This is a genomic window from Burkholderia sp. Bp8991 (assembly GCF_003853795.1).
Classification (GTDB): Bacteria; Pseudomonadota; Gammaproteobacteria; order Burkholderiales; family Burkholderiaceae; genus Burkholderia.
Genome location: NZ_QTQJ01000046.1, coordinates 1 through 48449 on the forward strand (window position 1 = coordinate 1; position 48449 = coordinate 48449).

Consider the following 48449-nt stretch of genomic DNA (forward strand, 5'->3'; position numbering starts at 1 on the left):
CCCCCCCCCCCCCCCCCCCCCCCCCCCCCCCCCCCCCCCCCCCCCCCCCCCCCCCCCCCCCCCCCCCCCCGCCCCCCGCCCCCCCCCCCCCCCCCCCCCCCCCCCCCCCCGCGGCTGCATGCGTCGAGAACGGGCCGCTTACTGCGTGGCTGACGCGACCGCGGTTCCTGCATCGAGAATGCCCGAGCCTGCCGGCAACGCGGTGCATGGCGTACTGGCCGCCAGCTTCGCCGTGTGCGTGCCGCTTTTCAGCTTCTGCTGGATCTGCGTGGGCGTGAGGTTGCCGTTCACCGCGAGCATCAGCGCGGCGACGCCCGTCACCTGCGGCGTCGCGAGGCTCGTGCCGCTCGCCAGGCCGTAGGTGTCGCTGTCCGGCGTCGTCGTGCCGCTGTTGGCCGTCGACAGGATGTTGACGCCCGGTGCGCTGAGCGTGATGTTGGTGCCGAAGTTGCTGAACGAGGCGCGGCGGCCGGCTGCATCGTTGGCACCGACGCTGATCACGCCGCTGCAGTTCGCGGGCTGGTCGAGGCCGGTCGACAGACCGTCGTTGCCGGCGGCGACGACGACGGTTACGCCCTTCGCGTTCACGTCGTCGATCGCCTGCTGGAACGTCTTGCTGCAGGCGCCGACGCCGCCGAGGCTGAGGTTGATGATTTTCGCCGGCGTCGGGTTGTTCGGCACCCCGGTGACGGGAATGCCGGCCGCCCAGCGCATTGCGTCGGCAATGTCGCTCGTCACGCCGCCGCATTTGCCGAGCACGCGAACCGGCAGAATCTTGCCGAGCCACGATACGCCGGCGATGCCGATGCCGTTGTTGGCGGTCGCGCCGATCACGCCCATCACGCGCGTGCCGTGCCAGCTGCTGGTGTTCGGTTCGCTTTCGCAGTGGTAGTACGGGCCGCTCGCATTGTCGAGTTCCTGCTGCGTGACCCAGTCGCCCGGGTCGCTCGCGTCGGGGCCGCGCGACAGGCCGTTGTTGCTGGTGTTGACGCTGGTGATGAAGCTGTAGCCGGGCAGCAGGTTGCCGACGAGGTCGGGGTGCGGCCGATAGCCGGTGTCGAGCACGGCCGTCACGACGGTCGGCGAGCCTTTGGTCTGGTTCCACGCAGGCGGCAGATCGGCGCCGGCGGTCGGGTCGGACAGATACCACTGCTGGCCGTAGCTCGGGTCGCTCGGCGTGTCGCGGACCTTCATCGGATGATCCGGTTCAGCGTAGTCGACGTCGGCGTCGGCGCCGAAGGCCTCCGCGAGCGCCGCCGCGTCGGCGGCCGCGACGCGCTGGCCAAGCGACAGCACGGCCGCGCCGTTCGAGACCGTCCGCTCGACCTGCACGTTCAGCGGCGTCGCCGCGGCCGCATACGCACGCGCGGCGCCGGTTGCCGTCGGCGCCGTCCAGCGTGTCATCGAACGCTGGATCACCGCGTCGAGCCGCGTGCCGTCGTCGATGGCTGCTCTTGCGTTCGTGGCCGTCAGCGTCTTCAGCCGGACGATCAGGTGATCGACCGGCGGCTCGTCGGGCGTGGTCTGGGCGGCCATTTGCGTGGCGGCCTGCTGCGACGTACACGCGTTGCTGCCGGAATTGGTGGGCGGGGTCGTCGGAGCGGGCGCGGGGGCCGGGGTCGGGGCCGGTGCCGTGTTGGTCGGCGACGGGTTGCTGCCGTCGCCGCCGCCTCCGCCGCAGCCGGCGATCGGGAGCAGGGCGGCGGCGGACAGCATGCCGGCGAGCATGCGCGCATGGGCCGAACGGGCCAGCGCGAAATTGAAACGTTTGGCTTTCATGTTGAAAGTCGATCCTCGGAGATAACCGTCGTGCCGGCGGTGGTGCCTGGTCTGGCCTGAGCCGGACCTTGATTTTTGTCGGGCGCGCGCGGGGTTCCTGCGACACGCCATGCATTGGGTAACGGCTGATGAGGCGGCTTTCTTGAATATGTTTTGTGTGAAAAAGATGCGACGCGCAAACGATTGCGTTGCTGGGTTGCAGCATGAACGCGCGTTTGGAACGGGTGATCTGTTCATGAGGTGCAAGATTGCAGGCGGTCGACCCGGCGAAACATGCGGCGCGGGCGCTTTTGCGCGGCACGGAAACGATTGCGCGCGGTGTGGCCGTGACGGAGGGCGCTTGAGGCTTTCCCCGATGCGGTGCGAATTTTTCGGGCGTAGGATCGCGATTCGATCAAGGTTTCGTCAGGAGAAAAGCATGGATCACCGCTTCCGTTGGCTGGCTGTCGCGTTGTCCTGCGCGCTGGCGGGCGCCGCGCACGCGCAGGCGCTCACCGGCACGCTGAAGAAGATCAAGGACACGGGCGTCGTGTCGCTCGGTATCCGCGAATCGTCGGTGCCGTTCTCGTATTCGGACAACCAGCAGAAGAACATCGGTTACTCGCGCGACATCGCGGCGCGCATCATCGATGCGCTCAAGGCGGAGTTGAAGACGCCGAACCTGACGGTGAAGGAAATCCCGATCACGTCGCAGAACCGGATTCCGCTGCTGCAGAACGGCACGATCGACTTCGAGTGCGGCTCGACGACGAACACGCTGGAGCGCCAGAAGCAGGCTGCGTTCTCGAACAGCATCTTTCTGTACGGGATCCGTTTCAGCACGCGCAAGGATTCGGGCGTGAAGGACTTCCCGGACCTGGCCGGCAAGACGGTCGCGACGACGGCCGGCACCTCCGACGAGCGGCTGCTGCGCAAGCTCAACGAAGAGAAAGGGATGAACATGACGATCATCAGCGCGAAGGACCATGCCGAAGCGTTCATGAACGTCACGACCGGGCGCGCGGTCGCGTTCGTGATGGACGAGCCGCTGCTGTACGGCGAGATCGCGAAGGACCGCAATCCGGGCGCGTACACGGTGGCGGGCACGCCGCTCGTCCACGAGAACTACGCGTGCATGATGCGCAAGGACGATCCGGCGTTCAAGCACGTGGTCGACGGCGTGGTCGCGAAGCTGCAGACCTCGGGCGCGGCCGAGAAGCTCTACGACCAGTGGTTCATGCAGCCGATTCCGCCGAAGGGTGTGAGCCTCAACTATCCGCTGTCGCCGGAGATGAAGCAGCTGTTCAGGAATCCGACGGATCAGGCACAGTACTGATCGAAACGTCGCAGTGGCGTGCGGGCCGACACGTTGCGTGCTCGGCCTGCACGATCGAATCCCCCGGCCTTCGGGGCGGCGTCGCGGCGCGCATCCCCGCAGCCGCAAGCGCGAGCCGGGCCCGTCGCGCCCGATGCTGAACCCCGTGTCCTGATCCTCCATCGCGTGCGTCGCGTTTATGGCGCCGCACCTCGACGGCCCGCCGTCCGCGCGTCGTCCCGCCCGGTCTTTTCTCCCTTTGCCTGAACACGTGCCCCGCACCGAAGCGGGGTTGGCGGATGCGCGCCCGACGCACGTCCGGCGACGCTGTTTGCCGCGTAAACCCGAATACAGATTTCAATTTGAACTGGTCAGAATCGGCCGAAATTGTTCAACAATTTTCGGCGAAAAATCCCGGGGAGCCGCGTGTGGCGGCGCCTGGGAGGCGTTGCGACGTTTCAGCGCGAGAGCCGAACAACCCAGGAGCTTCGCCATGTCTGCTCGTTTCCCGGTTCGACATTTCCTCCGCGGCGCGCTCGTGCCGCTGGCCTTCGCATGCTCGCTCGCGTCGGCGGCGCCGCTGCAGACGGTGCGGCCCGGCACGCTGCTGGTGGGCTCCGACCTCACGTATCCGCCATACGCGTACCTGGACGCCGGCAAGCCTGCGGGTTTCGATGCCGAGTTTTCGCGGCTGCTGGCACGTCACCTGAAACTGGAGCCGGTATTTCTCGATACGCGCTTCCCGGACCTGATTCTCGGGATGAAGGCGCGCCGCTTCGACGTCGTCGCATCCGCGCTGTACGTGACGCCCGATCGCGTGAAGCAGGTCGATTTCGTGCCGTACCTGAAGACGGGCGCGTCGCTGCTCGTCGCGAAGGGCGGCGCGTTCCTGCCGAAGACGCCGCAGGACCTGTGCGGCAAGCGGGTCGGCTCGATCAAGGGCGCGTCGTGGACGCCGAAGCTGCGTGCGGTGTCGCAGGACACATGCAAGGCAGCCGGGCGCGCCGAGATCGCGATCCTCGAGTTCCCGACGTCACCGGAAGCGACGTCCGCGCTGCTGTCGAAGGCGGTCGATGTCCAGATCGAGGACGCGGCCGTCGCGCAGGAGATTCCGAAGCAGACGAACGGGCGCGTCGACATCAGTTCGACCACGCTGCTGTATCCGATCGTGATCGGCCTGGGCGTGACGAAGGGCGATAGCGGGTTGCAGGGTGCGCTCGAGGGTGCGTTGAACGATGCGCGGCGCAGCGGCGAATACGGCAGCCTGGTGAAGAAGTACGGGTTGCAGGAGCCGACACCCGCCGACGTTGCCAACGCGCTCGGCGCGCCGAAGTAAGCGCGCGGCCAGCACAACCTGACCACCGCGCGCCGCGCGGCCGCATCATCATCCGCGGTTGAGGAGTCTTCGATGCAGTTCGATTGGCACTATGCGTTTCAGCTCTTGCGGGACCAGGATTTCTGGGGCGCCTGCGTCGTGGTCGTCGAACTCAGCGTCGCCGCGTGGCTGCTCGGCGTGTTGCTCGGCTTTCCGGTGGCGCTCGCGAGACAGTCGCACCAGCCGTTGCTGAAACGGGCGGCGGCGCTCTACATCTGGTTCTTCCGCAGCCTGCCGCTGCTCGTGCTGCTGGTCTTCATCTACAACCTGCCGCAGGTCTTTCCGGCGACGAGCGCGGTGCTGTCCGATCCGTTCATGGCCGGCCTGATCGCGATGGTGCTGAGCGAGACCGCCTATTTCGCGGAAATCCATCGCGGCGGGATCCTGTCGGTGCCGCGCGGGCAGCTCGAGGCGGGCCGCGCGCTGGGTATCCGCTTCACCGGCATCCAGCGGATGATCGTGATGCCGCAGGCGATCCGCATTGCGCTGCCGGCGCTGGCGAACGAGTTCATCACGATCGTGAAGCTCACGTCGCTGGTGTCGGTGATTTCGCTGGCCGAGATCCTGCTCGTCGGCCAGCGGCTGTACACGCAGAATTTCCTGGTGTTCGAAACGATGCTGGCCGTGGCGTTCTACTACGTGCTGATCGTGACCGTGTTCAGCCGGCTGCTCGGTTATCTCGAGCGGTACCTCGACGTCAGCCGCCGTACGCCGGCCCAGGCCGGCCACGTCGATCTTGCGCTGCCGCCGTCGGCGCCGGCCGTCGCGCCGAGGCCGCGGGCGAACGCCGAATTCGCGCTGCGCCTGAAAGGCGTGCAGCAGCGCTACGGCCGCCATGAAGTGCTGAAGGACATTCATCTCGACGTCGTGCCCGGGCAGGTCGTGTCGATCATCGGGCCGTCCGGCTCCGGAAAGACGTCGCTGATTCGTACCGTCAACGGCCTCGCGCCGGTGAACGCGGGCGAGATCGACCTGTACGGAGAGCCGTTCATCCGCGCGTCGGGTCCGCATCCGCCGCGCGTGTCGCACGAGCGCATCCTCGACATCGGCATGGTGTTCCAGAGCTTCAACCTGTTCCCGCATCGCACCGCGCTGCAGAACGTGATGATGGCGCCGTGCTATCACCGGCAGGCCGATGCGGCGGCGATCCGGCTGCAGGCGCTGTCGCTGTTGTCGAAGGTCGGGATGCTCGAACATGCGAACAAGTATCCGCATCAGCTGTCGGGCGGCCAGCAGCAGCGCGTCGCCATTGCGCGCGCGCTCGCGACGCGGCCGTCGATCATGCTGTTCGACGAGCCGACGTCGGCCCTCGATCCGGAGCTCGTCGGCGAAGTGCTGAAGGTCGTCGAGACGCTGGCGAAAGAAGGGATGACGATGATCATCGTGACCCACGAGATGAATTTCGCGTTCAAGGTGTCCGACCGGATCGTGTTCATGGAGAACGGGCGCATCCTGTACGACGTGCCGCCGGACCGGATTCGCGGCAGCGCGGACGCGCGTGTGAAGGATTTTCTGAAGCACGTTCACTTCGCATGACGAATGACCGGATGGGAGCGGGAATGGATCCGACGGATTTCCGGCTGGGCAACGTGAACGAGCACGCGTGTGCGGAACGGGTGCGTGCGTGTCTTGCGCATGCCGACGCGCATCCCGGCGACATCGAAGCCGCGTGGCTCGCGCGGCGCGACGACGCGGCGGTCGCCGATGCACGTGCATGGGATGCGGCGCGGCGCGCCGGCGCGATCGATGCGCCGCTGGCCGGCGCCGTGCTGACGGTGAAGGCCTGCTTCGATTGCACCGGCTGGGTCACGCATGCCGGTTCGCGCGTGCTGGCCGACGAGCCGCCGGCGCGAATCGACGCGGCGCCGGTGTCGGCACTGCGTCGGGCCGGCGCGGTACTGGTCGCGCAGACGGCGATGACCGAGTTCGCGTACGGCGCGCTCGGCGTGAACCGTGCGTACGGGACGCCGACGACGCCGCTCGATGCGCGGCGCGAGCGGGTGGCCGGCGGATCGAGTTCGGGCGCGGCGGTGTCGGTGGCGCTCGGTGCGGCCGACCTGTCGCTGGGTTCCGATACGAGCGGGTCGGCACGCATTCCGGCCGCATTCTGCGGCGTGACGGGATTCAAGCCGTCGCGCGGGCGCTATGCGAGCGACGGCATGCGGTTTCTGTCGACGAGCTTCGACGTGCCGGGCCTGCTGGCCGCGACGGTCGGGCTGTGCCGGCAGGCGGACGTTGCGCTGCACGGCCGCGACGCGCGGCGGCGGCGACCGGCGGCGATCCGCGACCTGCAGTTCATCGTGCCCGAGGCGTTCGTCGCGGATGACGTCGACCCGGTCGTCGGACGCGCATTCGACGCGTGGCTGTCCCGACTGTCCGCGCACGGCGCACGGATCCGGCGCAAGCGGCTCGATTGCGTGGCCGAGGCCGGCGCGGTCGCCCGCGCGGGCGGCATCATCGCGGCAGAGGCGTTCATGCTTCATCGTGCGCGGCTGGCCGCGGCGGCGGACCGCTACGATCCGCTGGTCGGCCCGCGCATCGCTGCAGGCGAGCAGGTGCGGGCGCACGACTACGCCGCGGCGCTGCGGCGCCTGGCTGCACTGGCCGCCGCGTACCACGCCGAACTCGGCGACGCGGATGCGGTGCTGACGCCAACGGTGCCGATGCTGCCGCCGCGCGTGGCCGATCTGGCCGACGAAGCCGCATACCTCGCACAGAACGCGCGTGCGTTCCGGCTGACCGAATTCGCGAACCGGCTCGACCTGCCGAGCATCAGCGTGCCCGGCGACCTGCGCAACCGGCAGCCCGTCGGCTTGCTGATCACCGGGCATCGCGGCGAGGACGCGCGGCTGCTCGATGTCGCGGCAGCGGTGGAGAGCGCGCTGACCGCCGAATCCGCATGACGCATTTTCCGGCGGCAAGGATCACCTTGCCATTTTTCATCTCAACTATTCAGAGGTACTTATGATCGTCGTGAGATCGGCCGATATCGCCAACACCGAGCGCCATGCGCGCGGCCCGGGCTGGGACAGCAAGCGCATGATCGTCAAGCAGGACGGCGTCGGCTATTCCGTTCATGAGACGCGCGTGCACGAAGGCGCCGAACTGCATCTGCACTACAAGAACCACTTCGAGACCAACTACTGCGTGGCCGGAGAGGGGGAGGTCGTCGACACGGCGACCGGCAACGTGCACCGGATCACGCCCGGAACGATCTACGCGCTGAACCTGAACGATCCGCATGTCCTGCGCGCGACGCGTGGCGACCTGCATCTCGTGTGCGTGTTCAATCCGCCGCTGACGGGACTCGAGACGCATCGGGAAGACGGCAGTTACGCGCTGCCGACGGAGCAGGCCTGACTGCGCGAGCGGTCGGGCCGTTGCGTGCCTTTTCGTGCTGCCGTTGCTTGCCACGTCTTGAGGCAAGCAACGGCGGCGCGGCGTGCAGGGTCAGGCCGCCTCGCGATGGCTGCGCTTGATTGCCTCGACGAGCATCCGCTCGGAATCGTCGAGATAGCGCGCGAGCGCGGTGACGGCTTCGCTGCGGCGGTTCTGCGTGAGGAGGTCGTAGATCTGGTATTCGCGCTGGATCCAGTCGGGCGTTTGCACGCGTTTCTCGTCGGGATCCGCGGCGAAGACGAGCCGCAGCTGTGCGGAGATGGTCCGGAAGAACTCGTCGAGCAGCGCCGACTTCTGCAGCGCGACGATGTGCTGGTGAAAGCGCAGGCTGTGCGTGCCGACGGCCTGCCAGTTTTCCTTGTCGAGTTCGCGCTCGGCCGCGCGAATGGCGGCCTGCATCTTTTCGAGCAGCGCCGGCTGCGCGAGTTCGGCCGTGTTCAGCGCATGCAGCTCGAGCGTGCGGCGCGCGACGTAAAGATCGCGCACGTCCTGGCGATTCAGCGTGCGCACGACGACACCCTTGTGGCGCACGAACGTGACGAGCCCTTCGCGGCCGAGCTGATGCAGGACTTCGCGAAGCGAGTTGCGCGACGTGTCGTATTCGGCCGCGAGGTCCATCTCGATCAGCGCGGTGCCGGGCGGCAGCTTGCCGCTGATGATGTGTTCCCGCAGTTGATGGCTGATCCGGTCGGCGACCGACTGTCCTCTCGCTTTTTCGCTTGCCATTCCGTTCGTTCGCTCCTCTCCTGGTCGTGCGCCGCCGGCGTGGCCGGCCGGCGGCGTTTCGCCATTCTACGGGCTCCGGACCGCGTTACGCCGTCTTGTCGTGCTGCCAGTCGGCCTGCGGCGGCTGCATCCCGTGCTGGCCGCGGTAGGGCGCGACGCTCGGCTGCGACCAGCCTTCGAGCAGGCTCGGGTCGAGCCGGTATACCTCGACGCCGAGCGGCCGGCACACGTCGATCGGGTCGCGTGCGTCGGGGCCCCACATCGGCACCGAAAGGTCGCCGCCCGGACACGTGGACATCGCGCACAGCACGTCGATTTCCGCGAAGAACTCGAGGTAATCGCCCGGCCGCGCGGGACAGGCCTTCATGAAGTACTTGTCGTCGTCGTTCAGGCCGGTGCACTGGAACACGTTGAGCACGTCGTGCACGTCGAATTCGGTCAGCCCGTACGGCGCGACCGCCCGCACGAGGTTCGAATGACAGTGGAAATGAAAATCCTCGCCGGTCAACAGCTTGTTCACGTACGGGTCGCAGCGCGTGCCGAGCAGGTCGTGCACGCGGCCGCCGTCGCCGTCGACGCCATAGCCGGCGAGCGTGTCGTCGGTGATCGTGACCATCGGCCGCAGGTACGGCAGCGTCGACCAGAGCCGGTCGAACGTCGTCACGTGCGCGGCTTGCAGCTGACGTGTGCGCGACGCCCACATGCGCTCGCGCGGATTGTGCAGGTTCCAGATGTTGAAGTCGGCGACTTGCGGGCCTTCGAGCGTGACGATCCGGAACACGTGACCCGCCGGCACCGTCCACGCGAAGCCGCTGCGGATCGGCACGACGTGCGACGCGATCCGTTCGCGCGCGTCCTGGCGCTGGGCGATCGCGGAATAAAAGGCTTTGTCGACGTTCAGGACGGAACCCTTGGTGACCTGGTAGGCGGCGGGATAGTTCGACATGACGCGGTGCTCTCGGGGAAATTTTCAGATTCGGAGATCCGGCTGGAATCCGTTGTGGTGGCCGGTCAGGCGTCAATTTTCATGCTGGATTGTTCAACAATTTATTGGCGCTGCGAGGAGTATAGGGGGAACGCCGGGAGGTGTGTCAATCGGTGGAAAGTACGGAGGGGCGCGGCGAGCCGCGGATGCGCGCAGGCAGGCGAGTGGCGCCGCAAACAAAAAACGAAATATGGATCAAAACCGTGGCCGTGCCGGCCGCCGGACCGGCTCGCCATGATCGGCAAGCGGGCCGTGTAACGCGTTTCGAGACCTGACGCAATCCGCATTCAACCGCGCCCACGCCAGGGGATTCCTGTCGCGTTGCGCAACAACAGGCACAATATGCGCTTCGCCGCGCACCGTTGTTCGACTTCGAGCAGCACGGCGCGTGTTGCCGCCGTCCGAATCCTTCCCGGTTGTCATGAACGCCTCGCTCACTCCCGCGCGCGAATCGAACTCCCCGCGCTTCCTGTTGTTCCTGATTTGCCTGTTCGCCTCCGCCGGCCAGCTCGCGATCGACATCTACGTGCCTGCGCTGCCCGACATGGCGCGTTCGTTCGCCACCACGCCGCAGGCGATTCAGTCGAGCGTCTCCGGCTACATGGCCGCTTATGCGCTCGGCCAGCTGATCTTCGGTCCGGTTGCCGATGCATACGGGCGCAAGCGCGTGCTCGCGTTCGGGCTGGTCATCTACACGATCGGCTGCCTGCTGTCGCTCGGCGCGCCGAACCTGGAGACGTTCGTGCTGGCGCGCTGCCTGCAGGGCTTCGGGATCGCGACCACGAACCTGCTCGCGAAGGCGATCATCACCGACTCGTTCTCGGGCCAGGCGCTGATGCATGCGTTTACCTATATGTCGATCGCGTGGGGGCTCGCGCCGATCATCGCGCCGGTGATCGGCGCGCACCTGCAGGAATGGTTCGGCTGGCGCGCGTGCCTCGTGTTCCTGCTGGTGTATTCGCTGGTGATGTGGGCGCTGCTGTGGCGCTATCGCGAGACCTTGCCGAAGCCGGTCCATCTCGAGCCGCGCACGCTGATGGCGAACGCGGGCAAGGTGCTCGCGAGCCCGGTGTTCCAGAGCTGCTTTCTCGCGCAGGGGCTGTGCTACAGCATCCTGCTGGTGTTCAACATCGTCGGGCCGTTCATGGTGCAGACCACGCTGCACAAGCCGCCGACCTTCTTCGGCTATCTCGCGCTCGGGATCGGGCTGATGTATTTCCTCGGCGGGCTGTCGAACCGGATTCACGGGCGCGGGCTGCCGAGCGCCGAGCAGCGGTTGCGTATCGGCGCACGCGTGATGGCGGGCGCGGCGGTCGCGATGCTGGTGCTGGCGCTGACCGTCGGGCTGCGCGTATGGACGCTCGCGACGCCGGTGCTCGTGATGGGCTTCTGCGCGGGCGCGATGTATCCGACGCTGATGGCGAAGGGCAATTCGCTGTTTCCCCATATCGCGGGGCTGACGAGCGCGATCCTCGGGTGCGCGCTGCTGCTCGTGTCGTCCGCGATGATGGGGCTGGCCGGTTTCGTATCGATTCACGTGCTGACGCCGCTCGCGGTGTTCTTCGTCGCGCTGTCGTTCATCGTCGTGTGGATGGTGACGAAGCTGCTGCGCTACCTCACGCAGCAGCAGGCGGCGAGCGTGGCTTGCGGGAGCGGGGAAGCCGCGTAACGTACAACGTTCCCGTCGGGCGGCGGCAACGCGGGGGAGCGCGGTTGCCGGCTGCTCTGCCCGGCAAGACACCGCATTCGACCGAGTCATGAGCCTGATCCTGCTGAACCGCGTCGCTCGAACCGACGCCCCCGATCTGATCGCCGCCAATCAGGCGAGCCGCAGCCATCACCTGCCGTGGATCGACTCGTTCACCGATCAGGCGGGATTCGACCAATGGTTCTCCCGCTGCCTGACCGGTCCGAACGTCGGCCTCGTCGCGCGCGAACGGGCGTCCGGGGCGGTTGTCGGCGTGGTGAACCTCAACGAAATCGTCGGCGGCATATTCCAGAGCGCGTATCTCGGCTACTACGGGATGGCGGATTTCAGCCGGAAAGGTTTGATGACGGAAGTGTTGCGCGCGGCGACCGACATCGCATTCGGCGAACTCGGGCTGCATCGGCTCGAGGCCAACATCCAGCCCGCAAATCACGCGTCGATCGCACTGGTTCGGCGGCTCGGCTTCCGGAAAGAGGGGTTTTCGCCGCGCTATCTGCGTATCGGCGGCGAATGGCGCGACCACGAGCGGCGGGCGCTGCTGGCCGATACCGACGCCGGGCGTGAAGTCGGCGCCTGACGTCCGATTCCTGCTTCGCGGCACGCGCCGCTCACAGCGGGTGCGCCGCGCCCGCCTGCGCCAGCAGCGAAACCGCAACCGGATCAGGCATCCCGTTCGAGTCGATCGCGCCGGCCTTGGCCAGCGCGGCGAGGTCGCTGTCGACGCCCGGTTGGCCGACCACGAACGGTGTCGTCAGGAAGGCCGGCGCCGACAGCGTGACCGCATAGCGCTGCTGCAGATTCGTCACGACCGCGGATTGCGCGGCCTGCACCGTGTTCGGGCTGCCCATCACCTGCTGGAAGTGCGCATTCCCCTGGAAATTGCCGATCAGCCCGGCCGTGTTCGTGCCGAGCTGCGCGGCGAGATAGACGAGCATCAGCTCGGTCTCGGGCGTCGTGTTGAAGGTGCCGCCCGCGTAGGCGAGCGAATGCAGGCTCGTGCCGCTCGACGCGACGGTGATCACGCACGGCAGCACGGCGTTGACCGCCACGCGGTAGTTGCCGCCGCCGTCGGTCAGCGTCGTCGCCGAGCCTTGCGCGCAGCTGACCGTCACCGATGCGCTCGCGAGCGCGGAGCCCGTGGCGGCCGTGCCGGACAGCGCGACGGTTTGCGTGTTGGCGTTGTTGAAGCAGACGTCGACGCCGAAGCAGGCGTCGCCGTTGCAGCCGGCAAGCGTCGCGACGGCCGCGGCGCACAGCGTGCCCAGCGCGGGGCGGAGGAAGCGCGGATGGCGAAGGTTCATGGTCGCGGGCGGATCGGAAGAGTGAGCGCGGCAGGGCAACCGGCGCGCGCCGACGCTTCGGCGCGCTGTTCGTATTCTAGGTCTCCGATCGCGGGGTTGCTGGCCCGTTTGTTCGCCGCGGCCTGCGGCGTGCGGCATGGCCGGCGCCGGTTACGGCTTGCGCGCGGCCGGTTTCGCGAACGCGCCGCGCACCTCGAAGCCGATCGCATCCGCCACGTTGCCGCGCGCGTCGACGAGTTCGAGCCGGTGCCGCCCGGGCCACGGCATCCACGCGATGCGGTCGGCGTGGCCGATTACCTTGTCGTCGAGCCGCCACGTGAACCGTGCGGCATGCCCGGAAGACCGCTCGAACCAGATCCGCTGATTCTTCGGCGGAATGTCCGGATCGATCGCGAAGATCGTGCCGTCGGTCGGCGCACCGATCGTCAGCGGCGCGCGCGTGCCGTCCTTGCCCGGCGTGACGGGCGCCGCGAGCCGGATCGTGTCGAGCGCGGTGCCCGTGACGAACCACTCGTTGCGCGACGGCTCGACGTCGCGCTCGAACGTGATGCGGCGTGCTTCGACGCCGGCCGGCGGACGCGGCGCGCGGCTCGGCAGGTCGCGGTGCAGGTAGCCGACGACGGCCGACCACACCGGCGACGCGCCCGTGACGCCCGACACGTCCCACATCGGCGAGCCGTCCGCATTGCCGACCCACACGCCGACCGTATAGCGCGACGTGAAGCCGACCGTCCAGTTGTCGCGCATGTCCTTGCTCGTGCCGGTCTTCACCGCCGAGAAGAAGCGCGTCGCGAGCGGATTGTCGAAGCCGAACGTGCGCACGCGCGCGTTGTTGTCGGCGAGGATGTCGGTGACGACGAAGCTGGCCGCTTCGCTGAACACGCGCGTGCCGTTGTCCGCACGCCCCGGTGCCGATGCGCCGGCCGCGGGCGACGGCGCAGGCAGGTCGACGACCTTGCGCGCGACGCCGCCGTTCGCGAGCGCGCGATACGCATTGGTCAGCGACAGCAGCGTGACGTCCGCGCTGCCGAGCGCGAGGCTGAAGCCGTAGTAGTCGCCTTCCTGCGCGAGCGGCAGGCCGAGCGCGGTCAGCGTGCGCGCGAAGCGATGCGGCGTGACGAGCACGAGCGTGCGCACGGCCGGCACGTTCAGCGAGCCGCCGAGCGCGCTGCGCACGCTCACCCAGCCCTTGAAATCCTTGTCGTAGTTCTGCGGAATGTAGAGGCCGCCGCCGGCCGCGAGGTTGATCGGCGCGTCGTCGAGCAGCGACGCGGCCGTCAGCCGCTTCTCGTCGATCGCCTGCGCATAGAGGAACGGCTTGAGCGTCGAGCCGGCCTGGCGCGGCGCGAGCACGGCGTCGACGTCGCGTGCGCTCGACAACGCGCCCGACGAACCGACCCACGCGCGAATCTCGCCGGTCGCGTTGTCGATCACGACGACCGCGCCGTCCTGCACGTTGCGCCGGTGCGCGGGCGCGTTGAGCTCGGTCAGCGCGCGCGTGAGCGTGTCGCGCGCGAAGCGCTGCAGCGGCGCATCGAGCGTCGTGCGCACCTGCGCGCCGGCCGCGGGCCTGACCTCGGCCGCGATGCGGCGCGCGAAGTGCGGGGCGAGGGCGGCGCCGTCCGCCGTCAGGTCGTTACGCACGGCATTGGCCGGACGCGCGATCACGAGCTGCACGTAGCCGTCGAGCGACGCGCAGGCCTGCTCCGCGTGCATGTCGCGCAGGATCCGGCACGCACGCTCGGCGACCTTCGCGCTCGCCGCGTTGGGCGCGCGCACCAGCGCTGCCGCGATCGCGGCTTCACGTGCGTCGAGGCCGGACGGCGCCTTGCCGAACAGCACCTGCGACAGCGCGGCGAGCCCGACCGTCTCGCCGCGGAACGGCACGAGATTCAGGTAGGCCTCGAGGATCTGGTCCTTGCGCCAGCCGCGTTCGAGCAGCAGCGCGTTCATCGCCTGCGTGGCCTTCTGCGGCAGCGAGCGCTGGCCCGAGCGGCGCGGCTCGTCATTGAGGAGCCCGGCGAGCTGCATGGTCACGGTCGACGCGCCGCGCGTGCGCTGGTTCCACAGGTTTCCCCATGCCGCACCGGCGATCCCGCGCCAGTCGACGCCGCTGTGTTCGTAGAAGCGCTTGTCCTCGGACACGACGATCGCCTCGCGGAACGCGGGCGACACGTCGGCGAGCGACACCCAGTCGCCGCGCCGTTCGGCGAGGTCGACGCGCGTGCGCTGCAGCGGCGTGCCGTCACGCGCGAGCAGCACCCAATCGGAACTGCGCCAGTTGCGGCGCACGTCGTCGTAGCCGGGCAGCGCGTGCGCGACGAGCGGCGCGGCCAGCACGACGGCGACGAAAACGCGGCCGGCGAAGCGCGCCGGCCGCGGCGATCCATGATCGATCATCGCGTATCCGTTACTTGCCCGCGTCGGTCGGCTTCACGGTCATCGGCGGGTTCGGCCACAGGCCGTACACGGACGGTGCGTACAACGCCTCGACGCGCGTCGGCGGCAGCCCGAAGGTGCCGACGTTGTTCAGCCGCACCGTGTACTCGACCGAGAGCTTGCCCTTCGGCAGATAGTCGTAATACGCGCGGTAGCCGTCGAAATCGCGTTCGATGAACGCCGGCCATGCGCCGTCCGGGGATTTCTCGCCCTGCGTCGCGGCTTCCGAATCGCGGCCGAGGCCCGAGCCGAGGATCGTCGCACCGGACGGGATCGGATCGTTGACGACGACCCACGTCATGTCGCTCTGCGCGTCGATGTCGAGATGCACGCGCACGACGTCGCCGCGCGTCAGCACGCCCTTGACGGCGGGCGACACGGGCGTGACGGTCTTCGTGATCCGGTAGCCGGCCGCGAACGGCGCGCGCAGCGGCACGGCCGCGAGGCTTTCGACGGTCGCCCACGGGCGGCCCGTGCCGTCCTGCGTGACGGACAGCGTGGCCGGTGCCTGGGCCGCACGAGGCCACGGCATCAGCACGCTGCGCGCGGCGGCGGCGCGGGTCGCGGGAGTGGCCGAGGCGGGGCTGTCGGCGGGCGCGGTCGAGGGTGCCTGCGACCACGAAATCGCGCGCTCGTTGCCGCCGAGCGCGACCTTCGTCGTGCCGGCCACCGGCGTGCTCTCGTAGGTGCGCGAGAAGCGCTCGATCGCGAGCTGGCCGAGTGCGTTCGACGTCGTCGTCTGCCATGCGCCCTGGCGTTGCAGCGCCAGCAGGCCGGTCGCCACGCGCGGCATCTCGTCCTTCCACGCCGGGTCGCCCGCGAATTCCAGCGCGAGACGCGCGGCGTTGGTCTCGTTGCTCGTCATCAGCCACCACAGGTCGTCGTCGCGCGCGGTCGAGAACACGAGCTGCGTGCCCTGGTACGTGAGGCGCGCCCGCAGGATCTGCTCGACCTGCGCGCGTTTCGCGTCGCGCTGCGGGATGTCCTTCACGCGCGTGAGGATCGCGTGATAGTCGATTACCGCCGACGTCGGCCACTGGTTCGGCGCGATCTCGATCGAACCGAGCATGCGGCCCTGGGCGGCACCGTAACGCGACAGCGCCTCGATCGCGGCGAGCTTGCGCAGGTCGCGATCCTGGCGCGGAGCCCACGCGTTGCGCTCGATGCGGCCGTCGACGAAACGCGCGAGCCCGGCTTCGAGCTGCGTGCGCAGGTCTTCCGGCAGCGCGAAGCGCGGGTCGAGGCGGCCGGCCTCGTCGGCGACCACGAGCAGATACGACGACAGCGTCGGGCTGCCGTAGTGCGCATCGTCGGAAGACGGCGGGAAGTAGTTCGCGAGTCCGTCGCTGTCGAGGTAGACGGGCATGCGCGCCACCAGCGCCTGCCATTGCGCGGCGTCGTGCAGGCCGATCGCGCGCGACGTCTGCTGTTCGAGGCAGCGGTACGGATAGCGCTCGAACCAGCGCCGCACGCCGGGCAGGCCGTCGGCGAGCTTCGACTGCAGCGACACGGCGATGCCGCCGCGCGGCACGCCCTGCGCGTTGTTGACGGCGCCGGCCGGGGCCGACACGGGCAGCGTCAGCGTGCCGTCGACCTGCGTGAGCGTGGCCTGCTGCACGGTGACCGGCAGCGCGGGCACGACCCTCTGCGCGACTGCCAGCGCGTCGGATGCGCGCTTGCCGCCTTGCTCGGCGGCCTCGATGCGCCAGTTCAGCGCGCCGGCCGCGTCGAGCGCCTGCTCGGGCACGGTGATCGTCCACGCGACCTCGGCCGCCGCGTTGGCCGCGAGCGACACGGTTTGCGGCGCGACCTCGAGGCCCGTCACGCGCGGCGTCACGACGACCTGCATCGCGCGCTCGGTCGTGTTGCGCAGCGTGACCTGCGCGCGGAACGCATCGCCTTCGCGCACGAGCGGCGGCAGGCCTGAGATCAGCTGCAGGTCCTGCGTGCTGCGGATCGACGTGCTGCCGGTGCCGAAGCGGTCCGCGCCGACCGCCGCGATCGCGACGATCCGGAAGCGCGTGAGCGCGTCGTTCAGCGGCACTTCGACGGTCGCGCTGCCGTTCGCGTCGAGCGTCACGCGCGGATTCCACAACAGCAGCGTGTCGAACAGCTCGCGCGTCGGCGCGCTGCCGCCGCCGCCGCCGGCCGGCACCGCCTTGCGGCCGAAGTGGCGGCGGCCGACGATTTCCATCTGCGCGGTGGCCGTCTCGACGCCGTACGCGCGTCGCTGCAGCATCGCGTCGAGCAGGTCCCAGCTGTTGTTCGGCATCAGCTCGAGCAGCGCCTCGTCGACGGCCGCGACCGCGATCTGCGTGCCGGCCGGAGCGGGCTGCCCGTTCGGCAGCGTGACCTTCACGTGCGCCTGCGCCTTGCCGCGCACCGTGTAGCGCGTCGCGTCGGTCGTCACGGTCACGCCGAGACGATGCACGCCGGTGCCGACCTTGATCTCGCCGAGGCCATAGCGGAACGCGGGCTTCGACAGGTCGACGAACGCGGTCGGCGCTTCATGGTAGCGGCCTTCGCGCCAGAACGCGCGGGCCCATTCGACCGGCGCCTTCCAGCCCCACGTGAAGAACGAGTACCACGGCACTTCGCGAATCCGGCCGCGCAACGCGAGCACCGACACGTAGACGTTCGGCCCCCACGATTCGCCGACCTTCAGGTCGACGGTCGGGTTCTTGCCGTTCAGCTCGACGACGTGCGTTTCCATCACGCCGCCGCGTTCGACCGCGACGAGCGCGCTCGCGTAGCGGAACGGCATGCGCACCTGGAAGCGGGCCGTTTCGCCCGGCTCGTAGGACGTCTTCTCCGGGATCACGTCGATCCGGTCGGTGTTGTCGCCGCCGAACCAGAGTTGGTCCTCGCGCGTGACCCAGACGGACGTCGACGCATTCGCCGTGCGGCCGTCGCCATCCTTCGCGACCGCGATCAACTGGACGTTGCCGGCCTGTTCGAGCGTCGCGTCGCAGGCCATGCGGCCCTTGTCGTCGGTCTTGCCCGAGCACAGCACGCCGAGGTCGCGGGTATCGCTCTTGTTGTCGTAAGCATAGAAGCCGCCGACCATCCGCTTGCGCGACGACGTCGTGATGTGCGCGACGCCCTTGATCTCGATCGACACCGAGGCACGCGGCTTGCCCTGCAGGTCGACCGCGAGCGCCTGCACCGGCACGCGCTGGCCGACCGACACCCAGCGGCCGGCCTTGATGCCGGCCACCACCGCGGCCGGCCACAGGATCGTGTCGCCGCGGATCGTCTGCACTTCGCCGTTCGGGTCCGCGAACGTCGCCTCGAGCGCGATGCGCTTCGGCGCGTCGACGTCGGGCAGGCCCTTGAGCGTGACGGAACCCGCGCCGTTGCGGTCGAGCGTCAGCGGCAGCTTGTCCGCGATCAGCTTCGTCGCGTCGGGATCGTTGTTCGCGGCGGATGTGCTGTCGCCGTCCTGCGCATCGTCGTCGGCGTTGCCGTCGCTGCGCTCCGGACGATAGGGCGTGAAGCTGAAGTCCTCGAAGCGGTCCGCGAACGGCGGCGACGCCCACTTCATCAGCGCCGACACCTGCACGGGCAGGTTCGATGCGCCGCCGCCCGACACGTAGTCGATCTGCACCGCGAGCGGCGCTTCCTTGACCGCGACGAGCGGGCTCTTCTGCGCGTCGCGCGCGCCGATCGTCCCCTTGAGCACCGGCAGGCGGAACGCCTCGACGCGGAAGCTGCCGCCGTAGTAGCTGGCGGTCGGCGCATCGTCCGGGCCGCCATCGAGCGATACGCTGTATTCGCCGAGCTTCGCCGCGGGCGGCAGCGTGAACTGCGTGTCCGCGCTATGGTCGGCCGACCACGTGAGCGGCAGCTTGTAGGTCTGGTCGGAGCCGAGATGGCGGATCGTCACGCGTGTCGGGTAGTGCGCCGGGAACGCGAGGCTCTGCAGCGTCTCGGTGCGCAGGAAGTGCTTCATCGACACGGTTTCGCCGGCCCGCAGCAGCGTGCGGTCGAACACGGTATGCGCGCGCACGGTCGGCGCGCTGTCGGTGTCGGTCGGCACGTTGAAGCGCCACGATTCGATCCCGCGGTTCCAGTTCGAGCTGACGAACGCCATGTCGCGGCCCGTCTTCGGATCGTCGACGCGTGCCGACACGAAGTAGTCGTCGAAGCGTTCCGACTGGCTGCATTCGTGTTTCGGCTCGAACGGGCCGTCGATCTTCAGCAGGCCTTGCGCATCGGTCTTGCCCGACGCGATTTCGTCGCCATTGCAGTCCGACACGCGGATCTGCGCGTTCGGCACGGGCTTGCCCTTGTCGAGCGTCGTGACCCACACGAGGTTGTTCTCGCGGCCCTGTTTCAGGTGCACGCCGAGATTCGTGACGAGCACGGTGGTGCGCACGTACATGCTCGACGGCTTCGCGAGCAGCGAGCGGCCGAGCGCGGGCGACGCGAGTTCGAGCACGTAGAAGCCGGGCTTGTCGATCGGCACGCCGACGACCTCGAACGGACGCAGCGCCTTCGGGTCGGCCTTCGGCAGCGCCAGCGCCTGCGCACCCGGTTCGCCGGCGAGCAGCGACAGCGAGCGCACGTCGATGCGGCGGTTCTGCGGCGCGGGCATCTTCTCGCCGGCCTCGAGCGGCACGTAGACGGGGTGCTGGCCCTTGCGCCGCAGCAGGCCCGGGACGCGTTCGTCGATCGTGCCGGCCGTCATCGACCAGTTGTCGAAGCGCTCGACGGTGCGCATCCATTGACGGATCGCGGTGTCGTCGTCGACCTTCAGGTTCGAGAATTGCGCGCCGCTCGTATTGAGGCCCGCGATGCGCAGGTCGGCCTCGACGTTGCGCAGCGTGACGGGCACGAGTGCCGGCGTATCGGGTTCGGCGAAGCGCTCGACGATCCCGAACGTGCCCGACGAGAATTTCGCGAGCGGCGGCATCGGCGCGGTGCGCGTCGCGAGCGGGAACAGGTCGGCGTTCGAGAGCGAGCGGTCGGTCACGTCGCGCAGGCCGGACGGCAGTTCGATCGTCAGGTTCGCCTGCGCGGGCAGCGGCGGGTTGAACGTGACGGTCGTCACTTCGTCGCTGTGGTCGTCGGCCGCGAAGGTCGGCGAAAGCGAACCGTCAGGACCGCGCAGCCGGATCGCCTCGGCGTTCTTGCGCGAGATCGGTGCATTGAACGACAGCGTCAGCGGACGCAGCGGCGTGCAGGGCGCCTTCGCGTTCTCGCGCTCGCACGAGAAGCTCGCGGCGAACGGCGCACGCACCGTGAAGTCGAAGCGGCGCTCGGTGTCGTTCGCGATGCCGCTCGGGCTCGCGACGCCCTTGCCGTAGACGAGCTGCATCTTCGCGCTCGCGGGCAGCGCCTGCGCGCACGACAGCGTCAGCACGCGCGCGGCGTCCTTCTTCAGCCCGAAGTGATCGAGCAGCGCGTTGCGCGCATCGTCGTCGGCGGCCGTGACGGGGATGCGGTTGCCGATGCCGGCCGCTTCGCACCAGATGTTCGCGAGCGCGGAGCGTGGCTCGGCCGGGCCATTCAGCTTCAGCACGAAGACCTGGCGCTCCTCGATCTCGCGCGAGCCGGGACGCACCGTCACCGGGAACGGGCCGCCGGTTTGAAACGTGAAGCGGCGCGGGCCGCTGACCGCATTGCCGGCGACCGAACGCAGCGCGTCGTTGAGCGCGACCGAGCAGCGCACGCCCGGCGGCAGGTCGTTCTCGAAATCGTAGATCCACGTCTTGTCGTCGAGCCAGTGACCCTGGCCGCGTGCGGCGGTGGAATCGTTGCAGGTCATGCGCGCGGGACTCGGCGCGGATGCCGAACCGAACGCGACCATCGGTTCGTCGAACTTGACGACGCTCTGCCGGACTTCAGTGACCGTGCCTTGCGGCGACACGCTCACGGTGCGTGCCGCGCCCGCATGCAGCGACAGTGCGGCGGCGCCGCCGAGCGCCGCGACGGCGCCGATGCGCCAGAGCAGCCGTGTGGTGTGATGGGTTGAATGTGTGTTGTTGTGCTTGTCGTGCTGCTTCATCGCTCGATGCCCTCGGAGGGAAGCTTTCTGTTTGATTGCACGCGATTCTAACCGACGGGCATGCGAGCGGATGACGGGAAGCGGCGTGTCGCCGGGTTGCGACACGCCGGCATCCCGATACGGAATTGTCGCGTCGACGACACAAAGATGCCGCGAAATGTCGATTGTCTCGGATTGCGGAACATTAAATGGACTATAAAAGCATTGTCCAATTCGAATTGAGCGCGTACATTTCAGGGCCGCGCGAAAGTTTGAGAAATATCAAGCGTGGTTTTCCCGAATCCGGTGTTCGAGAGAAGGAAACATGCACAACGACAACACCCCCCACTCGCGTCGCGATCGCGACGCAGCCGCATCCGGCATCACGCGGCGTCAATGGCTGCAGGGCGCACTGGCGCTGACGGCGGCGGGCCTCACCGGCTCGCTGGCGTTGCGGGCCCTGGCCGATAATCCCGGCACCGCGCCGCTCGATACGTTCATGACGCTCTCCGAAGCACTGACAGGCAAGAAAGGGCTGAGCCGCGTGCTCGGCGAACGCTTCCTGCAGGCCTTGCAGAAGGGCTCGTTCAAGACCGCCGACGGTCTGTCGCAACTCGCCGGCGCACTCGCGTCCGGTTCGTTGACTCCCGATCAGCAAACGTCCGCGCTGTCGATTCTCGAAGCCTGGTATCTCGGCATCGTCGACAACGTCGTAATTACCTACGAAGAAGCATTAATGTTCAGCGTCGTGTCCGATACGCTCGTGATTCCTTCGTATTGCCCGAATAAACCCGGCTTCTGGGCCGAAAAACCGATCGAGAGGCAAGGCTGATGGCCGATACCGATACGCAAAAGGCCGACGTCGTGGTCGTCGGGTCCGGTGTCGCGGGCGCGATCGTCGCGCACCAGCTCGCGATGGCCGGCAAGTCGGTGATCCTGCTCGAGGCAGGCCCGCGCATGCCGCGCTGGGAAATCGTCGAACGCTTCCGCAACCAGCCCGACAAGACCGACTTCATGGCGCCGTACCCGTCGAGCCCGTGGGCGCCGCATCCGGAATACGGCCCGCCGAACGACTACCTGGTCCTGAAGGGCGAGCACAAGTTCAACTCGCAGTACATCCGCGCGGTGGGCGGCACGACGTGGCACTGGGCCGCGTCGGCGTGGCGCTTCATCCCGAACGACTTCAAGATGAAGACCGTGTACGGTGTCGGCCGCGACTGGCCGATCCAGTACGACGATCTCGAGCATTGGTACCAGCGCGCCGAGGAAGAGCTCGGCGTGTGGGGCCCCGGCCCCGAGGAAGACCTGTATTCGCCGCGCAAGCAGCCGTACCCGATGCCGCCGCTGCCGTTGTCGTTCAACGAGCAGACGATCAAGAGCGCGCTCAACGGCCATGACCCGAAGTTCCACGTCGTGACCGAGCCGGTCGCGCGCAACAGCCGTCCGTACGACGGCCGGCCGACTTGTTGCGGGAACAACAACTGCATGCCGATCTGCCCGATCGGCGCGATGTACAACGGCATCGTGCACGTCGAGAAGGCCGAGCAGGCCGGCGCGAAGCTGATCGACAGCGCGGTCGTGTACAAGCTTGAGACGGGCCCGGACAAGCGCATCGTCGCCGCGATCTACAAGGACAAGACGGGCGCCGACCATCGCGTCGAGGGCAAGTACTTCGTGGTGGCCGCGAACGGCATCGAGACGCCGAAGATCCTGCTGATGTCGGCGAACCGCGACTTCCCGAACGGCGTCGCGAACAGTTCCGACATGGTCGGGCGCAACCTGATGGACCACCCGGGCACGGGCGTGTCGTTCTACGCGAGCGAGAAGCTGTGGCCGGGCCGCGGCCCGCAGGAAATGACGTCGCTGATCGGTTTCCGCGACGGCCCGTTCCGCGCGACCGAAGCCGCGAAGAAGATCCATCTGTCGAACATGTCGCGCATCAACCAGGAGACGCAGAAGATCTTCAAGGCCGGCAAGCTGATGAAGGCCGACGAGCTCGACGCGCAGATCCGCGACCGCTCCGCGCGCTACGTGCAGTTCGACTGCTTCCACGAAATCCTGCCGCAGCCCGAGAACCGCATCGTGCCGAGCAAGACGGCCACCGACGCGGTCGGCATTCCGCGCCCGGAAATCACGTATGCGATCGACGACTACGTGAAGCGCGGCGCCGTGCATACGCGCGAGGTCTATGCGACCGCGGCGAAGGTGCTGGGCGGCACGGACGTCGTGTTCAACGACGAGTTCGCGCCGAACAACCACATCACGGGCGCGACGATCATGGGCGCGGATGCGCGCGACTCGGTCGTCGACAAGGACTGCCGCACGTTCGACCATCCGAACCTGTTCATCTCGAGCAGCTCGACGATGCCGACCGTCGGTACGGTGAACGTGACGCTGACGATCGCGGCGCTGGCGCTGCGGATGTCCGACACGCTGAAGAAGGAAGTCTGACCGTGCGGAAATCTACTCTCACCTTCCTCCTCGCCGGCTGCCTCGCGCTGCCGGGCCTCGTGCGCGCGGCCGATGCGGCCGACCCCGCGCAGGTCAAGCGCGGCGAATATCTCGCGGTCGCGGGCGACTGCATGGCCTGCCACACCGCGAAAGGCGGCAAGCCGTTCGCCGGCGGCCTCGGGATGCCGGTGCCGAAGCTCGGCAAGATCTACACGAGCAACATCACGCCCGACCCGGATACCGGCATCGGCAACTGGACGTTCGACGACTTCGAGCGCGCGGTGCGCCACGGCGTGTCGAAGAACGGCGACAACCTGTATCCGGCGATGCCGTACGTGTCGTACGCGAAGATCAGCGACGACGACGTGCAGGCGTTGTACGCGTACTTCATGCACGGCGTCGAACCGGTCAAGCAGGCGCCGCCGAAGAACGAGATCCCCGCGCTGCTGAGCATGCGCTGGCCGCTGAAGATCTGGAACTGGCTGTTCCTGAAGGACGGCGCATACCAGCCGAAGCCGGCGCAGAGCGCCGAGTGGAACCGCGGTGCGTACCTGGTGCAGGGCCTCGCGCACTGCAGCACGTGCCACACGCCGCGCGGCGTCGCGATGCAGGAGAAGTCGCTCGACGAAACCGGCGGCAGCTTCCTGTCGGGCTCGGTGCTGGCGGGCTGGGACGGCTACAACATCACGTCCGACCCGAACGCGGGGATCGGCGGCTGGACGCAGCAGCAGCTCGTCCAGTACCTGCGTACCGGCAGCGTGCCGGGAGTCGCGCAGGCGGCCGGTCCGATGGCCGAGGCGGTCGAGCACAGCTTCTCGAAGATGACCGACGCCGACATCGGCGCGATCGCGACGTACATCCGTACGGTGCCGGCCGTCGCCAACGGCGACGCGAAGCAGTCGCGCTCGTCGTGGGGCAAGCCGGCGGAAGACGGCCTGAAGCTGCGCGGCGTCGCACTGGCGTCGTCGGGCATCGATCCGGCGCGGCTGTATCTCGGCAACTGCGCGACGTGCCACCAGATGCAGGGCAAGGGCACGCCGGACGGTTATTACCCGTCGCTGTTCCACAACTCGACGGTGGGCGCGTCGAATCCGGCGAACCTGGTGCAGGTGATCCTGAACGGCGTGCAGCGCAAGGCCGGCAGCGAGGACGTCGGGATGCCCGCGTTCCGCAACGAGCTGTCGGATGCGCAGATCGCCGCGCTGACGAACTACCTGACCGGCCAGTTCGGCAACCCGGCCGCGAAGGTGACCGAGCAGGACGTCGCGAAGGCGCGTTGAGGCCGGGTACGACGCAGTAAAGGCAGGGCAACTCTGACAAGAAGAGGAGGCACAGCACATCGGGCGGGCCCCGATGCCGGTTGTTGCAGAGCGGGGTGGGTGGCTTTGGCGGCCGCCCGCCCTGGTTCGTTGGCAATTCGGTGCGCGCGGTTCGCGTACCGCTTTCGTTGATCACACCATGACACCGAATCAACCGTTTCTCGCGTCCCAGCGCGATGTGCTGCTGCTGTTGTCCCGGATCCTGCTCGTGATCCTGTTCGTGATGTTCGGCTGGAAGAAGATCGTCGACTTCTCCGGCACGATCGCGTTCATGGGAAGCGAGGGCGCGCCGGCGCCGATCATTTCGGCGGCGATCGCCGTCGTGATGGAGCTGTTCGCCGGCATCGCGCTCCTCGTCGGTTTCCAGACGCGGCCGCTCGCGCTGCTGCTTGCGCTGTATACGATCGGCACCGGCTTCATCGGCCACCACTACTGGACGATGACGGGCGGCGAGCAGATCGACAACATGATTCATTTCTACAAGAACATCGCGATCTCGGGCGGCCTGCTCGCGCTTTGCGCGGCGGGCCCCGGGCGTTTTTCGATCGATCGCGGGTAAATGGCAACGCCGGCGCGCGCATGGGGCGTGTGCCGGACGGTCGAGACTTCGAGGGGGGGCATCATTTTGCGACTCAAACATTTCGCATCGCTGATCGTGGCCGCCGCACCGGCGGCCGCGTTCGCGCAGACGAGCGTGACGCTGTACGGCCGGATCGACGGCGGCGTCGAATACCTGAACCACATCGCGACGCCCGGCGGCAGTTCGACGCGCTGGAGCGCGGAAGGCGGCGATTGGGGCACCAGCATGTTCGGCCTGAAGGGCTTCGAGGATCTCGGCGGCGGGATGTCGACGGTCTTCAACCTGGAAACCGCGTTCCAGGTGATGAACGGCACGACCGGCGGCGGACGCATGTGGTCGCGCCGCGCGTATGTCGGCCTGAAGAGCGACACGTGGGGCCAGCTGCAGGCCGGCCGCAACCTGTTCATCGATAGCGACGGCGTGTGGGAATTCGATCCGTTCGTGCAGCAGGCGTTTTCGTCCGCATCGCTCGTGCGCGGCCGCAACTGGCAGCAGAGCAGCAACAACATCGAATATCACAGCCCGGTGATCGGCGGCTTCGACGTGCAGGCGCAGTATGCGTTCGGCAACCAGTCGCGCGGCTTCAACTACGGCGCGGCCGACGACTTCGGCCGCTCGGACGGGATCATGATCTCGTATCACTCGCCGCTGCTTGACGTGCGCGGCCTCTACGACGAGCTGCGCGACAACAACGGCAAGTTCAGCAACATCTTCACCGCGTCGCGCGAGTATTTCGTCGGCGCGAACGTGAAGGTGTCGAAGTTCAAGATCCAGGGCGCGTATACGCACTACCAGGCGCCGGACAGCCCGGCGGGCGTCGCCGATCGCGCCGATCACTACTGGCTCGGCGCGACCTACACGGCCACGCCGCAGTGGGCGGTGACGGGCGGCGGGTATTACGTGAAGGTCGGCGACGGCGGCGGCGACGCGTCGCACGATCCGTCGGGCCACGCGATCATGTACGTGCTCGGCACGACGTACAACCTGTCGAAGCGCACGTTCCTGTACGGCACCGTCGCGTACGTGCGCAACGGCGGGAATTCGAACTTCTCGCTGCTCGCGTCGCCGCGCGATGCGACCTCGGGCACGAGTCCGATGACGGGTGAGTCGCAGACAGGCGCGTATGTGGGCATGATGCATACGTTCTGAGCGGGGCGGCGTGTTTGCGTAAAAGGCGCGGGTGGTTAAGGCCCGTGCCTTTTCGCGTTTGCGGGGTTTGTCGGATCGTTGCGGTACTCATGCAGTGCGTTCGGAAAATTTGCACTCGCTCAAATTTTTTGCTGGACCGCAAACGCTTGAGTGCGTTACCTCTATTGCCCGATTTGGCGCGGCGGCGGTGACATCTTTCAGCCGACATGAGTCGAGAATCGCGATAACGACGCCGTCAGCGTTGCGCTGGTCAATCAGTCTTGCAGCCAACACTGATTGTCGAGATCCGATCGAGGCATTGTAGAGTTCCAGGAAACCAACACATAGTCTTGTCCTGGCTCATTCCTGAAACGTGATCGTCCGAGTCGACTCCGGATTTCGGGTTGAGGTGGTTCCGGTCAGAGAAATCATCGTGCAAATCAAGAACAAGGTACTGGTCTATCTTACGTGGCGAGACAGGTTGCTCACTTTTACGCAACCCAAGTTTCCGGAGGCCGGGAGGCAGGTGGTTGCCGGCACGATGAACCAGGGAGAAATGCCCGTAGTCGCCGCGCTACGCGAGCTTCGCGAGGAAAGTGGTATCGACGAGGCCCGGGTTGTGCGTGTTCTCGGCGAGTACTTCTACTCGATGAGGGCATTCGGAAGAAGCGAGATTCAGCACCGGCATGTCGTGCATGTTGCACTGAGTGACGCTATCGCCATGAGGACGCAATGGATGCATCTCGAGGTCGATCCGGGTTCCGGTGGTGGGCCCATTGAATTCAGCTTCCAGTGGCTTCCTCTTTTTGGAGCGGAATTCGCGCTGATCGGTGGGCACGATTTCTTCGTCCCCATGCTGAAACACTTCATGCGCGACCATTCGAGTGGATGATTGAACAGAGACTGATACATGAGGATTTGTATCGTAGGCCCGTCGGGCGCGGGGAAAACGACGATCGCCGGGGAATTGGCGCGCAAGTTCAATATCGCCACGTACGAATTCGACAACGTTTATTGGGACACGAGTGGCACGGAGTTTGTGAAGAACTCAGATGAGACGATGGCGAAGGCCATTGAAAAAATCCTCAAGCAGGGCTGCTGGTTTGTCGAAGGTGCGTACGACAAGCGGATGTATCCGCTGCTCGCCGAGTGCTCGCTGATCTTGAGGGTGGAGGTTTCATTCAGCGTGAGAGCGATGCGCTTGATCAAGCGTTTCGTTTGGTCGACGGTGACCGGCAAGTTGCCCAAGGAGACCTTCCGGAACACTGTCGACCTGATCAAGTTTTCATTCCACTTCGACAAGCGGCTCAGCGAATTTCTGTCCGCAGACGTGATGCTCTCGCGGAAAGTCGCTTCAGTTCGCGACACGTCATCGTGCATCGAAGCAATGCGCGCGGCCGGTCTTTGCTGAATCGATTGCAGTGCGTTCCTTCATGCATCGCAGTCTGACCGGCGTCGAGCGTCAGAACCCGCATGCCTCGGTCGTCGTCAACGTCGCGAACGGCCCGCCGAGCGTCGCATTGTGATGCGCGACGATCCGCTCGGCCGGCAACGCGGGCGTATCCATGCAGGTATGCGCATCGGCGACGAGCACGGCGCGAAAGCCGAGATCGGTGGCCGCGCGGCACGCCGTGTCGATGCAGTACTGCGTCTTCATCCCCGCAATCACGATCTCGCCGATTCCGGCCGCGTGCAGCCATTCGGCGAGCCGCGTGCCCGCGAAACAACTCGGCCGGGTCTTGTCGAACACGATGTCGCGTGCCGTATCGATCGCGAGCGCCGGCAGCAATGCGGCGAGCGGCGCATCGGGCGCGATCGGCGAACCCGCCGGGCCGGTGTGGCGCACGGCGAAGACGGGCGCGCCGGCTTCGTGCGCGCGGCGAATCAGCCGGTTGACGTTGGCCAGCACGCGTTCGCCGTCATGCGGACGTTCGGGGCCATGGAACAACCCGACTTGCATGTCGACGACGAGCAGCGCACGTTTCGGGGATGGGGCTTCGGACATCGCGTTTCTCCTGAAAGGCCGGTGCGGACGGAGAAACGACGAGACCCCGTCCGGAACCGGCGGGGCCTGTGGAAATCGGTGAAGGACGCTACGACCTTGCGCGTACTCGCCGCACGGGCCCGCCGAAGGCGGTCGTGCGCGTGGTCGTCGAAAGGGTGGTCGCGGCGTGGTGCATGGAACGATCATGCCCGATGCGCGTGCGCCGCGTCAATGACACGCCACACACCGTGCACCGGTCGCCGCTCAATCGAGCGCCTTCCCGGCCTTCTCGTCCATGCAACGAATGGCGAGCAGCGTCAACACGCCGCAGCCGATCGCATACCACGCGGGCGCATTCGGATTGCCGGTCGCCGCGATCAGCCACGTGACGAAGAACTGCGCGAAGCCGCCGAAGATCGCGACGCCCACGCTGTACACGAGCGCGCCGCCGGTCGCCCGCACCGCCCGCGGGAACAGCTCGCCGAGCATCGCACCCGTCGCGCCGATGTTGATCGCGTGCACGATCGACAGCGCGGCGATGATCGACAGCAGCGACGCGGCGCCCGGCCAGCGGTTCAGCGCGATGAACGCGGGATAGATCGCGGCCATCAGCACGATGCGCGTCCACCAGACGATCCGGTTGCGGCCGAACACGTCGGACAGGTGCCCGCCGATCGGCGTCACGAGCATCAGGATCGCGCCGGCGACGCAGCCGGCCGTCATCGACAGCCAGGTCGGCAGGTGCAGCACCTGCACGCCGTAGATCGCCATGTAGAACACGATGATGTAGTGGATCGACGTGCCGCCGATCGTCACGCCGAGACCGGCGAACACGGCGTTGCCGTGATGGCGCAGCACGTCGGCGAGCGGCAGCGACGCGACCGGTTCGTCGTGCGCGGCGGCCGGCACTTCCTCGACGGTGCGGCGCAGCCAGTAGCCGAGCGGCACGAACAGCGTGCCGATGATGAACGGCACGCGCCAGCCCCAGCTCTCGAGCTGCGAGGCGTTGAGCGTCGACGTCAGCGCGACGCCGGTGAGCGCCCCGGCGAGTGCGGCGAGCCCCTGGCTCGAGAACTGGAACGACGCGTAGAAGCCGCGGCGATGCTGCGGCGCCTGTTCGAGCAGCAGCGTCGTCGACGCGCCGACTTCGCCACCCGATGCAAACCCTTGCAACAGGCGCGCAAGCACGAGCAGCAGCGGCGCGGCGAGGCCGATCTGCGCGAAGGTCGGCGCGATCGCGATCGTCGCGGTGCCGAGCGCCATCAGCAACAGCGTCAGGATCATCGCCTTCTTGCGGCCGGCGCGGTCGGCATACATGCCGATCACGAGGCCGCCGAGCGGGCGTGTGACGAAGCCGACGCCGAAGCTCGCGACCGCGAGCATCAATTGCCCGAACGACGAGTGCACCGGGAAGAACAGCTTGCCGATCAGGATCGCGAAAAAGCTGTAGACCGTGAAGTCGTAGAACTCGAGCGCGTTGCCGACCGCGGCGGCCGCGATCAGGCGGCGTTTCTTCGCGGCGGCGCGGGCATCGGCCGGCGAGCCGGCGAACGGAAGGGCGGACGTTTCCATGAGGTTCCCCTGCTAAGGCGCGGAACTGCGTGATGAAGGGCCGTCAGGCCGCGAGCCAGGCTTCGGCGACGCGGACCCAGTAACTCGCGCCGATCGCGAGGATGTCGTCGTTGAAGTCGTAGCCGGGGTTGTGCACCATGCAGCCGCCCTTGCTGCCGATGCCGTTGCCGATGAACGCATAGCAGCCGGGGCGTGCTTCGAGCATGTAGGCGAAGTCCTCGCTGCCCATCAGCGGCGCGGCCTCGGTTTCGACGCGATCGGCGCCGAGCATCTGGCGGGCGATGTCGGCCGCGAATGCGGTCGGTTCGGGATGGTTCACGAGGACCGGATAGCCGTAGTCGTAGTCGACTTCCGCCGTGATGCCGAAGCTTTCCGCCTGGCCCTTCGCGAGCGCCTCGATCCGGCGTGCGAGCAGCGCGCGCACGTCGGCGTCCAGCGCGCGCACCGACAGCTTCATCACGACGGTTTCCGGAATGATGTTGAAAGTCTCGCCGGCCTGCACGCTGCCGACGGTGATCACGGCCGCATGCTGCGCATCGACCTCGCGTGCGACGATCGTCTGCAGCGCGACCATGATGCTGCCCGCGGCCGACATCGGGTCGCGCGCGAAGTGCGGCATCGCGCCGTGTCCGCCGACGCCGCGCAGCGTGATCGTCACGCGGTCGGCCGACGCCATCGCGGCACCGGCGCGGAACGCCATGTCGCCGGCGGCGCGGCCCGGCATGTTGTGGATCGCGAAGATCGCGTCGCACGGGAAGCGCTCGAAGAGGCCGTCGTCCATCATCGATTTCGCGCCGCCGAAGTTTTCCTCGGCCGGCTGGAAGATCAGGTTCAGCGTGCCGGAGAACTGGCGCGTGGCGGCGAGGTGGCGCGCCGCGCACAGCAGCATCGCGGTGTGGCCGTCGTGACCGCATGCATGCATCTTGTTTGCGTGGCGGCTCGCGTACGGCAGGCCGGTGGCTTCGGCGAGCGGCAGCGCGTCCATGTCGGCGCGCAGGCCGACGGTGCGCGTGCCTTGTCCTTCGCGCAGCACGCCGACGACGCCCGTCTTGCCGATGCCGCGATGCACTTCATAGCCCCACCCCGTGAGCAACTCGGCGACGAGATCGCTGGTCAGCGTTTCCTCGAACGCGAGCTCCGGATGCGCGTGGATGCGGCGGCGCACGTCGATCAGGTCGGGGGCGATCGCGGCGATGCCGGGGATGACGGGGTTCACGGCTTGCAGCATGGTGTCTCCTGTGGAGCAGGTGAGGCAGGTGGGGCCGGTGGGCGTTTGACGCACATATGACGGCCAAGCATATAAATTTCTGTCGGGTACCAGAAGCTGCTAAATTGCTTTGGTGCTCACCACCGGTTGCCGCTCGGGAATACCCTGATCCGCTGCGCGTGGCCGGGCGTCGGGTTTCCACGAATCACGCATGCCGCCATGAAATACCATCAGCTGAAAGCGTTCGTCACCGTCGCGGACGAAGGGAGCATCCGCGCGGCCGCGCGGCGCCTGAACGTGTCGCCGGCGGCGCTGACGAAGGCGGTAAAGGAGCTGGAGATCGCGCTCGGCGTGTCGCTCGTCGTGCGCACCGCGCGCGGCGTGCAACTCACCGCGTTCGGCCAGCAGCTGCAGGTGCGCGCGCGGCTGATCGTCGCCGAGATGCAGCGGGCGCGCGACGATATCGAGCAGGCGCAGGGCGCGATGACGGGCTCGGTCGCGGCGGCGATCACGCCGGCTGCGGCGGTGACGATCCTGCCCGACGCGTTTCGCGCGTTCCGGCGGCGCTTTCCGGTCGCGCGCGTCAATCTGATCGAAGGGTTTCCCGGCGTCGCGCTGCCGCGGCTGCACGACGGCTCGCTCGATTTCGCGGTCGCCGTCGTCGTGCCCGAACTGCTGGCGGCCGAGTTCGACCACGCGGAACTCTATGCGAGCCGATCGCTGATCGTCGCGCGCAAAGGGCATCCGCTCGCATCGGCCACGTCGCTGGCCGATCTCGTCGAGGCCGACTGGCTGATGAATCCGTCGCCGGAAAGCTCGACCCAGGTGCTGTTCAACTCGTTCGTCGCGTACGGGCTGCCGGTGCCGCAGCGGGTCGTCGAATGCCCGAGCTTCGGGCTCGCGCACAGCCTGATGACGGGCTGCGACCTGATCGCGTCGATGCCCGAACAGCTGCTGCAGGGCGAGTGGGCGCGCGACCAGCTCGCGGTGCTGCCGATCCGCGAGCGGCTGCCCGGCGTGTCCGTGCAGGTCGTCACGCGTCGCGACAGCCCGCTCACGCCGGCCGCGTCGATGCTGCTCGACTGCCTGCGCGATTCCGCGCGGCGCAAGGGGCTCCGATGAGTCGGGCAATGCATCGCGTAGTGATCCTGAACATCTGCCGCACACCGCGGACCATTCCCGCTCGCGGCGCGCTCGCCGCGAGCCGGTATCATAGCGGCCGGCCCGCCGTTCCGGCCGGCTTCCGACAACACGCCATCCGGCATCCAGCAATCAGAGGCATCACATGACCAGTGCAACCCAATTCGACAACGTATCGGTCGTCAAGCGCGCGAACGTCTATTTCGACGGCAAGTGCGTGTCGCATACCGTGCTCTTCCCGGACGGCACGCGCAAGACGCTCGGCGTGATCCTGCCGTGCGCGCTCAACTTCGGCACGGACGCGCCCGAATTGATGGAAGTGCAGGCCGGCAAGTGCCGCGTGAAGCTCGACGGCAGCAGCGAATGGCAAACCTACGGCGCCGGCGAGTCGTTCTCGGTGCCGGGCAAGAGCCGCTTCGACATCGAAGTGCTCGAGACGCTCGACTACGTCTGCAGCTACCTGTAAGCGCATGAGCACCGGCCGCAACCCATGCGCGCGGCCGGCGCGCTGAAAGCAGAAAGCCCCGCCGAAGCGGGGCTTTCTCGTATTCGGACGGCGCGCTGCCGTCCGGCGCGGTGCTTACAGGCAGGCGTTGATGTCGCCCGCGGAAGCGGCGTCGCCACGCATGCCGACCCACGTCTTCGCGCCCGGCTTCGACGCCGGACGAACCATCGCGGCCGCGCCGTTCGGCGGTTGCTGGCCCGGTACGTAGACATCGGTCGCGAGGCCGTTGGCGAGCACGTTCTGCGTGACCACCTGTTGCTGCGACTTGTCGGCCCAGGTCTTTGCGATGCACGCCGACACGTCCTCCGCGGACTTCTGGCTTTGCCCCACGTTCTGCATGGCCGGATCGGCTGCGTGTGCGGAAATTGCCACGGTCAATGCGATGAGCGGTAAGTATTTCACGTTCACGTTTTATCTCCCTCGAGTCGTGATTGATTGAGCGGGATGCGCAGCAGAACTTGAACTGCGTTCTTGTGAGATTGCATCGGACAAATGCGGTTCCGGCGATTCCGAAACAAGTTGTTAACACGCTTGCCAAACGACAACCCGGATGCTGTCCGTTCTGTTGCGATGCGGCATGGGTCGCGCACGGCCCGCGTGGAGGCGGGGACGCGGCGACGACATCATGCGTCGTGAGGTCGGCTCGCTGCCCTGTGGTGTGGCGGATTGACGGCCGCGGCGTGCTGCATGTATCTGCATGTCGCGCCGCGACGCTTCTTTATTGGATGACGAAGTGGAATGGCTGAAACGGTGGCCCCGTCGCATGAGCACCATGATGACAAACTTTCGTCCGATGAATTGTCAACCAAGTTTAAACGCCGGACGCGGCGGAATGCGAACCGGCGCGTAGGGTGCGCGTCGATCCGGAACGGCGGGGACGGTGAAGCGCGCGGTAGGTATCAGCTGCCCTTGCGTGCACCGGCGTCGCGCAGGTTGACAGGCACGACCGGGCGGAAGCGTTCGCGCTTGTGTTCGTCGTCGAAGTGCTGGAGCGCGGGCTTGATGAGGTCGCTGCGCGACACGATGCCGATGATGCGCAGCGATTGCGGATCGTCGACGACCGGCAGGCGTTCGAGGCCGAACATCGCGAGCCGCGACGCGACCACGCGGCACGTTTCGTGCGCGTGCGCGACGGCCGGCGCACGATCGATGAATGCGTTCGCGAGCGCCGCGCCGGGACCGGCTTGCGCACGCTGCGCGTCGAGCGTCGCACGATCGACGAGACCGAGCAGGCGGCCGTTCTGCACGACGGGGTACGCACGGTGCGTCTGCTTCGCGCCGAAGTACTGCGACTCGACGGCGTCGAGCGTCGTGCCGCCGTCGATCGAGACGAGATCGTCGGCCGGCGTCATCACCTCGGCCACGTCATGGCGTTCGAGCGGATCGACGCCGTATTCCCGGTAGATGTGGTAACCGCGGCGCGCGATCTTTTCCGTCATGATCGAACGCTTCATCACGACGGTCGCGAAGCCGTGCGCGACGAGCGTCGCCGCGAGCAGCGGCAGCAGCGCGTTCGCGTCGTGCGTGAGGCCGAACGCGAACACGATCGCGGTCAGCGGCGCACCGAGCGTGGCGCCGAGCGTCGCGGCCATGCAGACGAGCGGCCACAGCGCCGGATCGCCGCCGGGCAGCACCGGCGACAGCACGGTGCCGAGGCCCGCGCCGAGCATCAGCAGCGGGGCGAGTACACCGCCGGACGTGCCGGAGCCGAGCGCGATCACCCACATCACGGCCTTCACGGTCAATAGTGCGAGTGCGATCTTCAGCGCGATGTGCTGGTGCAGCAGGTCGCCGATCACGTCGTAGCCGACGCCGAGCGCGCGCGGCTCGAGCCAGCCGCCGATGCCGATCACGATCGCGCCGAGCGCCGGCCACCACATCCAGTGCACCGGCAGCTTCGCGAAGGTGTCCTCGACGCGGTACAGCGCGGCCGACAGGCCGCACGCGAGCGCGCCCGACAGCAGGCCCGCGACGATGCACGACAGCAGCGCGACGGGCGTCGGCGGTGCCGTGGTCAGCGCAAACAGCGGGTCGACTCCGAAGAACACGGCGCGGGCGAAACCGGCGACCGCGCAGGCGAGCGCGACCGGCAGGAAACTGCGCGGACGCCATTCGAACAGCAGCAGTTCGACCGCGAGCAGCACGGCGGCGACCGGCGTGCCGAACACGGCGGTCATGCCGGCGGCCGCGCCCGCGACGAGCAGCGTCTTGCGCTCGGCGGCGGTCACGTGCACGCATTGCGCGATCAGCGAGCCGAGCGCGCCGCCCGTCATGATGATCGGGCCTTCGGCGCCGAACGGGCCGCCGCTGCCGATCACGACACCCGACGACAGCGGCTTGAGGATCGCGACCTTCGGCGACATGCGGCTCTTGCCGAACAGGATCGCCTCGATCGCTTCGGGAATGCCGTGGCCGCGGATCTTCTCCGAACCGAAGCGCGCCATCAGCCCGACGATCAGCCCGCCGATCACCGGCACGACGATCACCCATGCGCCGAGCGTGTGGTGCGCGGGCGAACGGTCGGCGAACGAAAACTGCTGGAAGAAGAACAGGTTCGTGAACAGGTGGATCAGGCTCGACAGCACGAACGCCGCCAGCGTGCCGAGCAAGCCGATCCCGGCAGCGAGCAACGCGATCCTGGGCAGGCGTTCGTTGGTCGAGAAGTCGCGTTTGTGCGGTGCGTTCATCGGCGTGAGGATAGGTCGGTAAAGCCGGGGTCAGTTATTGATCTGCGGAACCTGGAACGTGCCCTTGAGCGATTTCAGTTCCGCGCGATGCATGGCCGCGAGGTGGGCGAGCAGCGTCTCGCCGGCTTCCTCGAGGTGGACCTCGACCTGCCGGCGGTCCGCTTCGCTCGTCTTGCGCTTCACGAGCCCGAGTGCCTCGCAGCGCGTCACCAGCGCAACGACGCCGTGATGCTGCGCCTGCAGGCGTTCCGCGAGCTCGCCGATGGTGGCCCATTCGCGGTGCGGATAGCCCTTGATGTGCAGCAGCAGCAGGTACTGCAGCGGCGTCACGCCTTCGCTTTGCGCGGCGCGTTCGGAGAAGCGCTCGAAACGGCGCATCTGGTAGCGGAACTCGGACAGTTGCTGGAAATCGCTTTTGGTCAGCGCGCGTCGGGTATCGGTCATTGCGGTCGGTCGGGCAGCAGTTTCGGTAACGTGAAATATATCACAATATGATATAAATGGCCGAATTTCAGCGAAATAGATACATTACGCTGTCGTCGGCCCGTTGAGCGTCCGCGTTACGCGGCTTCGAGCATCTGCGTCTGGCGGTACAGGCCGGTGACGAGATCCGTCTGCGTGATGATGCCGACGAGCCGGCGCGATGCGTCGACGACCGGGATGTGGTGATGGCCCGAATGCGTAAACAGCGGCACCAGCGCCGTGATCGGCATGGTCTGCGGCACGGATGCGACGTCGCGGGTCATCACGGTCGCGACGCTGGGCGGCCGGCCGCCGAACGATTGCGGCAGCTGCGCGGCCAGCCGCCGCCACAGCGGGACCGGGCGGCGCAACGGGCGCGTGAGGTCGGCGCGCGTGACGATGCCGACCAGGCGATCGCTGCCGTCCACGACGGGCAGCGCCTTCACGCGATGGCGGTCGAGCAGCGTCAGCGCGGCCGTGACCGACGTCGACGGCGCGACTTCGATCGCGTTCTTCGTCATCAGGTCGGCGCACGTGAGCCGGCCGAACGTGCGCGCATAGGCCTGCATCTCGGTTTCGCGCAGCAGCATTTCGAGGTCGTCCGGGTCGACGTCGAACCATTCGCCGCGGCGCTTCAGCGCGGCGTCGAGATCGGCGCGCGTGAAGCCGCCGCGTGCCGGCGCGGCGCTGCCGCCTTGCGGCTTCGCGTCGTTGCGCACGCCGCCGTGCGGATAGCGGTGGCCCGTCAGCGCGTGGTACACGAGCGCGGCCGACAGCAGGATCGCCGATTGCAGTGCGATCGGCTCGACCACGAAGCGCAAGCCGAGCGCGTGGATCGCCGGGCCGCCGAGCACGGCCGTCAGCGCGACCGCGCCCGACGGCGGGTGCACGCAGCGCAGCGCGAACATGCCGCCGATCGCGAGGGCGACCGCGACCGCGGCGGCCGTGATCGGATCGGCGATCCACTGCGCGCAGGCGACGCCGACGGTCGCCGCCACCAGATTGCCGCCGATGATCGACCAGGGCTGCGCGAGCGGACTCGCGGGCACCGCGAACAGCAGCACGGCCGACGCGCCCATCGGCGCGACGAGCAGCGGCACGAGGCCCGGCACGCCGGGCAGCAGCCGCATCGTGACGCCGACCGTCGCGATCCCGACGAGCGCGCCCGCGCACGAGCGCATGCGCTCGCGCCAGCCGAGCGTCATCGGATGGGGAATGAAGCTGTGCAGCCATTGGCGGAAGGTGCGGCGCGACGGGGAGGAGCCTGACGACATGGACGATTGAGCGGTAAACATGACGATGCGCATGACGCAGCGCGAGGACGTCGGGAATTATATCGCGTCGTGATATAAATTGTCGCGCTGCATCAACGCGTTGCCTGCGCGCGCCGCATCCGTCTTGCAGGAACCTTTCATCGGATGAAAGCCTGACTGCCCTGCGACCGCGCAAATTTGTCTGCAGCGGCGTACAATTCGGGCCACCGAATTCCCCGATACGCCACAACCACGCACGCGATGCCCGCTCTCCCGCCCGTTCCCCGGCATGGCGATCGCTTGCGCGTGGTTCGCGCGCACGCCCCGATTCCCGTCTGACGCGAGCGCCGCCGACGTTTCCCCACCGACACTCCCCAAGCCAATTCAATGGACATGCTCGAAAACATGCGCCTGTTCGTGCGCGTTGTCGAAGCCGGCAGTTTCACCGCGGTCGCCAAAGAAATCGATGCGACCACCGCGCAGGTGTCACGCGCGGTGTCGAACCTCGAAGCCCACGTACAGACGCGCCTGCTGCATCGCACGACGCGCCATCTCGGCCTCACCGAAAGCGGCGAGCGCTACTTCGAGCGTGCGAAATCGATCCTCGCCGAATTCGACTACGCGAACGCCGAGGCCCGCAATGCGCTGCTGCGGCCGAGCGGCAAGATGCGGATCCATGCGATGACGGGGCTCGGGCAGAGTCATGTCGTGTCGTCGATCGTGCGCTACCAGGAAGACAACCCGGACGTGTCGGTCGAGCTGACGCTCGCGCAACGGATGCCGAATCTCGTCGAGGAAGGCTACGACGTGTCGATCGTGACCGCGTCGCAGCTGCCCGATTCCGGCTATGTCGCGCAGACCTGCGGCACCAGTTGCAGCGTGCTGGTCGCATCGCGCGAATATCTCGCGCGGCACGGCACGCCGAAGACGCCCGACGACCTGCCGAACCACGTGTGCCTGCGCCTCGATACGCCGGCATCGCCGGCCAGCGAGTGGCGGCTCGAGCGCGACGACGGCGAGGAGACCGTCTACGAACTGCAGCCGGCACCGTTCCAGGTCAACGTGCCGGATGCGCTGTGCGTCGCGGTGCGGGCGGGGCGCGGCATCGCGTGCGTCGCGCTGTATACGGTGCTCGACGACCTGCGCGCGGGGCGCCTGATCCGCGTGCTGCCCGAGTATCGGTTGCAGACCGTCAGCGTGTACGCGGTCTATGCGACGCGCCGCTATCTCGATGCGAAGATCCGCACCTTCCTCGACCATCTGCGCACGACGCTCACGCCCGCGCTGGAGAACGACCTGCGCGAACTCGACCGGCTTGCGGTCGAGCCGATGCCGGGCAGCCGCCAGCGCGCCTGATGCCGCCGGTCGCACGCCCGGCGGCGCCCGGTATCACGCGTCCGGCGTGACGCGAATCCGTTCGAAGCGGCCGGCGAGCCACGCGTAGGCGGCGATGCCGAGCAGCCCGTGCGCGGCGACGAACCACAGTGCGCCCGCGAAGGAGCCCGTGTGCGCGACGAAGTAGCCGATCACGAGCGGCGTGACGATCCCCGCGAGGTTGCCGAGACCGTTGAACACGCCGCCGCTCAGGCCGACCATCCCTTCGGGCGCGGTGTCGGCGAGCACGGCCCAGCCGACCGCCGCGAGCCCCTTGCCGAAGAACGCGATCGTCATCAGCGCGATCACGACGGCATTCGACGACGCGCCGTTCGCGAGCACGAGCAGCGTCGCCAGCGCCATCCCGACGACGAACGGCGTCTTGCGGGCGCGCGACGGATGCACGCCGCGCCGGATCAGCCAGTCTGACAGCACGCCGCCGAGCACGCCGCCCGTGAAGCCGCAGAGCGCCGGCAGCGCGGCCACCCAGCCGGCTTCCATGATCGTCATCCCGCGCCCCTTGATCAGGTAGATCGGGAACCACGTGATGAAGAAGTAGGTGAGCGCGGTGATGCAGTACTGGCCGATGTAGATCCCCCACAGGTTGCGGTGGCGGAACAGCTGCGACGCGTCGCGCCACGATAGGCGCGAGCGCTCGCGGACGCGGTTCGCTTCGAGATCGACGAGCGCACCGTGCGCGCGCAGGTAGTCGCGCTCGGCGTTGCTCACGCGCGGATGGCCGTGCGGCTCGCGATACCACGCGAACCAGAGCGCCGACAGCGCGACACCGAGCATCCCCATCCACAGGAACACGTGTTCCCAACCGAGCGCGTGCGTGAGCCACGCCATCGCGGGCGTGAACAGCACGACGGCCATGTACTGCGCGGAGTTGAACAGTGCGGATGCGGTGCCGCGCTCCGCGGTCGGAAACCAGCACGCGACGATCCGCGAATTGGCCGGGAACGCCGGCGATTCGACCAGGCCGAGCATGAAGCGCATCGCGAACAGCGCGAGCGTCGCGGCCGCCCCCTGCACGGCGAACCAGCCGACCGTGCCCTGCAGCATCGTGAAGATCGACCACAGCAGCAGGCTCAGGCCATACACGCGGCGCGCGCCGAAACGGTCGAGCAGCCAGCCGCCCGGGATCTGGCCGAGTGCATAGGCCCACGCGAACGCGGAAAACACGATGCCGAGCTGCATGGGCGTGAGCCCGAGGGCGTGCGCGACGCCGGTACCGGCGATCGACATCGTCGCGCGGTCCGCATAGTTGACGACGGTGACGGCGAAGATCAGCGCGAGGACCGTGTAACGGACGCGGCCGATCGGGCGCGACGCTGTGGATGAGGCGGGAGAGGTGGAAGAGGCGGCGACGGCTGCGCCGCCGCTGGATCGATTGGGCATGCGAGTCTCCTGGCCTCCGGCGTACGGAGGCGTTTCATTGGATGTTGTCTTGGTCGGGGAGGGGCGTGCGGCGGTCAGCCTGTAACGCTCGTCGGCGGCCGCTGGCCCGCGAAGCACGCGGCGAGGTTGGCGAGCACGATCCGGCCCATTTGTTCGCGTGTCTCGTGCGTGGCGCTCGCGCGGTGCGGCTGCACGACGACGCGCTCGAGTTCGAGCAGCGCGGCCGGCACGCGAGGTTCGTCGGCGAACACGTCGAGCCCCGCGCCGGCGATCGTGCCTTCTGCGAGCGCGCGCACGAGCGCGGCTTCGTCGACGAGCTTGCCGCGCGCGACGTTGATCAGGAATCCTTTGCTACCGAGCGCGGCGAGCACGTCGGCGGTCACGAGCACGTTGCCGTGATCGGCGGACGCCGCGAGCACGAGCACGTCGCTGTCGCGCGCGAGCGCGGCGAGGTCGGGCACGTAGCGATAGCCGCTGTCGCGGTGTTCGCGCGGGCCGAAATAGCTGACCGGCATCCGGAACGCCTGCGCGCGCTGCGCGATCGCACGTCCTACGCGGCCAAGGCCGACGATGCCGAGCCGCTTGCCCGTCACCTGCGTCGCGAGCGGCTGCGCCACCTTGCCCCAGCGGCCGGCGCGCACGATGCGCTCGCCGGCGCCGAGGTCGCGCAGCGTCATCAGGATCAGCCCCAGCGCCATGTCGGCGACGTCGTCGGTCAGCACGTCGGGCGTCGTCGTCACGTGAATGCCGCGTGCGCGGGCGAGCTCGAGATCGACGGCGTCAGTGCCGATGCCGTTGATCGCGATGATCTCGAGCGCGCTCAGCCGCGCCATCAACGCGGCCGGCAACCCGTTCGCGCCGCCCGTGACGACGCCGCGGATGCGCGATGCGACGCGATCGAGCAGCGCGTCGGGCTGGTCGGCCGCATACAGCCGATGCACCGCGTAGCGGGCGGACAGTTCGGCGTCGATGATGTCGGGAAGCGGCTGGGTGAGCAGAAGGTCGATGGTCATGAGGGTCTCGGTCGGCGTGCGCGGCGCGGGCCGCGCATCAGGTGCAACCGAGTATAGGAATCGAATCGATATCGGTCTAACATCAAGACGCTATCGATTGATTCAAGATTTGAATGATTGAACTGAACCAGCTTCGCTGCTTCGTCGCCGTGGCCGAGGAACTGCATTTCGGGCGCGCGGCCAGGCGGCTCTTCATGACGCAGCCGCCGCTCAGCCGGCAGATCCAGTTGCTCGAGCACGCGCTCGGCATCGCGCTGCTCGAACGCAGCAGCCGGCAGGTCAGGCTGACCGCGGCCGGCGAGCGCTTCTTGCGCGACGCACGGCACATCCTCGAGTTTTCCGCGCGGGCCGAACAGGCCGCGCAGCGCGTCGCGCATGGCGGGGCCGGCCGCATCACGCTCGGCTTCACGGCCGTCAGCGCGTACCGGATGATTCCGGCGCTGCTCGCGCATGCGGCGCACGCGCTGCCCGACGTCGACGTCGAACTGCGTGAAATGGTGTCGACCGTGCAGATCGACGCGCTGGCGTCGCGCATGCTCGATGCGGGCTTCGTGCGCCAGCGTGCGGCGCGCCATCCGCTCGAATACCGGCTCGTGCAACGCGAGCCGATGCTCGTCGCGGTCGCGCAGGGCGCGCCGCTGGCCGCGTACGAGCGGATCGGCCCGGACCAGCTCGACCGGCAGCCGTTCATCGCGTATTCGCCGAACGAGGGCAAGTACTTCCACGACATGATCTCGGGAATGTTCGCCGGCGCCGGGCGCTTGCCGAACTACCTGCATTACGTCGGGCAGACGCATACGATCCTCGGCCTGGTGCGCGCCGGGCTGGGTGCGGCGCTGGTGCCGGCGTCGGCGCGCGAGCTGCATGTGGACGGCGTGGTGTTCCGGCCGCTCGCGGACGTCGACGTGGCGGCGGAGCTGTATCTCGCGTGGCGCGCGGACAACGACAATCCGGCGCTGCCGGTGTTCAACGCGATGGTCGAGCAGTTTCTGACGCAGGAGGCGGACGGCGGGGGCGTTGTTTAGCCAAGGTCTGTTGTCTGATGATATCAGGCGCCGCGCCCGACGCGCGCCGACACCGGCCTGCAAGACCGGCACAGACCGGCGCCGTCTGCGATTCCGGCCCAAAACCACCACGCGGAAGGCCCGTTTTTCATCCGCGCACGGGAAAACCCTCATTTTTCTCTCATCGGTCGTCGTATTACTGTATCGATACACTAAATCGATACAGTTGCGCCTGGAGGCGCACTGCAAAGGAGACGGCCATGACTACCTTCACCCGGCGGCGCTTTCTGCAAACGGCGCCCGCCGCCACGCTCGCGGTCGCGGGCGGCCTGCCGGCGATCGGCCGCGCGGCGCAAACCGTGACGCTGCGCTGCTCGTCGTCGATGCCGGCCGACCAGAACGCCGCGCACTACGTGTGGTACGAGCGGCTTGCCGCGAACCTGAAGGCGAGCGTCGGCGATGCGATCCGGGTCGACTACTTTCCGAACAGCCAGCTCGGCAAGGAGAGCGACGTCGCGCAGCAGGTGAAGATCGGCGCGATCGACATGATGATCGCGGGGTCGTCGATCTGGGCCACGGTCGCGCCCGAGCTCGGCATGCTCGATCTCGGCTACCTGTTCGACAGCTATGCGCACGTCGCGAAGGTGCTCGACGGCCAGGTCGGCACCAGCCTGAACGCGCTGCTGCAAAAGCGCGCGGGCTGCTCGGTGCTGACGTGGGGCTCGCACTTCGGTGGACGCTGCGTGTTCACGAAGCAGCCGGTGACGGCGCTGCCGGGCGTGAAGGGCACGAAGCTGCGCGTGCTGCCGACGCCGGCGTTCATGGACACCTTCAAGGTGATGGGCGCGGTGCCGACGCCGATTCCGTTCGGCGAGCTGTACATGGCCGTGCAGACGGGTGTCGTCGACGGGCTCGAGCACGATCCGGCCACCGTGCTCGCGAGCCGCTTCGACGAGATCGTCAAGTCGTGCTGGCAATCGCACCACGTGTTCGCGGCGATGACCGTCGTGATGGGGCGGCGCGCGCTCGAGCGGATTCCGGCGAACCTTCGCCCAGCGTTCGACCGCGCGGTGGCCGATGCGACCGCGCAACAGCGCGCGATCGCGACGCAGAAGGCCGCGCAGGCGGAGGCGGCGCTGAAGCAGCACGGGATGACGTTCCATCCGATGGCGGAGGCCGAGCGCGCCGCGCTGCGGCAGGCGATGCACGACCGCCTCTACGTGGCGTTCGCCAAGCAATATTCGGCCACCGCGCCGCTGTTTCCGGCGATCGCCGCGGCGCGGGGTTGAGCAATGGATACCGGTTCCGTTTCGAGCGTCGTGCCGGGCGCCGGCCCAGCCCGCCCCGCGCGCGCCGCCGTCCGCGCGCTGGCGGCGGCGATGCGCTGGATCGAATACGTGTCGGCCGCGGTGCTGGCCGTCGACGTGCTCGTGGTGTTCGTGTCGGTCGTGTTCCGCTATTTCCTGCACGATCCGGTCGACTGGGCCGAGGAGGTCGCGAGCGCGCTGATGATCGTGCTGGTGTTCTTCGGCGCGGCGACGGTGCTCGGCCGCAGCCAGCACGTCGGCATCGACCTGTTCCGCGGCTGGCTGCCGGCGCGCTGGCAGGGTGCGCTCGTGCAGATCGGACACTGGATCGTCGCAGCGGTGTCGCTGAACCTGCTGGCGTCGTCGTGGCAGCTGCTCGGCGATTCGTACGACCAGTTGACGACCGGCGGCCTGCCGGGCTGGATCAAAGTGTATCCGATGATGTTTGGCGCGCTGTTCATGAGCGTGTTCGCGCTCGCGAACGCGCTGAACGCGCCGCGCCGCCGCGTACTTGGCACGCTTGCGTGCTGCGCGGTGCTCGCGGGCGCCGTGTACGGCTGGAACGCGCTGCGGCCCGAGCATGCGATCGCGCCGGGGGCGCTGCTGATCGCCGGCTTCGTCGGCGGGCTCGTGCTGGGCGTGCCGATCGGCTTCGTGCTCGCGTTCTCGGCGCTGCTGTATTTCCTCGCCGACCCGACGCTGCCGTTGCAGGTCTACTCGCAGCAGGTGATGGCCGGCGCCGATCACTTCGTGCTGCTGGCGGTGCCGTTCTTCGTGCTGGCCGGCTTGCTGATGGAGTCGAACGGGATGTCCACGCGGCTCGTCGAATTGCTGCTGCGGATCTTCGGGCGGGTGCGCGGCGGGCTCGGGTTGATCGTGATCCTTGCGACGGCGTGCTTTTCCGGCGTGTCGGGTTCGAAGCTGGCCGACATCGCGGCGGTGGGCGGCGTCGTGATGCCGGCCGTGCGCCGTGCGCGCCAGGACCCCGACGAAACCGCGGCGCTGCTCGCGTGCAGCGCGGTGATGGCCGAGACGATCCCGCCGTGCGTGAACATGATCATCATGGGCTTCGTCGCGAACATCTCGATCGCGGGGCTGTTCGTCGCGGGAATCGTGCCGGCGGCCGTGCTCGCCGCGTCGCTGGCGGTCGTGACCGTGATCTGCGGACGCCGGATCGACATCGACGCGGTGTTCGTCGAGCGCCGCGCGTGGCTGCCGCTCGCGGGCGGCGCGCTGGTCGCGCTGATCATGGTCGTGATGATCGGCAAGGGCGTGACGTCGGGCATCGCGACCTCGACGGAAGTGTCGGCCTTCGCGGTGGTCTATGCGCTGGTGATCGGCTGGACGGCGTTCCGCGAACTGACCTGGCGCTCGGTCGGCCGCGTGTTCGTGCGTGCGGCATCGATGGCGAGCGGCATCCTGTTCATCGTCGCGGCGGCGTCGAGCGTGTCGTTCGCGCTGTCGATCGAGCAGATTCCGGCGCTCGTCTCGGGCACAATGACCGCGTTTGCCCATCAGTACGGCTCGACGGCGTTCCTGTTGCTGGCGGCGCTCCTGATGATCGTGTTCGGCGCCGTGCTCGAAGGCGCGCCCGCGCTGATCATCTTCGGGCCGCTGCTCGCGCCGATCGCGCTGCAGCTCGGCATCAACCCGTTGCATTTCGGCACGGTCGTGGTGGTGGCGATGGGGCTCGGGTTGTTCGCGCCGCCCGTCGGCCTCGGGCTGTTCACGACCTGCGCGATCACGGGGACCGAGGTCGCGCGCGTCGCCCGGCCGATGGTGAAATACCTGCTGGTGCTGTTCGTTGCCCTCGTGGCGCTGATCTTCGCACCGGCGTTTTCGTTGTGGCTGCCGGCCCGTTTCGGCCTGTAGCCCGTTCAATGCAAGACGACATGAGTACGATTCAGGACGTGGCCCGTCATGCGGCCGTTTCGGTCAGCACGGTTTCGAACGTGCTCAACGGCCGCACTGACCAGATGAAGCCGGAGACGCTCGAGCGCGTGAAGGCGTCGATGGATGCGCTGCAGTACCGGCCGAGCACGCTCGCGCGCCAGCTCAAGACGGGGCAGACGCCGCTCGTCGGGTTGCTGGTGCCGTCGATGGCGAATCCGATGTACGGCTACATCGCGCGCGAGATCGAGGCTTGCGCGCAGGAGCAGTACGGTCATCGCGTGCTGATCGGCAACACGTACCGCGACGCGGGCAAGGAGGCGGCGTTCTTCGACGACCTGTTCGCGCACGGCGTGCGGCGCGTGATCGTGATCTCGTCGCTCGCCGATGAAAGCCACCTCGAACGCGCGGCCGAACGCGGGATGACGGTCGTCAGCTACGACCGCCGCGCGACGCCCGGCGAGCAATCGAAGGTCGATCACGTGACGGCCGACAACGAGGCGGCCGCGCGGCTCGCGACCGGCTGCCTCGTCGCCGCGGGCCATACGCGGCTCGCGTTCGCGACCGTGGCCGGCATCACCGTGAGCCGCAGCGACAAGATTCGCGGCTTTCTCGAAGTTGCGCGCGACGCAGGCGCCGATGCGCAAGTGCTCGAAGGCGGCCCGGCGAACGAATACGGCGACGCGGTGATCGTCGAGGTCGGGCGCGCGCTCGGCGCCGCGCTCGCGGCCGATCCGGCGCGGCCGACCGGCGTCGTCGCGGTCAACGACCTGTTCGCGCTCGGCCTGATGGCGGGGCTGCGCGACGGCGGATTGCGCGTGCCGGACGATGTGTCGGTCGTCGGGATGGACGGCCATTTCCTGTCGGCGATCTCGTGGCCGGCGCTGACCACGGTGCAGCTGCCCGTCACCGAGATGGCCGCGGAGATGGTGCGGCGCGTGATGCGGCACGACGGCGACCCGTCATCGGCGCCCGGGCAGTGCGTGTTCCCGGGCGTCACGCTGGTCGAGCGCGCGTCGGTTGGGCCGCGGCCGCGCGCGGTCGAATCGAACGGAGACAACGCATGACGCGCGTCTACGTGACCCATCCGTCGGGGATGTTCGATTACTACTTCGGCGCGAAGGCGCTGCGCGCGCTGCAGGCGATTGCGGACGTCACGTGCAACCAGCTCGACCGGGAGCTCGGCACGGACGAGCTGATCGCCGCCGCGCAGGGGTGCGATGCGATCATCGCGTACCGGCAGACGCCGGCGCCGCGTGCGCTGTTCGCGGGGCTGCCCGCGCTCGCCGCGTTCCTGCGCTGCGCGGTCGACATCCGTACCGTCGACGTCGACGCGGCGAGCGAGTTCGGCGTGCTGGTCACGCAGGCGAGCCCCGGGTTCGGGCCGGCCGTCGCGGAGTGGGTGATCGGCGCGATGATCGGCCTCGCGCGCGGGATCGGCGGCTACGCGGATGCGTACCACCGTGGCACGCCGCCGCCGCCGCGGATGGGCCGCGAATTGCGCGGCAGCACGCTGGGCGTGGTCGGCTATGGACAGATCGCGCGTCATCTCGTGCCGATCGCGACGGCGTTCGGGATGCGCGTGCTCGTGTGCGACCCGTACGTGCGGGTCGACGCGCCGTCGATCGAACAGGTCGACCGCGCGACCTTGCTGCGCGACGCGGATTACGTCGTGTGCCTCGCGCCCGCGACGCCGGCCACCGCGAACCTGTTCGATGCGCGCGCGTTCGCCGCGATGAAGCCGGGCGCGTGCTTCGTCAATGCGTCGCGCGGCGAGCTGGTCGACGAGCAGGCGCTGGCCGACGCGCTCGACGGCGGCCGGCTGGCCGGTTGCGCGCTCGACGTCGGCCGCGCGGCGGACCAGATGCCGACGCCCGGACTCGCCGCGCATCCGCGCGTGATCGCCACGCCGCACATCGGCGGACTGACGCGACCGGCGGTCGAGCACCAGGCGCTGGAGACGGTCGACCAACTCGCCGCGCTGCTCGACGCACGCGTGCCGAACGGCGCGGTCAACGCCGCGCATGCGACGCGGCTCGAACGCTGGCGGTCGGCCGACGCGTCCGCCGCGCCGGGTGTGCGATGACGCGCGACGAAGGCGGCATGCGGCTGGCGCCGGTGTGCGATTGCCATATCCACATCTACGACGATGCATATCCGCTCGCGCCGACGGCGACGTTCCGCCCGCCGCATGCGCCGGTGGATGCGTATCGCCGCGTGCAACAGACGCTCGGCCTCGCGCGCGTGGTCGTCGTGCAACCGACCGGTTATGGCTTCGACAACCGCTGCACGCTCGATGCGCTGGCCGCGCTCGGCCCGCAGGCGCGCGGCGTCGCGACGGTGCCGGTCGACGTGCCGGATGCCGAACTCGAGCGGCTGCACGCGGCAGGCATCCGCGGCGTGCGGTTCATGACGCTGTCGGGCGGCGTCGCGCGATGGGACGAGCTCGAGCGGATGGCCGCGCGGATCGCGCCGCTCGGCTGGCACATCGATTTGCAGCTCGATGGCCGGACGCTGCCCGACGTCGAGCCGATGCTGGCGTCGTTGCCGGCGCGCGTCGTCATCGATCACACGGGCAAGTTCCTGACGCCGGTTGCACCGGATGCGCCGGCCTTCGTTGCGTTGCGGCGCCTGCTGGATCGCGGCCACGTGTGGGTGAAGCTGTCCGCGCCTTACGAGACCTCGCGATCCGGTGCGCCCGGTTACGACGACGTCGCATGCCTTGCCGCCGTGCTCGCACGCGCGCATGCGGCGCGCTGCGTGTGGGGCAGCAACTGGCCGCACCCGAACGCGTCGCCGCTGCCCGACGATGCGCAGCTCCTCGGCTGGTTGCACGCGTGCGCGGCGGACGCGGCGGTCGACCGCGCGATACTCGTCGACAACCCGGCCGTGCTGTATGGGTTCGATGCGGACACCTCGATCGGTGCCGCGACGTAACGTGGTCGGCCGCGGGCCGAGCCTCGACGGGCATGCGGTCGACGCGTTCGTCCACGACTTTCCGGTGCGATAGGCGCTGCGTGAAGCGAAGAGGGTGAAGCGGGGAAGGTGTAGCAGCGGGAGTTGAAGCGCGGGGGGGGGGGGGGGGGGGGGGGGGGGGGGGGGGGGGGGGGGGGGGGGGCGGGGGGGGGGGGGGCGGGCGGGGGGGCGGGGAGGAGAGGCACCAAAACAACCACGCCA

39 protein-coding genes are annotated in these 48449 nt (G+C 68.1%); 23 read left to right on the forward strand and 16 right to left on the reverse strand.

All coding sequences use genetic code 11. From position 1 onward, the window contains the following. Nucleotides 1–138 precede the first annotated feature (138 nt). Nucleotides 139–1779, reverse strand: a complete 1641-nt coding sequence (locus tag DIE02_RS32685; RefSeq protein ID WP_124484588.1) for a S8 family peptidase — start codon at nt 1777–1779, stop codon at nt 139–141. 418 nt (nt 1780–2197) lie between these two features. Between DIE02_RS32685 and DIE02_RS32690 the strand changes: the two genes are divergently transcribed. Continuing rightward, nucleotides 2198–3094 (forward strand): glutamate/aspartate ABC transporter substrate-binding protein, encoded by an 897-nt coding sequence (locus DIE02_RS32690; RefSeq protein WP_124484589.1) that lies wholly within the window; start codon nt 2198–2200, stop codon nt 3092–3094. A gap of 336 nt (nt 3095–3430) precedes the next feature. Here DIE02_RS32690 and DIE02_RS35735 read toward each other — a convergent pair whose 3' ends face one another. Continuing rightward, nucleotides 3431–3568, reverse strand: a complete 138-nt coding sequence (locus tag DIE02_RS35735) for a hypothetical protein (RefSeq protein WP_185500441.1) — start codon at nt 3566–3568, stop codon at nt 3431–3433. On the opposite strand from DIE02_RS35735, the gene DIE02_RS32695 reads away from it, so the two are divergent. From DIE02_RS32695 to DIE02_RS32710, 4 genes are all read left to right on the forward strand, one after another. Beyond that, nucleotides 3567–4409 (forward strand): ABC transporter substrate-binding protein, encoded by an 843-nt coding sequence (locus tag DIE02_RS32695; protein ID WP_124484590.1) that lies wholly within the window; start codon nt 3567–3569, stop codon nt 4407–4409. The genes DIE02_RS35735 and DIE02_RS32695 overlap by 2 nt on opposite strands. A 72-nt stretch (nt 4410–4481) precedes the next feature. After that, nucleotides 4482–5984, forward strand: coding sequence for an amino acid ABC transporter permease/ATP-binding protein (locus DIE02_RS32700; protein WP_124484591.1), 1503 nt, complete (start codon nt 4482–4484; stop codon nt 5982–5984). A 23-nt stretch (nt 5985–6007) separates the two neighbouring features. Next, complete coding sequence (locus tag DIE02_RS32705) at nt 6008–7351, forward strand: amidase family protein (RefSeq protein ID WP_124484592.1); 1344 nt, start codon at nt 6008–6010, stop codon at nt 7349–7351. A gap of 61 nt (nt 7352–7412) precedes the next feature. Continuing rightward, nucleotides 7413–7808 (forward strand): ectoine synthase, encoded by a 396-nt coding sequence (locus DIE02_RS32710; protein ID WP_044843279.1) that lies wholly within the window; start codon nt 7413–7415, stop codon nt 7806–7808. Between the two features lie 90 nt (nt 7809–7898). On the opposite strand, the gene DIE02_RS32715 is transcribed toward DIE02_RS32710, so the two are convergent. Together DIE02_RS32715 and DIE02_RS32720 are read right to left on the reverse strand one after the other, a co-directional pair. Continuing rightward, the gene (locus tag DIE02_RS32715; RefSeq protein ID WP_044843280.1) at nt 7899–8573 is read right to left on the reverse strand and encodes a GntR family transcriptional regulator; all 675 of its coding nucleotides are present in this window, start codon (nt 8571–8573) and stop codon (nt 7899–7901) included. Between the two features lie 85 nt (nt 8574–8658). Further along, complete coding sequence (locus DIE02_RS32720) at nt 8659–9519, reverse strand: DUF1989 domain-containing protein (RefSeq protein ID WP_124484593.1); 861 nt, start codon at nt 9517–9519, stop codon at nt 8659–8661. Between the two features lie 460 nt (nt 9520–9979). Here DIE02_RS32720 and DIE02_RS32725 point away from each other — a divergent pair, with 460 nt between their 5' ends. Then, entirely contained in the window at nt 9980–11227 is a 1248-nt protein-coding gene (locus DIE02_RS32725) for a multidrug effflux MFS transporter (RefSeq protein ID WP_124484594.1), read from the forward strand. 88 nt (nt 11228–11315) lie between these two features. Beyond that, entirely contained in the window at nt 11316–11843 is a 528-nt protein-coding gene (locus DIE02_RS32730; protein ID WP_124484595.1) for a GNAT family N-acetyltransferase, read from the forward strand. Between the two features lie 31 nt (nt 11844–11874). Here DIE02_RS32730 and DIE02_RS32735 read toward each other — a convergent pair whose 3' ends face one another. The 3 genes from DIE02_RS32735 to DIE02_RS32745 form a co-directional block, all read right to left on the reverse strand. Further along, nucleotides 11875–12567: a hypothetical protein gene (locus tag DIE02_RS32735; protein ID WP_124484596.1), complete on the reverse strand. Its 693-nt coding sequence runs from the start codon at nt 12565–12567 to the stop codon at nt 11875–11877. Between the two features lie 150 nt (nt 12568–12717). Further along, nucleotides 12718–14967: a penicillin-binding protein 1C gene (gene pbpC, locus DIE02_RS32740; RefSeq protein WP_124484597.1), complete on the reverse strand. Its 2250-nt coding sequence runs from the start codon at nt 14965–14967 to the stop codon at nt 12718–12720. Nucleotides 14968–14977: 10 nt separating this feature from the next. Continuing rightward, nucleotides 14978–21016, reverse strand: coding sequence for an alpha-2-macroglobulin (locus DIE02_RS32745; protein ID WP_124484598.1), 6039 nt, complete (start codon nt 21014–21016; stop codon nt 14978–14980). 304 nt (nt 21017–21320) lie between these two features. Here DIE02_RS32745 and DIE02_RS32755 point away from each other — a divergent pair, with 304 nt between their 5' ends. From DIE02_RS32755 to DIE02_RS32785, 7 genes are all read left to right on the forward strand, one after another. Continuing rightward, a complete protein-coding gene (locus tag DIE02_RS32755; RefSeq protein ID WP_044843286.1) occupies nt 21321–21827 on the forward strand; it encodes a sugar dehydrogenase complex small subunit in 507 nt (168 codons plus the stop codon). Further along, complete coding sequence (locus DIE02_RS32760) at nt 21827–23446, forward strand: GMC family oxidoreductase (RefSeq protein WP_124484599.1); 1620 nt, start codon at nt 21827–21829, stop codon at nt 23444–23446. The genes DIE02_RS32755 and DIE02_RS32760 overlap by 1 nt, the downstream gene beginning before the upstream one ends. 2 nt (nt 23447–23448) lie before the next feature. Next, a complete protein-coding gene (locus DIE02_RS32765) occupies nt 23449–24726 on the forward strand; it encodes a cytochrome c (protein ID WP_124484600.1) in 1278 nt (425 codons plus the stop codon). 178 nt (nt 24727–24904) lie between these two features. Continuing rightward, on the forward strand, nt 24905–25324 hold the full coding sequence (locus tag DIE02_RS32770; RefSeq protein WP_124484601.1) for a DoxX family protein: 420 nt from the start codon (nt 24905–24907) through the stop codon (nt 25322–25324). Nucleotides 25325–25390: 66 nt separating this feature from the next. Beyond that, on the forward strand, nt 25391–26494 hold the full coding sequence (locus tag DIE02_RS32775; RefSeq protein WP_124484602.1) for a porin: 1104 nt from the start codon (nt 25391–25393) through the stop codon (nt 26492–26494). A gap of 412 nt (nt 26495–26906) precedes the next feature. Continuing rightward, entirely contained in the window at nt 26907–27365 is a 459-nt protein-coding gene (locus DIE02_RS32780; protein WP_185640851.1) for an NUDIX domain-containing protein, read from the forward strand. A gap of 18 nt (nt 27366–27383) precedes the next feature. Then, nucleotides 27384–27884, forward strand: a complete 501-nt coding sequence (locus DIE02_RS32785; RefSeq protein ID WP_124484604.1) for an AAA family ATPase — start codon at nt 27384–27386, stop codon at nt 27882–27884. A gap of 51 nt (nt 27885–27935) precedes the next feature. Here the strand turns inward: DIE02_RS32785 and DIE02_RS32790 are convergent, their stop codons facing one another. The 3 genes from DIE02_RS32790 to DIE02_RS32800 form a co-directional block, all read right to left on the reverse strand. After that, nucleotides 27936–28478, reverse strand: coding sequence for a cysteine hydrolase family protein (locus DIE02_RS32790; RefSeq protein WP_124484605.1), 543 nt, complete (start codon nt 28476–28478; stop codon nt 27936–27938). Nucleotides 28479–28721: 243 nt separating this feature from the next. Continuing rightward, nucleotides 28722–30029, reverse strand: coding sequence for an MFS transporter (locus DIE02_RS32795; RefSeq protein ID WP_124484606.1), 1308 nt, complete (start codon nt 30027–30029; stop codon nt 28722–28724). 43 nt (nt 30030–30072) lie between these two features. After that, the gene (locus DIE02_RS32800) at nt 30073–31257 is read right to left on the reverse strand and encodes a M20 aminoacylase family protein (RefSeq protein WP_124484607.1); all 1185 of its coding nucleotides are present in this window, start codon (nt 31255–31257) and stop codon (nt 30073–30075) included. Nucleotides 31258–31455: 198 nt separating this feature from the next. On the opposite strand from DIE02_RS32800, the gene DIE02_RS32805 reads away from it, so the two are divergent. Then, nucleotides 31456–32358: a LysR substrate-binding domain-containing protein gene (locus tag DIE02_RS32805; protein ID WP_044843294.1), complete on the forward strand. Its 903-nt coding sequence runs from the start codon at nt 31456–31458 to the stop codon at nt 32356–32358. A gap of 163 nt (nt 32359–32521) precedes the next feature. After that, complete coding sequence (locus DIE02_RS32810; protein WP_006478890.1) at nt 32522–32842, forward strand: pyrimidine/purine nucleoside phosphorylase; 321 nt, start codon at nt 32522–32524, stop codon at nt 32840–32842. 114 nt (nt 32843–32956) lie between these two features. On the opposite strand, the gene DIE02_RS32815 is transcribed toward DIE02_RS32810, so the two are convergent. From DIE02_RS32815 to DIE02_RS32830, 4 genes are all read right to left on the reverse strand, one after another. Continuing rightward, nucleotides 32957–33289, reverse strand: a complete 333-nt coding sequence (locus tag DIE02_RS32815; protein ID WP_185643516.1) for a hypothetical protein — start codon at nt 33287–33289, stop codon at nt 32957–32959. Between the two features lie 491 nt (nt 33290–33780). After that, nucleotides 33781–35568 carry a chloride channel protein gene (locus DIE02_RS32820; protein WP_124484608.1) on the reverse strand — a complete coding sequence of 596 codons (1788 nt, stop codon included), beginning with the start codon at nt 35566–35568 and terminating at the stop codon, nt 33781–33783. 30 nt (nt 35569–35598) lie between these two features. Next, nucleotides 35599–36012 (reverse strand): MarR family winged helix-turn-helix transcriptional regulator, encoded by a 414-nt coding sequence (locus DIE02_RS32825; RefSeq protein WP_124484609.1) that lies wholly within the window; start codon nt 36010–36012, stop codon nt 35599–35601. A 116-nt stretch (nt 36013–36128) separates the two neighbouring features. Beyond that, on the reverse strand, nt 36129–37304 hold the full coding sequence (locus tag DIE02_RS32830) for an HPP family protein (protein ID WP_124484610.1): 1176 nt from the start codon (nt 37302–37304) through the stop codon (nt 36129–36131). A gap of 366 nt (nt 37305–37670) precedes the next feature. Here DIE02_RS32830 and DIE02_RS32840 point away from each other — a divergent pair, with 366 nt between their 5' ends. Further along, nucleotides 37671–38639 (forward strand): LysR family transcriptional regulator, encoded by a 969-nt coding sequence (locus DIE02_RS32840; RefSeq protein ID WP_044843298.1) that lies wholly within the window; start codon nt 37671–37673, stop codon nt 38637–38639. 33 nt (nt 38640–38672) lie between these two features. Here DIE02_RS32840 and DIE02_RS32845 read toward each other — a convergent pair whose 3' ends face one another. Beyond that, the gene (locus tag DIE02_RS32845) at nt 38673–40058 is read right to left on the reverse strand and encodes an MFS transporter (protein ID WP_124484612.1); all 1386 of its coding nucleotides are present in this window, start codon (nt 40056–40058) and stop codon (nt 38673–38675) included. Between the two features lie 74 nt (nt 40059–40132). Further along, a complete protein-coding gene (locus tag DIE02_RS32850; protein WP_124484613.1) occupies nt 40133–41071 on the reverse strand; it encodes a 2-hydroxyacid dehydrogenase in 939 nt (312 codons plus the stop codon). 113 nt (nt 41072–41184) lie between these two features. Between DIE02_RS32850 and DIE02_RS32855 the strand changes: the two genes are divergently transcribed. The 6 genes from DIE02_RS32855 (at nt 41185) to DIE02_RS32880 (ending at nt 48209) form a co-directional block, all read left to right on the forward strand. Next, entirely contained in the window at nt 41185–42096 is a 912-nt protein-coding gene (locus DIE02_RS32855; protein WP_124484614.1) for a LysR substrate-binding domain-containing protein, read from the forward strand. A gap of 239 nt (nt 42097–42335) precedes the next feature. Beyond that, a complete protein-coding gene (locus tag DIE02_RS32860) occupies nt 42336–43364 on the forward strand; it encodes a TRAP transporter substrate-binding protein (RefSeq protein ID WP_124484615.1) in 1029 nt (342 codons plus the stop codon). Nucleotides 43365–43367: 3 nt separating this feature from the next. Then, nucleotides 43368–45254: a TRAP transporter large permease subunit gene (locus tag DIE02_RS32865; RefSeq protein ID WP_124484616.1), complete on the forward strand. Its 1887-nt coding sequence runs from the start codon at nt 43368–43370 to the stop codon at nt 45252–45254. A gap of 8 nt (nt 45255–45262) precedes the next feature. Next, nucleotides 45263–46339: a LacI family DNA-binding transcriptional regulator gene (locus DIE02_RS32870; RefSeq protein WP_124484617.1), complete on the forward strand. Its 1077-nt coding sequence runs from the start codon at nt 45263–45265 to the stop codon at nt 46337–46339. Further along, a complete protein-coding gene (locus DIE02_RS32875; protein ID WP_124484618.1) occupies nt 46336–47358 on the forward strand; it encodes a D-isomer specific 2-hydroxyacid dehydrogenase family protein in 1023 nt (340 codons plus the stop codon). The genes DIE02_RS32870 and DIE02_RS32875 overlap by 4 nt, the downstream gene beginning before the upstream one ends. Further along, nucleotides 47355–48209 (forward strand): amidohydrolase family protein, encoded by an 855-nt coding sequence (locus DIE02_RS32880; RefSeq protein ID WP_124484619.1) that lies wholly within the window; start codon nt 47355–47357, stop codon nt 48207–48209. Before DIE02_RS32875 ends, DIE02_RS32880 begins: the two co-directional genes overlap by 4 nt. Nucleotides 48210–48449 lie beyond the last annotated feature (240 nt).

Bases quoted from the DNA above. Each gene is read 5' to 3' on its own strand.
- DIE02_RS32725 (WP_124484594.1), top strand. From the start codon at position 9,980: ATGAACGCCTCGCTCACTCCCGCGCGCGAATCGAACTCCCCGCGCTTC.
- DIE02_RS32735 (WP_124484596.1), bottom strand. From the start codon at position 12,567: ATGAACCTTCGCCATCCGCGCTTCCTCCGCCCCGCGCTGGGCACGCTG.
- DIE02_RS32755 (WP_044843286.1), top strand. From the start codon at position 21,321: ATGCACAACGACAACACCCCCCACTCGCGTCGCGATCGCGACGCAGCC.
- DIE02_RS32745 (WP_124484598.1), bottom strand. From the start codon at position 21,016: ATGAAGCAGCACGACAAGCACAACAACACACATTCAACCCATCACACC.
- DIE02_RS32845 (WP_124484612.1), bottom strand. From the start codon at position 40,058: ATGCCCAATCGATCCAGCGGCGGCGCAGCCGTCGCCGCCTCTTCCACC.
- DIE02_RS32860 (WP_124484615.1), top strand. From the start codon at position 42,336: ATGACTACCTTCACCCGGCGGCGCTTTCTGCAAACGGCGCCCGCCGCC.
- DIE02_RS32855 (WP_124484614.1), top strand. From the start codon at position 41,185: ATGATTGAACTGAACCAGCTTCGCTGCTTCGTCGCCGTGGCCGAGGAA.
- DIE02_RS32770 (WP_124484601.1), top strand. From the start codon at position 24,905: ATGACACCGAATCAACCGTTTCTCGCGTCCCAGCGCGATGTGCTGCTG.
- DIE02_RS32730 (WP_124484595.1), top strand. From the start codon at position 11,316: ATGAGCCTGATCCTGCTGAACCGCGTCGCTCGAACCGACGCCCCCGAT.
- DIE02_RS32690 (WP_124484589.1), top strand. From the start codon at position 2,198: ATGGATCACCGCTTCCGTTGGCTGGCTGTCGCGTTGTCCTGCGCGCTG.
- DIE02_RS32810 (WP_006478890.1), top strand. From the start codon at position 32,522: ATGACCAGTGCAACCCAATTCGACAACGTATCGGTCGTCAAGCGCGCG.
- DIE02_RS32790 (WP_124484605.1), bottom strand. From the start codon at position 28,478: ATGTCCGAAGCCCCATCCCCGAAACGTGCGCTGCTCGTCGTCGACATG.
- DIE02_RS32700 (WP_124484591.1), top strand. From the start codon at position 4,482: ATGCAGTTCGATTGGCACTATGCGTTTCAGCTCTTGCGGGACCAGGAT.
- DIE02_RS32720 (WP_124484593.1), bottom strand. From the start codon at position 9,519: ATGTCGAACTATCCCGCCGCCTACCAGGTCACCAAGGGTTCCGTCCTG.
- DIE02_RS32805 (WP_044843294.1), top strand. From the start codon at position 31,456: ATGAAATACCATCAGCTGAAAGCGTTCGTCACCGTCGCGGACGAAGGG.
- DIE02_RS32705 (WP_124484592.1), top strand. From the start codon at position 6,008: ATGGATCCGACGGATTTCCGGCTGGGCAACGTGAACGAGCACGCGTGT.
- DIE02_RS32865 (WP_124484616.1), top strand. From the start codon at position 43,368: ATGGATACCGGTTCCGTTTCGAGCGTCGTGCCGGGCGCCGGCCCAGCC.
- DIE02_RS32800 (WP_124484607.1), bottom strand. From the start codon at position 31,257: ATGCTGCAAGCCGTGAACCCCGTCATCCCCGGCATCGCCGCGATCGCC.
- DIE02_RS32825 (WP_124484609.1), bottom strand. From the start codon at position 36,012: ATGACCGATACCCGACGCGCGCTGACCAAAAGCGATTTCCAGCAACTG.
- DIE02_RS32820 (WP_124484608.1), bottom strand. From the start codon at position 35,568: ATGAACGCACCGCACAAACGCGACTTCTCGACCAACGAACGCCTGCCC.
- DIE02_RS32710 (WP_044843279.1), top strand. From the start codon at position 7,413: ATGATCGTCGTGAGATCGGCCGATATCGCCAACACCGAGCGCCATGCG.
- DIE02_RS32715 (WP_044843280.1), bottom strand. From the start codon at position 8,573: ATGGCAAGCGAAAAAGCGAGAGGACAGTCGGTCGCCGACCGGATCAGC.
- DIE02_RS32870 (WP_124484617.1), top strand. From the start codon at position 45,263: ATGCAAGACGACATGAGTACGATTCAGGACGTGGCCCGTCATGCGGCC.
- DIE02_RS32685 (WP_124484588.1), bottom strand. From the start codon at position 1,779: ATGAAAGCCAAACGTTTCAATTTCGCGCTGGCCCGTTCGGCCCATGCG.
- DIE02_RS32875 (WP_124484618.1), top strand. From the start codon at position 46,336: ATGACGCGCGTCTACGTGACCCATCCGTCGGGGATGTTCGATTACTAC.
- DIE02_RS32830 (WP_124484610.1), bottom strand. From the start codon at position 37,304: ATGTCGTCAGGCTCCTCCCCGTCGCGCCGCACCTTCCGCCAATGGCTG.
- DIE02_RS32785 (WP_124484604.1), top strand. From the start codon at position 27,384: ATGAGGATTTGTATCGTAGGCCCGTCGGGCGCGGGGAAAACGACGATC.
- DIE02_RS32840 (WP_044843298.1), top strand. From the start codon at position 37,671: ATGGACATGCTCGAAAACATGCGCCTGTTCGTGCGCGTTGTCGAAGCC.
- pbpC (WP_124484597.1), bottom strand. From the start codon at position 14,967: ATGATCGATCATGGATCGCCGCGGCCGGCGCGCTTCGCCGGCCGCGTT.
- DIE02_RS32795 (WP_124484606.1), bottom strand. From the start codon at position 30,029: ATGGAAACGTCCGCCCTTCCGTTCGCCGGCTCGCCGGCCGATGCCCGC.
- DIE02_RS32850 (WP_124484613.1), bottom strand. From the start codon at position 41,071: ATGACCATCGACCTTCTGCTCACCCAGCCGCTTCCCGACATCATCGAC.
- DIE02_RS32760 (WP_124484599.1), top strand. From the start codon at position 21,827: ATGGCCGATACCGATACGCAAAAGGCCGACGTCGTGGTCGTCGGGTCC.
- DIE02_RS32880 (WP_124484619.1), top strand. From the start codon at position 47,355: ATGACGCGCGACGAAGGCGGCATGCGGCTGGCGCCGGTGTGCGATTGC.
- DIE02_RS32695 (WP_124484590.1), top strand. From the start codon at position 3,567: ATGTCTGCTCGTTTCCCGGTTCGACATTTCCTCCGCGGCGCGCTCGTG.
- DIE02_RS35735 (WP_185500441.1), bottom strand. From the start codon at position 3,568: ATGGCGAAGCTCCTGGGTTGTTCGGCTCTCGCGCTGAAACGTCGCAAC.